The 57,671-nt window shown below is 48.4% G+C and carries 44 protein-coding genes and 4 pseudogenes (2 of these 48 only partly in view); 17 read left to right on the top strand and 31 right to left on the bottom strand.

Features of this window, described 5'->3' with window-relative positions:
• From EDC54_RS09705 to EDC54_RS18055, 10 genes and pseudogenes are all read right to left on the bottom strand, one after another.
• A protein-coding gene (locus tag EDC54_RS09705; RefSeq protein WP_132455612.1) for an ATP-grasp domain-containing protein crosses the window boundary here: on the bottom strand, nucleotides 1–190 show its beginning. Its footprint begins 1,091 nt before the window's first position; the window shows 190 of its 1,281 coding nt (coding positions 1–190); it begins with the start codon at nucleotides 188–190; its stop codon lies off the left edge, out of view.
• Between the two features lie 44 nt (nucleotides 191–234).
• Nucleotides 235–5,436 carry a type I polyketide synthase gene (locus EDC54_RS09700; RefSeq protein ID WP_132455610.1) on the bottom strand — a complete coding sequence of 1,734 codons (5,202 nt, stop codon included), beginning with the start codon at nucleotides 5,434–5,436 and terminating at the stop codon, nucleotides 235–237.
• Nucleotides 5,433–8,018 (bottom strand): AMP-binding protein, encoded by a 2,586-nt coding sequence (locus tag EDC54_RS09695; protein ID WP_165904293.1) that lies wholly within the window; start codon nucleotides 8,016–8,018, stop codon nucleotides 5,433–5,435. Before EDC54_RS09695 ends, EDC54_RS09700 begins: the two co-directional genes overlap by 4 nt.
• Nucleotides 8,011–9,087, bottom strand: a complete 1,077-nt coding sequence (locus EDC54_RS09690) for an HAD-IIIC family phosphatase (protein WP_132455606.1) — start codon at nucleotides 9,085–9,087, stop codon at nucleotides 8,011–8,013. Before EDC54_RS09690 ends, EDC54_RS09695 begins: the two co-directional genes overlap by 8 nt.
• Nucleotides 9,084–10,223 carry an acyl-CoA dehydrogenase family protein gene (locus tag EDC54_RS09685; RefSeq protein ID WP_132455604.1) on the bottom strand — a complete coding sequence of 380 codons (1,140 nt, stop codon included), beginning with the start codon at nucleotides 10,221–10,223 and terminating at the stop codon, nucleotides 9,084–9,086. The genes EDC54_RS09690 and EDC54_RS09685 overlap by 4 nt, the downstream gene beginning before the upstream one ends.
• The gene (locus tag EDC54_RS09680; RefSeq protein ID WP_132455602.1) at nucleotides 10,223–10,483 is read right to left on the bottom strand and encodes a hypothetical protein; all 261 of its coding nucleotides are present in this window, start codon (nucleotides 10,481–10,483) and stop codon (nucleotides 10,223–10,225) included. Before EDC54_RS09680 ends, EDC54_RS09685 begins: the two co-directional genes overlap by 1 nt.
• Nucleotides 10,476–11,315: a 3-hydroxyacyl-CoA dehydrogenase family protein gene (locus tag EDC54_RS09675; protein ID WP_132455600.1), complete on the bottom strand. Its 840-nt coding sequence runs from the start codon at nucleotides 11,313–11,315 to the stop codon at nucleotides 10,476–10,478. Before EDC54_RS09675 ends, EDC54_RS09680 begins: the two co-directional genes overlap by 8 nt.
• On the bottom strand, nucleotides 11,312–12,751 hold the full coding sequence (locus EDC54_RS09670; RefSeq protein WP_132455598.1) for a DUF6002 family protein: 1,440 nt from the start codon (nucleotides 12,749–12,751) through the stop codon (nucleotides 11,312–11,314). The genes EDC54_RS09675 and EDC54_RS09670 overlap by 4 nt, the downstream gene beginning before the upstream one ends.
• 42 nt (nucleotides 12,752–12,793) lie before the next feature.
• Entirely contained in the window at nucleotides 12,794–13,870 is a 1,077-nt protein-coding gene (locus tag EDC54_RS09665) for a hypothetical protein (protein ID WP_132455596.1), read from the bottom strand.
• 581 nt (nucleotides 13,871–14,451) lie between these two features.
• A pseudogene (locus EDC54_RS18055) lies at nucleotides 14,452–14,866 on the bottom strand (IS5/IS1182 family transposase); the annotation flags it as partial.
• Between EDC54_RS18055 and EDC54_RS09660 the strand changes: the two are divergent.
• From EDC54_RS09660 to EDC54_RS09650, 3 pseudogenes are all read left to right on the top strand, one after another.
• Nucleotides 14,863–15,081 (top strand): annotated as a pseudogene (locus EDC54_RS09660) (IS3 family transposase); the annotation flags it as partial. The pseudogenes EDC54_RS18055 and EDC54_RS09660 overlap by 4 nt on opposite strands.
• 360 nt (nucleotides 15,082–15,441) lie before the next feature.
• Nucleotides 15,442–16,475, top strand: a pseudogene (locus EDC54_RS09655) (IS110 family transposase).
• A 16-nt stretch (nucleotides 16,476–16,491) separates the two neighbouring features.
• Nucleotides 16,492–16,768 (top strand): annotated as a pseudogene (locus EDC54_RS09650) (IS3 family transposase); the annotation flags it as partial.
• Nucleotides 16,769–16,950: 182 nt separating this feature from the next.
• On the opposite strand, the gene EDC54_RS09645 reads toward EDC54_RS09650, so the two are convergent.
• The 6 genes from EDC54_RS09645 to pth form a co-directional block, all read right to left on the bottom strand.
• Nucleotides 16,951–18,135 carry an MFS transporter gene (locus EDC54_RS09645; RefSeq protein WP_132455594.1) on the bottom strand — a complete coding sequence of 395 codons (1,185 nt, stop codon included), beginning with the start codon at nucleotides 18,133–18,135 and terminating at the stop codon, nucleotides 16,951–16,953.
• 107 nt (nucleotides 18,136–18,242) lie between these two features.
• Nucleotides 18,243–18,842 (bottom strand): thiamine pyrophosphate-dependent enzyme, encoded by a 600-nt coding sequence (locus tag EDC54_RS09640; RefSeq protein ID WP_165904292.1) that lies wholly within the window; start codon nucleotides 18,840–18,842, stop codon nucleotides 18,243–18,245.
• Nucleotides 18,839–19,360, bottom strand: coding sequence for a thiamine pyrophosphate-binding protein (locus tag EDC54_RS09635; RefSeq protein ID WP_132455590.1), 522 nt, complete (start codon nucleotides 19,358–19,360; stop codon nucleotides 18,839–18,841). Before EDC54_RS09635 ends, EDC54_RS09640 begins: the two co-directional genes overlap by 4 nt.
• 374 nt (nucleotides 19,361–19,734) lie before the next feature.
• On the bottom strand, nucleotides 19,735–20,916 hold the full coding sequence (locus tag EDC54_RS09630; protein WP_132455588.1) for a tyrosine-type recombinase/integrase: 1,182 nt from the start codon (nucleotides 20,914–20,916) through the stop codon (nucleotides 19,735–19,737).
• A gap of 214 nt (nucleotides 20,917–21,130) precedes the next feature.
• Entirely contained in the window at nucleotides 21,131–22,222 is a 1,092-nt protein-coding gene (gene ychF, locus EDC54_RS09625) for a redox-regulated ATPase YchF (protein WP_132455586.1), read from the bottom strand.
• Between the two features lie 129 nt (nucleotides 22,223–22,351).
• Nucleotides 22,352–22,939, bottom strand: a complete 588-nt coding sequence (gene pth / locus EDC54_RS09620; RefSeq protein WP_132455584.1) for an aminoacyl-tRNA hydrolase — start codon at nucleotides 22,937–22,939, stop codon at nucleotides 22,352–22,354.
• Between the two features lie 308 nt (nucleotides 22,940–23,247).
• Between pth and ychH the strand changes: the two genes are divergently transcribed.
• Nucleotides 23,248–23,517 carry a stress-induced protein YchH gene (gene ychH, locus EDC54_RS09615; protein WP_132455582.1) on the top strand — a complete coding sequence of 90 codons (270 nt, stop codon included), beginning with the start codon at nucleotides 23,248–23,250 and terminating at the stop codon, nucleotides 23,515–23,517.
• Nucleotides 23,518–23,750: 233 nt separating this feature from the next.
• On the opposite strand, the gene prs is transcribed toward ychH, so the two are convergent.
• The 3 genes from prs to lolB all read right to left on the bottom strand — a co-directional run bounded on the left by prs (nucleotide 23,751) and on the right by lolB (nucleotide 26,341).
• Nucleotides 23,751–24,698 carry a ribose-phosphate diphosphokinase gene (gene prs, locus EDC54_RS09610; protein WP_039349007.1) on the bottom strand — a complete coding sequence of 316 codons (948 nt, stop codon included), beginning with the start codon at nucleotides 24,696–24,698 and terminating at the stop codon, nucleotides 23,751–23,753.
• A gap of 143 nt (nucleotides 24,699–24,841) precedes the next feature.
• Nucleotides 24,842–25,714 (bottom strand): 4-(cytidine 5'-diphospho)-2-C-methyl-D-erythritol kinase, encoded by an 873-nt coding sequence (gene ispE, locus EDC54_RS09605; protein WP_132455580.1) that lies wholly within the window; start codon nucleotides 25,712–25,714, stop codon nucleotides 24,842–24,844.
• 3 nt (nucleotides 25,715–25,717) lie between these two features.
• Nucleotides 25,718–26,341, bottom strand: a complete 624-nt coding sequence (lolB, locus tag EDC54_RS09600; RefSeq protein WP_132455578.1) for a lipoprotein insertase outer membrane protein LolB — start codon at nucleotides 26,339–26,341, stop codon at nucleotides 25,718–25,720.
• Between the two features lie 230 nt (nucleotides 26,342–26,571).
• Between lolB and hemA the strand changes: the two genes are divergently transcribed.
• From hemA to EDC54_RS09560, 8 genes are all read left to right on the top strand, one after another.
• A complete protein-coding gene (hemA, locus tag EDC54_RS09595) occupies nucleotides 26,572–27,828 on the top strand; it encodes a glutamyl-tRNA reductase (RefSeq protein ID WP_132455576.1) in 1,257 nt (418 codons plus the stop codon).
• Between the two features lie 33 nt (nucleotides 27,829–27,861).
• Nucleotides 27,862–28,944 (top strand): peptide chain release factor 1, encoded by a 1,083-nt coding sequence (prfA, locus tag EDC54_RS09590; RefSeq protein WP_132455574.1) that lies wholly within the window; start codon nucleotides 27,862–27,864, stop codon nucleotides 28,942–28,944.
• Nucleotides 28,944–29,804: a peptide chain release factor N(5)-glutamine methyltransferase gene (gene prmC / locus EDC54_RS09585; RefSeq protein WP_132455572.1), complete on the top strand. Its 861-nt coding sequence runs from the start codon at nucleotides 28,944–28,946 to the stop codon at nucleotides 29,802–29,804. The genes prfA and prmC overlap by 1 nt, the downstream gene beginning before the upstream one ends.
• A gap of 17 nt (nucleotides 29,805–29,821) precedes the next feature.
• The gene (locus EDC54_RS09580; RefSeq protein ID WP_380895481.1) at nucleotides 29,822–30,196 is read left to right on the top strand and encodes a SirB2 family protein; all 375 of its coding nucleotides are present in this window, start codon (nucleotides 29,822–29,824) and stop codon (nucleotides 30,194–30,196) included.
• Between the two features lie 3 nt (nucleotides 30,197–30,199).
• Entirely contained in the window at nucleotides 30,200–31,009 is an 810-nt protein-coding gene (gene sirB1, locus EDC54_RS09575; protein ID WP_132455568.1) for an invasion regulator SirB1, read from the top strand.
• A 56-nt stretch (nucleotides 31,010–31,065) separates the two neighbouring features.
• Nucleotides 31,066–31,920 carry a 3-deoxy-8-phosphooctulonate synthase gene (gene kdsA, locus EDC54_RS09570; RefSeq protein WP_132455566.1) on the top strand — a complete coding sequence of 285 codons (855 nt, stop codon included), beginning with the start codon at nucleotides 31,066–31,068 and terminating at the stop codon, nucleotides 31,918–31,920.
• Nucleotides 31,921–32,369: 449 nt separating this feature from the next.
• Entirely contained in the window at nucleotides 32,370–33,857 is a 1,488-nt protein-coding gene (locus tag EDC54_RS09565; RefSeq protein WP_132455626.1) for a catalase, read from the top strand.
• A 40-nt stretch (nucleotides 33,858–33,897) separates the two neighbouring features.
• Entirely contained in the window at nucleotides 33,898–34,464 is a 567-nt protein-coding gene (locus EDC54_RS09560) for an ankyrin repeat domain-containing protein (protein WP_132455565.1), read from the top strand.
• A gap of 50 nt (nucleotides 34,465–34,514) precedes the next feature.
• On the opposite strand, the gene ydgH is transcribed toward EDC54_RS09560, so the two are convergent.
• Complete coding sequence (ydgH, locus tag EDC54_RS09555; protein WP_132455563.1) at nucleotides 34,515–35,468, bottom strand: DUF1471 family protein YdgH; 954 nt, start codon at nucleotides 35,466–35,468, stop codon at nucleotides 34,515–34,517.
• Between the two features lie 580 nt (nucleotides 35,469–36,048).
• On the opposite strand from ydgH, the gene pntA reads away from it, so the two are divergent.
• Both pntA and pntB read left to right on the top strand, forming a co-directional pair.
• Nucleotides 36,049–37,578 (top strand): Re/Si-specific NAD(P)(+) transhydrogenase subunit alpha, encoded by a 1,530-nt coding sequence (gene pntA, locus EDC54_RS09550; protein ID WP_132455561.1) that lies wholly within the window; start codon nucleotides 36,049–36,051, stop codon nucleotides 37,576–37,578.
• A gap of 10 nt (nucleotides 37,579–37,588) precedes the next feature.
• A complete protein-coding gene (gene pntB, locus EDC54_RS09545) occupies nucleotides 37,589–38,977 on the top strand; it encodes a Re/Si-specific NAD(P)(+) transhydrogenase subunit beta (protein ID WP_132455559.1) in 1,389 nt (462 codons plus the stop codon).
• A 136-nt stretch (nucleotides 38,978–39,113) separates the two neighbouring features.
• Here the strand turns inward: pntB and uspE are convergent, their stop codons facing one another.
• The 4 genes from uspE to EDC54_RS09525 all read right to left on the bottom strand — a co-directional run bounded on the left by uspE (nucleotide 39,114) and on the right by EDC54_RS09525 (nucleotide 43,702).
• Nucleotides 39,114–40,064, bottom strand: a complete 951-nt coding sequence (uspE, locus tag EDC54_RS09540) for a universal stress protein UspE (RefSeq protein WP_132455557.1) — start codon at nucleotides 40,062–40,064, stop codon at nucleotides 39,114–39,116.
• A gap of 176 nt (nucleotides 40,065–40,240) precedes the next feature.
• Nucleotides 40,241–40,987, bottom strand: a complete 747-nt coding sequence (locus tag EDC54_RS09535; RefSeq protein WP_132455556.1) for an FNR family transcription factor — start codon at nucleotides 40,985–40,987, stop codon at nucleotides 40,241–40,243.
• Nucleotides 40,988–41,213: 226 nt separating this feature from the next.
• Nucleotides 41,214–41,747: a methylated-DNA--[protein]-cysteine S-methyltransferase gene (ogt, locus tag EDC54_RS09530; protein WP_132455554.1), complete on the bottom strand. Its 534-nt coding sequence runs from the start codon at nucleotides 41,745–41,747 to the stop codon at nucleotides 41,214–41,216.
• A gap of 347 nt (nucleotides 41,748–42,094) precedes the next feature.
• Nucleotides 42,095–43,702, bottom strand: coding sequence for a hypothetical protein (locus EDC54_RS09525; RefSeq protein ID WP_132455552.1), 1,608 nt, complete (start codon nucleotides 43,700–43,702; stop codon nucleotides 42,095–42,097).
• Between the two features lie 123 nt (nucleotides 43,703–43,825).
• On the opposite strand from EDC54_RS09525, the gene EDC54_RS09520 reads away from it, so the two are divergent.
• Nucleotides 43,826–45,115, top strand: a complete 1,290-nt coding sequence (locus EDC54_RS09520; protein ID WP_132455624.1) for a Gfo/Idh/MocA family oxidoreductase — start codon at nucleotides 43,826–43,828, stop codon at nucleotides 45,113–45,115.
• A 94-nt stretch (nucleotides 45,116–45,209) separates the two neighbouring features.
• Nucleotides 45,210–46,520: an ABC transporter substrate-binding protein gene (locus tag EDC54_RS09515; RefSeq protein WP_132455550.1), complete on the top strand. Its 1,311-nt coding sequence runs from the start codon at nucleotides 45,210–45,212 to the stop codon at nucleotides 46,518–46,520.
• Between the two features lie 53 nt (nucleotides 46,521–46,573).
• Here the strand turns inward: EDC54_RS09515 and sodC are convergent, their stop codons facing one another.
• The 7 genes from sodC to EDC54_RS09480 form a co-directional block, all read right to left on the bottom strand.
• Nucleotides 46,574–47,098 (bottom strand): superoxide dismutase family protein, encoded by a 525-nt coding sequence (gene sodC, locus EDC54_RS09510; RefSeq protein WP_132455548.1) that lies wholly within the window; start codon nucleotides 47,096–47,098, stop codon nucleotides 46,574–46,576.
• Nucleotides 47,099–47,390: 292 nt separating this feature from the next.
• Nucleotides 47,391–49,838, bottom strand: coding sequence for a putative virulence factor (locus EDC54_RS09505; RefSeq protein ID WP_132455546.1), 2,448 nt, complete (start codon nucleotides 49,836–49,838; stop codon nucleotides 47,391–47,393).
• Nucleotides 49,835–52,822 (bottom strand): virulence factor SrfB, encoded by a 2,988-nt coding sequence (locus EDC54_RS09500; RefSeq protein WP_132455544.1) that lies wholly within the window; start codon nucleotides 52,820–52,822, stop codon nucleotides 49,835–49,837. The genes EDC54_RS09505 and EDC54_RS09500 overlap by 4 nt, the downstream gene beginning before the upstream one ends.
• A 2-nt stretch (nucleotides 52,823–52,824) precedes the next feature.
• Nucleotides 52,825–54,219: an SrfA family protein gene (locus tag EDC54_RS09495; protein ID WP_132455542.1), complete on the bottom strand. Its 1,395-nt coding sequence runs from the start codon at nucleotides 54,217–54,219 to the stop codon at nucleotides 52,825–52,827.
• A 252-nt stretch (nucleotides 54,220–54,471) separates the two neighbouring features.
• Complete coding sequence (locus tag EDC54_RS09490; RefSeq protein WP_132455540.1) at nucleotides 54,472–54,738, bottom strand: DUF3811 domain-containing protein; 267 nt, start codon at nucleotides 54,736–54,738, stop codon at nucleotides 54,472–54,474.
• Between the two features lie 448 nt (nucleotides 54,739–55,186).
• Nucleotides 55,187–55,588 carry a Rap1a/Tai family immunity protein gene (locus EDC54_RS09485; protein ID WP_132455538.1) on the bottom strand — a complete coding sequence of 134 codons (402 nt, stop codon included), beginning with the start codon at nucleotides 55,586–55,588 and terminating at the stop codon, nucleotides 55,187–55,189.
• A gap of 176 nt (nucleotides 55,589–55,764) precedes the next feature.
• Nucleotides 55,765–56,013, bottom strand: a complete 249-nt coding sequence (locus EDC54_RS09480; protein WP_132455536.1) for a DUF883 family protein — start codon at nucleotides 56,011–56,013, stop codon at nucleotides 55,765–55,767.
• Nucleotides 56,014–56,395: 382 nt separating this feature from the next.
• Between EDC54_RS09480 and nikA the strand changes: the two genes are divergently transcribed.
• Nucleotides 56,396–57,671, top strand: the 5' portion of a protein-coding gene (gene nikA / locus EDC54_RS09475) for a nickel ABC transporter substrate-binding protein (protein WP_132455534.1). 302 nt of this gene lie beyond the right edge of the window; only the first 1,276 of its 1,578 coding nucleotides appear in the window; it begins with the start codon at nucleotides 56,396–56,398; its stop codon lies off the right edge, out of view.

Here is a 57,671-nt window from a genome sequence, read left to right as displayed (position 1 = left end):
CTTGATCTGACGTGACAGGTACCTCAATAATAAAATCTACATCATTCAAAACCGCGCGAGTTTCAGGTGTATCCTGAAAGAACGCATAATCACGACTTTTCACGAAGGTCACTTGGTGACCCATCGCTTTTGCACATGCAATGGCAGCAATACCACTTTCATTTGAATCGATAAATATTATATGCGCCATAATGTTTCCTTCCAGTTAAAGCATTGAGGTCGTTACTAAAATTTCTAGTCGTTATTTTGTAATTTAGAGCATTCCCAGTGCGATAGCGCATGCGTAAATGCATGGGCAGTCTCTTCAATAGATTGGTGACGCAGCATGGTGTAATGGTCAGCGCTTACAGGAAATATGTCTACTGTCTGCTGAGTGAGCAGTGACCAACCATATACACCATCTTCATGTTCAAAGTTAGGATGCATGAACCTTTCTTCTTTCATTTGGTTATTATTGGCACGGATAAGACCTACAGGAATATCTATTGTCTGTCGGTTGTAGTTACTGGCTGCGTTGAGGTTTTTTTCATATACACTGAGACGCATCATAAAATCATTTTTGAGCATGCTTTCAGGAACAATATTCATTCGTAATAATGTCACCATAACTAATTGAACAGCCTCCTCCCTTCCCATATCAGCTAATTTTTTAATGTCCAGTGATTTAGGCATAGTGGTGCCCGCCTGAGTGAACAATGTTTTTGCAAATTCACAGAGCGCAAAAAGGAAATTATTTTCATGTGACATTCGATTAAAGGGTGCAGGAGTATCAAGGACGATAACTGGTCCATTAAAGGAACATGATTGCATTAATTTTTCACCTGTAATTGCAGCAAGCATTCCACCAAACGACCAACCTGCTATTCGGAACGAATTATTTTTACTGTGAGATACTATGCACTCAGCATAAAGAGATGATAGGTGGTCAATATCCCATTCCCTCTCATCCTCTAAGGAGGTTTTTAATGCGATACCATAAACATTATAGTCATTAGGTAATTTGTCTGCCAGTAATCGGTAAAAGTCGACCGTTCCATCAAGCGCATGTATCAAATAGATATTTTCTTTTTCTTGAGTTGCCCCCTGCTTCAGCGGAACAATCTCACACTGCAGAAATAAGGATTCGTTGTGATTGCCTGAACGTTCTCTTTTAGTCCCACTATGCAAAAAAGGTAATGACACTGCATCGGCGAGAGTTAAATCATACCCCAACTGCTGAGCTAATCCGGCGGTCGCTCGTGATAATCGAGCAGGTAATTGAATGTTTTTCCAGCCTTCTTTATAGTCGATTCTTATAGTGTCATGTGTTTGGAGATTAGGATCACCCAAACCATCTCGCATACGCCGACCACTATAAGGATGTAATAACGCATCTTGATAAGGAATATCAAGAAATGCACAGATACGTTTTGTTTCTCGTTCAGTATTTTCCAGAATATCTTCATATCGAATGAAGAGATACCGCTCGGAACTAATTGTAGAGAGGAATTGGGTGATATTTGAATTGCTACGATACCAAAGGAAATCCCCAAATTGCTGAGGCGATATCCCATCAGCCCCCATAAGTTTGTTAAAACGATTACGCATTACAGATTCGATAACAGAATAAGGATGCCTTACAAGAAAAATATATTTTGGATTATCAAAAATCATTTCTGCTTTGAGAAGACTCTCGTAATGATTGGCATTGCCAGGAGACTTATCTACTAACAAAGAGGGTTTCGCTTGGTCTGCTAAATAACGATACACCTTTTCTGTTTTCCAGTTTTCACTATTCATTTGTTGAACTTTGGCACTGGCTAACCCACGATTGCCTGCGGCAAGTTCTGTCAACGCAATTTCAATACCTTGATCGCGGTCTGGCGAATTTTCAAATTTAGTGCGTTGCTCCATATCCTCATAGGCAAGAAGATGTAATTCTGGAGGAGAGAAAAGATGTGTGTGCCCTTCTAGCATGACCCTTAAAAGCGTGGAGCCTGAACGAACGCTCGATAGTAGCATACAGACACCAGGAATTTTTTCTGGTGTTTGTGTTGAGTGAACCTTTTCTGTTTCACTTATTACCAGCGGTGTCATGGACTCAGTAAACGACTTCGCAAGTAGTGCCAGTTCATATATGCTCATATCCTGATCAATCTCATTCGGATAGAGTGGCGCCGAAAAAGCTTTACGAAAAGAATCAATTAGATCTGCGGTAATGCTCTTAAGTTGCTCGCGTGATAGTCGACTTTCTTCGGTAAGCGTTCCGCGTGGGAGGCTAAGGAGGGGCTCGATTAAATCGATGAGCCAGCGTTCAAGTGCTTGAATCTTTGCCGTGGTATCGAGTGTCTCAATTTCTTGGAGGAGAGACTGCTGACAACTGTTGTTTTGCATATCACTGTTTTCTTCAAGCCAGAGAATGATGTTGTTGACAGTCCTTAATTCAAGAATAGTTCTCACGGAGATTTTGAGATTAAGCTTGCGCCATAACGCGTTTGAAATTTGCAATGCCAATAAAGAATGACCACCTGCGGCTAGAAAGTCATCATGCGCCGTAAGTACATCACTCCCAAAAAACTTACGCCAGATATCCAGAATTTGTTCAGCCAGTCTTCCATCAAAGCTTTGTACTGCAGTACTAACTGAAGAAAGCGGGGCGCTGGAAGTAATGGGAGATACGACTCTTTCTAAAAGTATATCAGCTGGTATAGCGGGGGATTTATTCAAAACAGTCAAGCTGACAGAAGTTTTCTTTTCAACCCAGTGAGGTTTTCTCTCAAAAGAGGTTGTGGGGATTGAAGTACGCCTCCCTTTCGAGGACCCAGTCAGCGATGGAAATGCGACTTCCAGACCATGACACCATAGTTTCCCTAATGCACCCCGAAAATATGTCAAACCGTGTTGACGATCATAATTTGCCGGTATAAGTGGAACAGCATGTACAGGATGATCGGTATATTCCTCTTCAATAAGACTGCACAATCCGGCTCCGGGACCAATTTCAATAAAAAGAACGGATGCGTTATTCGCGACAGAGTTGACTACGTCATGCCATCTTACAGTTTGGGTCATATGCTTTTGCCAATAGCTTACATCAGAGACTTTTTTTGCCGTTAATGTTGATCCATCCAGAGCCGATATCACTGGAATCTTTGGATCTGTAAATATGATATGCTTAAGCATATCAACAGACATACCTTCCCCGGCACTCAGTAAGTGGGAATGAAAAGCTTTATCTGCATCTAGTCGTCGTGACGCTATATCATTTTGACTAAGCTGATACTCCAGTGCGTCAATATCTTCTGGCGAACCTGAAAATGTAATGAGTTCTCGCCCGTTAACTGCGGCAATACTAATACGTTCCGAAGTGTAAGTCTGTGCGACTTTTTCAGTAAGCGGCGCACTAAGCATCGCACCAGGAGGCGCTTTATCGATAAATTTTGCGCGCTCATTCACCATATCCAGCATCTGATGCAACGTAATCATTCCGGCACAGCATATGGCTGCATATTCGCCTAAAGAATGTCCCGCCAGCATATCTGGTCTTATTCCGTTTGCTTTAAGCATCTCAAAGACAGCAACTTCGAAGGCCGCCAGACCGGTATGGAGTTGTGTCGTAGTATAACTTGACGACTCGCGGGGCTGACCGAGCATCTGGAAGAATGCATCATCTTTTTTCGTATTATTAACAAGTGGGGAAGTTATTACCCAGTCAAGTGAGAGATTTAAGATGTCCCTAGCATAACGCAGGCTTTCATCAAAACTAGATCTAAAAATAGAATTGCTATGATACAAGTCGGCCCCCATGCCGTCATATTGCTGCCCCATGCCGGAAAACATGTAACAACAGTGTTCGTGTGGCATTGCCCGGATAGCCCAGTTTCTGGACTTCGGTAGTGCTTCAGCTGCAGAGGAGCATTCAGGCCATGTTTTTCCCACTAATGTTGTCCGGTATTCATAGGGGTGACGTCCACTATGTAGGGTATAGGCTGCATCCTGTAGCCTTATCGAAGGCGACTTGGCTGAAAATAGGCTAAATTCGGCAATTTGACGCTTAAGTCCATCCATAGTTTTACTACTGAAAACCAATGCTACGGGTTCATCAGTGGAGGAGCTTTTATCCTTAAGTATGGAAGGAACATACTGTTCGATCACAACATGTGCATTGGTCCCTCCCATGCCGATTGAACTTATTCCAGCACGACGAGGGGCCCCTCCCCAGACGGGAAACTCGACATTATCCGCAGATACATAAAATGGACTATTGTCTAAATTTAGGCTATTATTTGCTTGTTTAAAATGTAACGTACCCGGTATTAGCCCTCGCTCTACGCATAATACTGTCTTGATAAAACCAACAATGCCCGCAGCTGCATCGAGATGGCCAGTATTCCCTTTAACTGAGCCTAAAACACAACCTTGCTGACGTTTGTCACCTGCTTGTCTGAATGCTAGTTGAAGTCCTTCAACTTCAATCGGATCACCAACATACGTTCCACTGCCATGGGCTTCTACATATCCAATAGTTTCAACATCAATCCCTGCACTGACTATTGCCTCATAGATCGTTGAACATTGTCCATGAACGCTAGGGGCAGAAAAACCGGCTTTGTTATTACCATCATTTCTCACTGCCCATCCACGAATGACCGCCTTAATGGGATCACCGTCCCTAACAGCCTCGTCGTAGCGTTTGAGAACGACAGTCCCCACTCCATCACCAAACACTGAGCCATCTGCATATTGGTCGAATGGCCTACATATGCCTTTGGGGGACAACATCCCTTCATGCTGCGCGGTATAACCTCTGGGCCCTTTACCACTAACTGAAGACGCTCCAGCCACTGCCAAATTGCACCGATACTCAGTTAAGTGCTGGCACGCCATTGCGATAGCAGTAAGTCCTGAAGAACATGCGGTCTGGACTGTTAAAGCAGGCCCACTGAGACCCAGGTTGTAAGCCGTCCTCAGAGAGATATAATCAGAAGCAATAAAATCTGGGATTCCTTGTCCAGTCTCAGGTGAAAAATCAGCCATGACTTCGGGGTTGCTCATAAGATTTAGCAGAAAGTATTTATTTAATGAACATCCAGCAAAAATTCCAACATTTTCATTATCACAATTTAATGGGTCGTAACCAGCATTTTCGATCGCATTCCATGTGCTTTCAAGGAAAATACGTTGCTGTGGATCCATCAGTTGCGCATCTCTTGCCGTATATCCGAAAAACTGATTATCGAAGCAATCTGAATTGTTGAGAACACCAAAAGTAGGAACAAATGTAGGATCTTCGATCGTCTCCAGTTTGTAACCCGCAGATATAAGCTCTTCTCTCGAAAATCTACTGATAAGATTTTTTCTAGAAGTCAGATTACTCCAGAATTGTTCAATATCGTCCGAAGCGGGTGCCTGTAGTGCATAACCTATAACGGCGACTGCATCGTGATAATCATTCATATTAATTTTTTCCTCGCCAGTTGTCTTTTTTCCAACCTTGCATTAATAGATGTAATACTACTTGGTGTTGTTGTAATGACAGAGCAACCTTCTATGAAACATGCTAATTTCGAAATAGATGGATACTCAAAGAGCTTATATAAAGGAAATGTAATGTTTTGGGTTTCGACTAGATGCTGATAAAGTTCTGCAAGCATTAAAGATGTCAGCCCCAATTCAAAGAAACTAAAATCAGGATCTGTATTTAGCACACCCAACCGATTTTTTATGAGGAATGCTATCCTTTGTTCAGCAACTGTCATTTCCCGGCTGAGAGTAAGTGTCTCAAGACCCTCATGAGGAGAAGGCAGTTTTTTCCTATCAACCTTTCCTGAGGGGGTTAACGGCATTGCATCAATGAAGGTAATAAGTACAGGCACCATATAATCGGGAAGTATCTGCGCGATATGTCGTCTAATTTCAAGTTTGTTTAAACGATACCCTTTTTTATTAACAATCCAAGCAGACAATAACGGCTCATCTGCATTGGAACGCTGCCATATACCTACAGTTGCCGTCACTATCCCTTCAAATGTGGCAAGATTACCTTCTATTTCCGTTAAATCAATCCGATATCCTCTAAGTTTAACTTGGTGATCTTTCCGGCCTGAATGACACAACCCATCTGTATTTGAATAGGTAACGATGTCACCAGTAGCGTAAGATTTTTCAGTAAGTGGTTCGGCAATATGGGTAGGAATTTTTTCAGAGATATGTCCCCAAGTGGCGAGAAAAGGGCTGGTTACTCGAAGCTCACCTTCTTTGCCTTCGTCTGTGTCCGACGTCCGAATGTGGAACGTAAAACCAGGAATAGGGAAACCAACTGGTACTGTCACTCCCCCGCTATAGTCCCCAGCCCTGAAAATGTTTTGGCACATAAAACTGGCTTCAGTCGTGCCATAGCCATTGATGAAGATACAGTCGGCAGAGATATACTCAACCGCAGCCGTAACATCGTGAGCAAATACTGCTTCTCCCCCAAGTAAAAGAACACGTAAAGGAGGGACTGAACGGTGCGTTTTTAGGCTTGTGATAAGCTTTCGAAAGGCTGTCGGGGTAGAATGCCAGACGGTAACTTGATGCTGAACCAGCGAGTGAGTAATGTCATCAAAACCCATTTTCTTGGCATTCATTGTGATAACCGATGCACCTATACAGAGACCTGCATACAAATCGGTTACAGACGCGTCAAAGCAAAAGGAAGATATTAGGGATAATCGGTCGTTAGGGCTCAGTGATAAAGCATGAATATGATTTGTCACTTGTACCATGACATTACGGTGCGTCTGGAGTGCCCATTTAGGTGTTCCAGTTGAACCGGAGGTAAAAAGAAGATACACCGGGTCATCCAGAGAAATTGAGGGGAGGGGGGCCTTAGAAGCCGCAAATTCTTCTGTGTGCAAATTGATGAGCGTACAATCGATGTCATTAAGTTTTATAGCTAGATTTAGGTGAGCATCATCATGAAGGCAGCCACTAACAAACGCGGCCTGAAGCATCATGCGAAGACGAGACTCGGGATAGTCAGGATCAAGCGGTACATAGATAATGTTTGCGAGCATGCATCCAAGCATTCCCGTTACCATATCAATGCCGTGATCGCACAGAACGGCGACTCTTTCCCCTTTTCTAATTCCCTGGGCGATAAGATGTCTCGCCACTTTTTCTGCCTGTATTAATAAGGTATGGAAGGTATAGTTATGGTCATTCGAAATAATGGCAGTGCGTTCAGGCGTTCTATGTGCCGTGTTCCTTATTTGCTCAGCCAGTGTGTTCACTATGTGGACAGTCTGATTTCTGGTTATAGAGAACTCATCTTTGCTGTAATGCTGACTCAACTCATCTCTGACAGACGAGACGTTCTCAGAATGTTCAAGTATGCTTTTCGTCATAATAGGTGAGCCCTTTTGCTGAACTGTGATAAAACTAACTGAGGCTTCAGAATGCGCGCAGCCTAGGCTGATCACTGTGTCAACATGGCGGTAGCTGTAAAGTAAGATATTCTCGTTACGGGGCATTGTTACATCAACAGTGTGGGGTGAGCGGCTGAGGCCAACACCTGTAGCTTTGAGAAATGCTTCTTTACGGGTCCATAACACGAGACAGAGATGATCGCGTTGGGAGTCGGGGCATGCAAAAATTAATTTTTTTTCAGCCGCACTGCAAAATATATCGCTGCTTGAGTGAAGCGAACTACTATTCGACAACTCTTCTACATCAATTCCGATTGGATGAGAGGGGCATACAGCGATCGCTATAGTCCGTTTTGTATGCGACACGTTGAAGTAAACTGCTTTATGAAAACCGGCAGGTAGCCTTAGTAGCGGTTTTCCATAAGGAGAATAATCAAATCTGATAGCGTTAGCTGCTATGCCTGTTTGTTCGGCAAGAATTTGCCGCAGACGGCGTTTGGCATGAAGGTAAATCTGTCGTGTTTGTATGCACACGATCTCCTTGGCTACATCCAATTCATCCTGTGAGAGCATGCTGTAGTCCGGTGCATCATCAACGGCATTGCACAACCAAACGGTTACATTAGTCATCGCAATACACCATGAGATGTGCTGGCTCATCAGACGTTATCTCGCCCTTCCATTGAAGAAGCTGATGATTCCCATTCTGTTCAACGGGAACAAAACCGGCGAATGCATAAGTAATTTGCATTGGCAGATTGCGCTCCGTTCTCACTAATTCAGCCCATAAAGTATCCCCAGCTTGTAACGAAGCATTGATTAACCGCTGTAAGAATGGTTCTCCAATGCCGCGTGACATAACACGGCAGGACATTAGAAAAAGTAAAATAGTCCTTTTTTTATCTTCCTGATGAATCAGTGAAAGTCCGACGATACCGTAGCTGCCAAATTTATCCTCAAGACTAGCAACAAGGAGCTGATGAGCGGGTGATGATATAAATGATTCCAGCTCATCAAGACTGTAGGTATAACCTGTCGTATTGAGCTGGCTTGTTCGGTTGGTTAGTTCATCGGCACGCTGAAGATCTTTTACCGTAGCGTGTCGAATGCTCAGTTTGAGGTTCAGGCTTTTGAGAAATGCCTCAGGAGTACCTGAGAATTCAGATTCGAAAGATTGGCGAACTGCTTCATCTTGGTACATCCGTCGGCGTTGCCTAGCTTCGGCTGAAATTGTTTCTGGATTTAGGTCGCATCGGTCCAGCATCTGAGAAACATCAGCCCCATCTAGCGTTCTCACCTCAGGAAATGCAAATTCGACTTCTTCTCTTTCAAACGGTTGGTCATCAATGAAAAGGAAAGTATCAAGTGAAAGGTTAAGCCTTTCAGCGATTGTGCTTAACGAATGGGATTTGGCATTCCAATTGATTTGTGGTATCACAAAGAAATCAGCGATACCAAATTCAATCAGTTTTGTTAGGGCTGCCTGATGATCGTTTTTACTTACCACGGTCGAAAGAATGCCGCGCCTATCTAATTCGTTAAGAATTCCTGGGATTCCCTCGCGCAGACTCACTGTATCTTTTTCAGATAGGGTGCCATCCCATAGCGTATTATCAAGATCCCAAGCGACTATTTTAACGGGTTTATGACGTTTCATCTGTGTTGTCAGCTGTTGACGTGATAACGAGTCAGGATTCATGGATAAGGTTCCTCTAGGCTGGCCTGCTCAGCAATGAGAAGTGATAGAATTTGAGTAGAGCCCTCAATTATTTCATTTACTCTTGCGTCCTGATAATGACGAAAAACGGGTGAATCTTCTGCAATTCCTTTTGCGCCAAACAGCTGTACAGCATCACTGGTTCCTCGAGAACAAGCTTGAGAACAAAACTGCTTAGTAATACATGCGGTGACTGCGGCATTCACTTGATCCGCATCCATCTGGATAGCTGTTTTTTTAGTCAATGCCCGCCCCGCAGTTAGGTCAACGATTATCGAGGCGAGTTTTTCCTTTACTAACTGATGTTCGACAATGACCTGTCCTCCTTGCTGACGTTTACTAGCATAAACAGTGAGGTGTTCCAGGCAATCCTGCAACATACCTAGTGCACCGGATGCGACGGAAAGCCGTCCTAAGGTGAGTGCATCGGTTGCAATAAAAGGGAATCCGAACCCTTCTATTCCCAACAAAGCATCATGGTTGAGTTGGCAATTATCGAAATGGATATGTCCGAGCATTGATGCTCGCATTGACCTTATTCCTGAGATAGGCTCAACGTTAACCCCTTGAAGGTCGGCAGGCACTAGGAAAGCTGATATTCGCTCATCTGTGGTGCGCGCAAAAACCAAAAAAAGATTGGCAATAGTTGCAAGTGAAATCCATTTTTTATGACCATTTAACACCCAGCCTTCATCACTTCGGGAGGCCGTAGTGATCATTGCGCTAGGATCGCTTCCTGCTCTTTCCTCACTAAGAGCAAATGCAGCAAGCAATTGACCACTCACGAGATAAGGCAAAAAACGTTGCTTTTGTTGAAAAGTGCCCGATCGATTTATGCTAAATGCCACCATGCTATGCACAGTCAATAGTGAACGCAGCGAGGCACAAGAACGCCCCATTTCTTCATGTAGTGCTGCAATAACGTGCATCGACATCCCCAAACCACCAAACGACTCGGGTATAAATGGGCAAAGCATCCGTTCCTGAGAAATAAGCGATAAAGCGTGTTCACTTACATAGCCCGATTTATCATGCAATTCACCTGCCTCAGATAGTTGACTGCGACAAACAGAACGCCAATGCAGAAACCGATTTCGATCATTATCAGTCCATGTCATTATTGCACCCGTCGATATTTATTCTTGTGTATTAAAGCCGCTATATTATTTACAGTGCAAAAATTATCAAAATTCAAGTCCTCTGGAGCAAGAGCTTGACCAGATTCTTTTTCAGAAAACTTGACCAATTGAACGAGAAACATGGAGTTTATAATTTTGCTTTTTATTAAATGTACGTCGTAGTCAAGCTGCTGCAAATTTCTTTTGCTCTTTATGAAATCAACCACACTCTGTTTGATAGTATTCATTTCGTCACTCATAATTATAAAATCCTTGGCCACTTTTTTTACCTAATAAGCCTGCCGCCACCATCTTCTTTAACAGTTGGCATGGTCTGTACTTACTATCATTAAAACTTTCATAGAGAGCTTGAATGCTCAATAATATAGTATCAAGCCCTATTAAATCTGCTGTTTCAAGTAATCCCATCGGATGACCAAAACATTCAACAAACACACGATCTGCATCACTGGCTGAAGCTACGCCTTCCTGCACTAAAAAAATAGCTTCATTGACGGCAAGCATTAAAACGCGATTAGAAACAAAACCTGGTGCATCGATAACATCAATGACTTTCTTTCCTATTGAGAATAGGAAGTTACGTGCATCATCAAGACTCGTGGTAGAAGTGTGATATCCCTTAATAAGTTCAACGCTGGATTTAACTGGAACAGGATTCATAAAATGAATACCCAAGGTCTGCTGAGGTCGGTTTGTCCAAGAGCCAATTTCCGTGATTGGTATAGCTGACGTATTTGCAGCAAAAACGACATCCTCCCTACATGTTTTACTTATTTTATTATATACAAGCTTTTTTTCTTGGCGGTCTTCTGTGATATTTTCAATAATAAAATCTGTATCTGCAAGATGTTCAAGTCCCACATTAAGACTAATCCTGCCAATCACCGATTCAACGTCAACAACAGGCAAGCCAAACAAAGTTCTCATATGCAGGCTTTCGATAATACTATTTCTGCTTGTTTGTAAAATTGAATCTGAAGTGTCTATAAGAACAACATTCAGTCCATATACGGCGCAGGTTTCGGCTATGCCACGCCCCATGATACCAGCACCAATAATTCCTATATTCATAGTGAATTTGCCTTTAGGGTAATTGATTTATGCTGCACTGATTCTAAATCTGACAGTTCCCACATCGCATGATGAAAATCAGCGTCATTACTGATGTTAATAAATTTATTTTCTTCAAGCATTTCATATTGTTCGGAAAAGTAGGAACCTGATGCATGTATGACAACCTCATCAAACTCATTTATAAGCTGACGCTCAATAGCATTCATGACGCCAGTAAAAGCCATGCACATCGACCATTCCATTAATTTTCGAGGGTCTCCGGGAAGCATAATCCCGAATGGGGAAACCGTATTTCGCAATAGAGAATATTTTTCCAAGCATTCTGCTAAAGAAACCACAATGCCTGTCCCGCCATTTTTCCTTATGATCGTGTTCATCTCATTTGATGTCGGTGGGGCCTTTGTATAAAAAGTGGGCTCTAGGATTTCCGTCAAATCCAATACTTTAAGCGGAAAGTGAGGGTCACTATTTTGCTCTAAATAACCTGTATGTGAGTTAAGCCTCCATTCAGGCAACCCTTTGCGATCAAAGTCCCCTTTAAGCAGATTAAGAACCATATCGGAAGTAGCTAAATGTTGAACCAACAAAAATCCCGGCTTGTACTGTGGATTTTTTAATCCACTATTCTCAAGTACAGTGCAGCCAAGATTATACCCCAATAACCCATAAGCACTAGAAACAGCGTGAGCATGAATCCGGCGCTTTTCTTTTATTGGTGGACATGCTTCAAGTTCATAAAAAGCGCGCAACGCATCAGCTATCTTATAGTTACGAATATCAAGCGAATACCATAACCGTATATTCCGAGCTTTACAGTATAACTCACTGTGCTCTTCAATAAACTTTTTTGCCAGAACCTTTACATTATCTGTTTTGTCTCCGCGATACAGCATCACAGGGTTCAAACGCGCCAAATGAGAATTGATTGAAAGATCACCAGAACGAACTTTATGTTTTGCATTTTCAGGGATAATAATTGAAATAGATAGTTGGTCTGGTCTAACGAGTTGGCAACGAATCGCTCTTTCCACTGCGGCGCGGAGCGCTATTGCTTTATTTCCAGAGGATGGACAGACGATCATAATCGATTCGCCTGTTTTTCTGATATAGTGAACTGCACGAGCAACAATTAATAATGACGGGAATATTTTTGTTGTTCCACATATCGAGTTGTCCATTAAATTCATCAAATGAATTTTTTTTCCTGAAAACTCGCCTAGTGTAGCCCAACTTGCATATGCACAATCAAAGAATTCACGGACATTTTCATCGAGCTCTGGGAGATTGAATCCAGGCTCAAAGTGAACGTTATTAACAATAGGGTCACGACAATCAACGACGTGGTCAATAATTTCATTCAGTTGATCATACCAAGTTATTATAGGATTTTTCTTTCGACCTTCGTTATGATCATCGGCGTTATTTCTCATCATGTTAACGTTTTCCTTTTATCTGCATTTAAATAATGGGTAGAGTTATAGTGCTCTAATTTCATTGCGTAATGAAATAAAGTTTTTTGCAGTTTTTTCTACCATGTTAAGATTATTTAGTTTAATTTCATTAGGGAAGTCGATATTTAATGATCTTACTGCTGAGACAGCATTTTCGGTAAAAGACATTATTCCATCATCGATACATTCTATTCCATCAGCTTTTCCCGCTTGGATATTCCACTGAACAGCGTCTTTAACTGAGATATTCTCTGGCAATCGTAACTCTGCATAGCCTTCTCGTATTATTACAGGATATCCACCGGGCAGGCCAAAAACCCCTACTAAATGGTCATTACATGATATTCCAGATACAAGAGAGCAAAGAGTTTTAGCCGCGCTGTAGGCCCCTAAGCGGTTTATTTCTGAACGTGAGGTTATGTACATATGGTTAAGGTAGCGATTGGTCCAAGTGACCTCATGTCCATCAAGCCAAATGCGAGGTTGCACGTCCTCTGGTGCTTTTCGAGGTCCTAAATGAACATGATGCGCCAGCAATTGAGGATTAAAGTTCCCTTTAAGATCTCTTCCCTTCATGAAAGCAGCGATTGTACCAATATTTCCCACCCCAATGACTTTCCTGTGAGTAAATGAAGCGATTAGAGGATTAACAGCATCTGGAAAGCAGGCATTAACAACAATTGTGTCGGCGTTTATTTTATCTAGAGCAGATATATATCGGGCCGCTACTAACGTATGTAAAGGTGTTGATAATGCAAAATACAAGCTAATCAAATCGCTCCACTTTGAAATTTTAGTTTTTTTTTCATTAGGTGTTTGGAGTGAGGAACAGATGACAAGGTATTTAATGGCACATTTTGAAAGGCTTCTAGCAATACTGGAAACAGATTCGGTGTTCACCACACAGCTATGAATAACATGTTTGCAGCGCGATAAATGGTTTATGACACTTGCCTTATGAGAAAGCTCATCAAGCTTTTCTTGAGAACGCCCAAAGATAATAATATTTAGACTGACATCTGATTGGAAAATGATTCCTTCAATTATGGCTTGAGCGAAAGCACCTGTCCCTGCAATACAGATATCATAACTGGCCCTCATATACTTCCCTCCAGCTTATCAATTTTCGTGTCATCGAGTGTCAACTTGACCAGTATAATGACATATACATACAAATCAACTCATCGAAATTAGAATTTACGCTCTCTTTTTTTTATCAAAAACATATAGTTAAAGATAAATCGTTTTTTAATTCGAATTAAATTTACAAAAATAAGTAAATAAAAAATTTAATCACGGTAAGGGTTTGATTAAGTTTATCTTATGCTTCCCGATCCTTTACATTCAATATAAAAAACCAACACAATTATTATTACCTATGAGATTATCTGGGTTTTGAACTAGGCAATGCGAGACATTAAACAGATATAAGATTTTATTATCTTATGAAAGGTAACATTTAATTAACATTTGTGATGAACCACAATGTCGTGAGAAATGGAACTGGCCTCAGTTCGCTTTCCACTGATGGTCGTAATCAGCAAGAAACACGGTAGTATTCTGACTTCACAAAAAATTAATAAATTCAGTTATTTGTATCGAAAAACTCAACCTGTTAGTGGTGACGGTTTTGTTGAATAAATTATAGCTAGTCGACGGGATTGCTCCCGTTAGCCTACTAGTTATGCTATTCGTACGCTGTGTGGTATGACCAACAACGTCAACCTATTCAACTCCGTAACCATCACCTCACTGATCTAGGCATCATAGTCACGCAAATTTAGATGCCCCACCTGCGTGTTGATGCAGAACATAGAGATTTCTATTAATAAACGGCTGTAATATCGCAACTTATGTTTTCAAACATCATTACTGTTACTGCCGCTTAGATGCTAATTTACCGCAGCGTGATTACTTCACGATACTTTTCAGGCCAGTATTGCGATCCTTTTCTTGATGGGGTAAGCGGTCTGTTCTTCATCTCAGCAAAATTCCATGAAAGTAGCGTGTGTAATAAGCGCCGTCTGCCGAAACGTTTCTTTTTTTCCGTTAGGTCTGGTCAATCGGCCCAGACAGCGCCTGCGCATCTGTGGTTCCGACCTTCAGTGGTTGCCCCTAATCGCGTGCAGCGGCAGTTTACCGTTGTCCGGGCCAATTAGGCCTAGGTCACCGATATTGCTTATATACGATCTTGGCAGGGCTGATTGTATCTTGCGGTGTTTACCGATCCCTTATCCCGTAACGTTGTCGGCTGGTCGATGAAGGAGACGCTGTCAGGTGAACTGGCGCTGGATGCAATAATGATAGCCGTCTGAGGACGTAAACCGGACAGCGAGGTCATCGTACACAGCGAAAGTAATGATGTTGTATTAGTTTTCATCATAATTCTGTTTGCTATTTGTCCAGATTGATGTGATTACTGATACAGTGAAGACCTTCCCGCATACTGACTCACATAACGATAGACCTTATTGTCCTGCCTTGGACTGGTCGATTGCAGGAAGCCCATTCATGCGACGCTTTTCCTCACAGATAGGCGTGACCTTGGATCAGCCTAAAAGCTTGTTTCGTTACTATGCGGTCCGGGTTATCTGTCTTGAAATTCAACTCTTTTTCCTCACAGGGGCTCTGTCATGGCTGTTAAAGTTACTTAAGCCGCCGTTGCGAGTGGCGTGGATACACATAAAGATCTGCACGTTGCAGCTGTCTTGTAAAAGAACAATAAAGTCCTGCGGACCCAGTATTTCTTCACGACACGACAAGGTTACCAGCAGAAACTGGCATGGATAACCTCGTTTGAGGCATTTATAGCGAATTGGCGTTGAGTGCAAAGGTACCTACGGTTCAGGGCTGCTTCGCTATTTTCAGAGCGCCGGGTTAGAAGTTCTTGAGGTGACCGCGCCAGATAGGATGGAGCGACGCAAACGGGTAAAAGTAACACGATTGATGCTGAATTTGCCGCTTATGAAGCATTCTCTGGTATCAGGACAGTTACTCCCAAAACGCGTGATGGGATGATCAAATCTCTGCGGACATTAAGTAATTGCAAAAAAAGCAATATCAGCGCTAAGAGTCGCTCTACAGAATATCGATTCCAATATTACCTCTGCCCCGGATGAATTGCTTGAACAGCTCAGAAACATGACACACATCAAGCTCATCAGGACTATGGGATCTTAGGGGCTTGATGCCAAGGTATACCATAATCTTACAAACATTTATCGCATTGCATTAAAGTCCCTTGTTCGACGCTATCTCGAATTATATTACTATATCGCTGGTATGGATGTCATGATTGCGGCAATTGTGAACGAGATGACACCCAGCTAATTAAATGTAATGCCATTGGATACAAAAGCTTTTTACAATTGTCGAGCACTGCCGGAAATAATCCTCAAGGGTTAAGATCAGAATCAGGTTTTGCGGCGCTGTGTGGTGTCAGCCCCGTTCATGTCTCTTCTGAAAAACGCATCGTTATCGACTTAATCGGGGTGGACATTGTGTTGCAATTAGTGCACTTCGCATCATCGCAATCGGACGTTTACGTACTGACGATAAAACGAGGGGGTATGTCGCTAGGCAAGTAGTCGAAGGACATACAAAAATGGAAGCAATACACTGTCTGAAGCGCTATATGTTACGCAAAGTTGATACATCACTCCGTAACCCAAAGAGGCAGATCAACAGCGTCCCGATAACGGCTTGACTCTTAGAAGGGCGTACAAGGTAGCCAGTACGGCATTGACGATTGGCCGCGCTTCTGTCGGGCCAATAACATGGCACTCAGAATGAGCCGACGAGGTAACTGCTGGGATAATGTGGTGGCAGAGACGTTCTTCAGTTCGCTCAAAAAAACGCATCAGGAAGAGAATATACAAAAGCCGGAATCTGGCAAGTGCCGATATCTTAGATTATACCGAAGTGTCGTACAACCGGGCCTGGCGTCAAATTCATCTCGGTAGCGTCAGTCCTGAGGCCTTTAAACAGACCTCGTCGTGAGGGCTGAATTTGCCTAATGCCGTGTTACTCAGTCCAGTTGATGTGTTGATGCTAAAGCATTGCGGCACAACGTCAGGTATACTTTCTAGACATGTATAGTGGTGATCTCATTGAATTTGTTAGCGCAATCAGTAGTGAAAAAAACTCTATGTCTGTCTTATTTTCTGGGTATACTTCAGCCCTTAAGGGCTTGTTTTAGCCGCTCTTGAAAAGCGCAAAAATAATATACCTATCGCGGAAAATAATATAGCTACAGTTGCATTTAAGAAGAAGTCAGGTGAATAGGAAAAAGAATACGTGCTAATTGCACCGCCCACCGCGCTACATAACTGGAAACATGCATTCATTATACCGTTAAGTGTGCTTCTGTCGGTTGATGAAACACCTTTGAATATACTTGCAAAAATAATTGGACTCAGCACAGCTCGTATAAAAGAAAATACAGAAAAAATAATGCATTGAATAATTATAGAAAAAGGAAATAACGGCAAGCTGATCAGCGTAATGCTGTTAAAGATAAAAAGAATACCAAGCTTTATATTCCCGTGATTTTCCTCGTTAATTTTTAGCATATGAGCACTTACCGAACCAAGTAAACCTGAGATAGCCGTAACGGCAAAAAAAAATGCTAAGTTTTCAGGCTGCTGACTGTGATGCAATGTTAGCCAGAATGGATACATACCAAATATAGAATAGATGTAGATGCTAATGAATGCATAAGAAAAAAGTTTGTTCCTTACCTCTGCATGATTACATAGCACAACATATTTATGTAACATGCCGGAAAGTGTTATGGTGCGAGTTTCAATGTTGGAAAGGTTACAGGGTATATAGCACACAGTACCAACAAGGGTAATCAAAGCAAGAAAGCTAATGAAGATAAAGGGATAAAACCAAGAAATGAGTTCTCCCGTAACAATCCCCATTGGCAATGCAACAATCTGTGCAAATGAAGCCATTGCTTGGACCCATCCAATATATTTTACTCTTTCTTCTGGTGGAAAGTTATCAATGATACATGGGAATATTGATGCTCCGATCATTGGAATGAACAACCCTGACAATAGGCGCATTCCTATTAACATATATAAATTTATTGAAAAAACAGCACACAAAAATGTAAAAGCTGTTCCAATCGCCCCAAGGATAATAAACCTTTTACGTCCATGCTTATCTATGACTGGTCCATAAAAGAAATTGCAAAAAAACGCGGGTATAGAAAAGGCAGATATTAGTATGCTAATCTGAAAGTTAGTGCCCCCAAATTCTTTTTTTATTGCAGGGAGCATAGGATAAATAAATGATAAGTTAAAATTTATAATAAAATATGCAACACATAGAGTAATGATTAAACTTATCTTTCTCATTTATAATCGTCAATACCCAGATGAATGATGCAACCACTTTAATAAATGAGTTGCCGTTTATGTAATAATTACTATATTCAGCTTTTACTGCCTGAATTAGGTCGTCATCACAAGAAAAGAATTTTACTTCCTTTTTCTTCAATAAAAGCATTAAACCGACTGGCAATCTGCGGCAACGGCAAGTCAATTCGACCTAGAGGTTCGGGCCCTGGTTCTATAGTACAGTTCAATAAAGCGCTGAAACCACTTTTTATCGAAGATGCAGCCATTTCAAGTTCATAAGCGAAACTTTCCTCAGAGGGATTGAGATCTTTAACTAAACCATACCCTGCGGCTAGCGCAAATCCGCTAAGGTAGTCTACGCTGACAGGAATGTGTTGCCCCCCAGTAGAAGAATAGCTCGCGTCATTGGCAATTATATGCAGAATCTTACCGCTAGCTTCCTGTTCTAGAACCAAGCTGTGCAAGCCCATCAGCAATGCACCTTCCCCATCAACAATAACAGGACAGTGCGAGTTGTCACTTAATTGTGATGCAACGCCACGCCCGATAGCCGAAGCCATTCCCATACTTCCCACCATGTAGAAGTGGTTGACTGCCTCAGGTTTCAGGAGATATGCGATACGTGATGCATAACCTGTTGTAAAAATGATCGGATGTGATGCAAATTTGGTGATGACCATTTTAATAAGTTCATTCTTATTCATGGGCACCATCCAAAATATTCAGGTGAAATTAGGATAGCCATAGGTCCGTTCTGGTTTAGTTCGAATACAGCAATCTCGTCTGTAGGGGTGAGCAGCGAGATGATCGGAACTTTCCATTGCTCAAGTATAGAAGCAGTTACTTTACCCATTTCAGTATTTTCTGGGGTGGTGTCATTCCCAGTCCCCCTCAAACTAATGATCAGCACGACGCGTAATTTGAAGGGACAGATTAGCGACGCCATTATGTTTACACAGTTTCCAAAGCCAGAATTTTGCATGAATACAGCTGGATAGCCTCCAGCAAGTGCTTGGCCCGCAGCGTATGATAAAGCCGTATCTTCCCGTGATATCGTGATCAGTCGTTCTCTTTCATTTTGTGTATCAAGATATTTCCACAAAGGAGCGAGAATTCCACACGGAGTACCAACCTGTGAAGTGATCCCTACTTTATTTAGGGTGCCAGCTAACTGGCGGGCACGTTCAGCAGGTGGGGGCAATACAATGTTGTCTATAGTCATAGAAATGTAATGTCCTATTTTCTAGATCTTAATCAGATATTCAACAAAAATATTTTTTGTACATTACCACACGGTCCCTAGACACTAAAATTAACATAACATTAAAAATCAAGGTCGTAAATTAACAAGTGATAACATAAGTATTAATTTTCCTATATACCAACAAGTCAGGAGATTATGCCAACAGTGAGTCCAAGGTCTTATCAACTAATTTGCATTGCTATAACAGAGAGATAGCGACTTAAAACGACTTTGTTGAATAAGTCAAACATAGTCTACGGAATTGCTTCCATTAACATTTTGTTAATTCGCATATTTAGTCGATAACCCGGTTGACCTGCTACACGTTGATTAACACACCACTGCATCACCGTTTACTTAACTTCAGCGCAGCTTACCCATCCATCAAGCTTATTAGCCCATTCCTGCATCATCACTATACGCTCATCAAGATACGTCGCATGGTTGTATGTGCGGCGAACGTTGTTGGTATCAGCGTGCGCAAGCTGAGCTTCGATAGCATCAGGTCGATAGCCCAGCTCGTTTAACCGCGTGCTGCCTGTGGTTCGGGTTGCATGTGGGCTGTAAGTTCCGCTCCAGCCGAGGCTTTTAAGTAGCTGACGCAGCGAGTGTGATGTCATCGGGCCACGTGGGTTATCTCGGCCCGGAAAAAGGTGCTGCCGATGCCCGGTTAATCCTTGTAACGTTCTGAGCATTTTGACAGCCTGGGAGGGCAGGGGAATAACATGCTCCCTACGAGCTTTCATGCGTGTCGCCGGAATGGTCCACAGGGCGTTATCAAGATCGAATTCTGTCCATTCTGCTTCGGTGGCTTCTGCAGGACGCGCCAATGTCCACCACATAAGCCACATACAATAGTTAACCTGATATGAGCCGCGACCGTTATCAAAACAGCTTAATAGCTTCCCGATTTGCTGTGGACTCAATGCCTGTTTATGCTGTGTCTTATTGGCGGGGAGGGCCTTGCGCACAGGCCATACAGGATCGCTATCTGCTCTGAGTGTCGCTACCGCGAGCTCGAAAATCGATGAAATAGTCCGGCGGGCTTCAGCGGCAACGGACGGAGCGCCGCGCTTAGCCGTTTCCTGAAGAATTTTTAGAATGTGATGCGGGGTTATTTCCCTGACAGGGAGCTTACCTATTGCGGGGAAAACCACACGCTTAAGCATATCTAATCGCCGCGTTTTGGTGATTTCGGCCCAGTCTTTCATCTGCAACCACTCTTTAGCGACTAGCTCAAAGGTGTTGGAAGCGTCATTGACCTTGCGGATCTTATCTAACTGGCGAGCCTGAGTAGGGCTAACTCCATTTGCGACTTGTTTACGCGCTTGCTCGCATTTCTCGCGAGCTTCGGCAAGTTTAACCGTCGGGTACTCACCCAGCGCAAACATGCTGGATTTACCGTTAAGTTTAAACCGATAGCGCCACGCCTTTTTGCCATTAGGTTTAACTTCAAGGTATAAGCCATTGAAATCGTTGAGACGATAGAGCTTTTCTTTCGCTTTTGCTGTACGGCATTGAATATCAGTGAGCATAACGATTCCTTGTATATTTATTATACCGTTATTGTACTCACTAAAAATAAAGATGGAAGTTTGATGTACTCACCTGCGTACTCATTTTTGACTGCGCTTCTACGAAATCATTTGAGACGTTATGAAACGAAAAATCCACGCAAGTGCGTGGATTTAATCATTTTTTGTGAAAGCCATGAGATTGAATGAAACCTCATAAGACAACAAATTTTGTTTAGACGTTAAACAGGAAGTTCATCACATCACCGTCTTTTACGATGTAGTCCTTACCTTCTGAACGCATTTTCCCTGCTTCTTTTGCACCTTGCTCACCCTTATAGGTGATGAAATCTTCATAGGAGATGGTCTGTGCGCGGATGAAGCCTTTCTCGAAATCGGTGTGAATTTTACCTGCCGCCTGTGGCGCGGTTGCGCCGACAGGGATCGTCCATGCACGAACCTCTTTCACGCCTGCGGTAAAGTAAGTTTGCAGATTCAGGAGTTCATAGCCCGCGCGGATAACGCGGTTCAGCCCGGGTTCCTCCAGACCTAATTCTGCCATAAATTCTTCGCGATCGGCATCATCCAGTTCTGCAATATCTGACTCCACGGCCGCACAGACGGCGACGACGACAGAACCTTCCGCGGCGGCGATTTCACGAACTTTATCGAGATAAGGGTTATTCTCAAAGCCGTCTTCGTTGACGTTGGCGATATACATGGTGGGTTTCAGCGTCAGGAAGCTCAGGTATTTGATGGCGGCTTTATCTTCGTCGCTTAAATCCAGCGAACGCAACATACCGGCTTTTTCTAACTGCGGCAGACATTTCTCCAGCGCGGCCAGTTCAGCTTTCGCATCTTTATCGCCGCCTTTGGCTCTCTTCTGCACGCGATGAATGGCGCGTTCACAAGTGTCGAGATCGGATAGCGCCAGCTCCGTATTGATCACCTCAATGTCATCAGCCGGGTCAACTTTGTTGTTGACGTGGATAATGTTGTCGTTCTCGAAGCAGCGTACAACGTGGCCGATCGCTTCCGTTTCACGGATATTGGTCAGGAACTGGTTACCCAGACCTTCCCCTTTGGACGCGCCTTTTACCAGACCGGCGATATCAACAAATTCCATGGTGGTGGGGAGGATGCGCTGCGGCTTCACAATTTCAGCCAGCTTATCCAGACGCGGGTCGGGCATTGGCACCACGCCGGTGTTCGGCTCAATGGTACAAAACGGGAAGTTGGCCGCTTCGATGCCGGCTTTGGTCAACGCATTGAACAGAGTGGATTTACCGACGTTAGGCAGCCCGACGATACCGCATTTGAATCCCATGTTTATATCACCTTAAATAACTTATTAATCAAGCAATTATATTGCCTGAACGGTCAGAATGAAAATATTACGGCCGATTATACACGGAATGGGGATTTATCTCGATCTCCCATCCGTCTTCCGTTCGGTTCAGGCCGCTTTGAAGGCATGCAAGCGGTTCATCGCTTTGATCATGTTTTCTTTCATCAGAATTTCGGTACAGCTCACGGCTTCGTCAATGGCATTGTCGATCAGCGTTTGTTCGCTGGCCGGCGGTTTGCCCAGCACAAAACCGGTCACTTTGCTTTTATCGCCCGGATGGCCGATGCCGATGCGCAAACGGTGGAAATTCGGGTTATTGCCCAATTTGCTGATGATGTCTTTCAGCCCGTTGTGGCCACCGTGGCCACCGCCCTGTTTCAGTTTGGCGACCCCCGGTAATAAATCCAGCTCGTCGTGGGCAACCAGAATTTCATCGGGCGGGATGCGGTAGAAGGTTGCCATTGCCGCAACCGCTTTACCGCTCAGGTTCATAAAGGTCGTCGGCACCAGCAAACGCACATCCTGTCCGGATAAGCTCAGACGGGCCGTGTAACCGAAAAATTTGCTTTCTTCTTTCAGCGGTTGGCGATAAGTCTCAGCCAGACGGTCCACAAACCAGGCGCCCGCGTTATGGCGGGTGGCGGCATACTCCGCACCGGGGTTAGCCAGGCCGACGATTAATTTAATGCTGCTCACGGTATATTCCAGATTACGTGCTTAAACTTACGCAGAGTAGAGTGATAATGAGTACGCTAGTTTACACGCGGCGTGAGGGATAGCCAAATCCCGGTGTTATAGGTAAAAACCGTATTATTTGGTTTTGTGATTATTTTTTGTCTATTTATTTTATTCACTTAAACGTAAAAAATATTAATCATTCTTTCTATCTGTGATCCTCTCCGCAATCATTCAAGCCGGTTATTGGCTATAATTACATCAATAATAAGAAAACAGACGGTAATTAGGACTCAGACTCATCTACAGAATTAATCTGGAGGTGTCAGATGAAACGTAAGAGTGCGGCAACGTTAGGTAATGTGCTCATGGGGATTGGTATGGTTCTGATGATTGGCGGTATCGCTTACTCGATAGCCAGCCAATTTCCAAAACTGAATATCCCTGAATATATGACATACATTGACCTGGTGAGTATTTTTTCTGGTGCAATATTATGGTTGGTGGGGGCGCGCGTCAGTGGGCGTGAAGCAGTGACCGATCGCTACTGGTGGGTTAAAAATTTCGATAAACGTTGCCGTCGTCATCGTCCATCGTAATGCTTTGTTGAATTAAGTCACATTTGATTGAATATTCTGACCGCGTTGGCGTCGCGATTTTTATCGGGCACCCGCGCGGTTTTTTGTATCTGAACAGCCAGCTTATTTAAGCGACGAGGTAAGGAAAAACCAATCAAGATACAAATCAGGGTGCTGGAATGCCGGAAATAGAAAAGCCACCTTGTTCAGGTGGCTTCATCACTGTTAGCAAACCGTTGTCTGCGCAGAAACGATTAATGTTCGAACATTGCAGAAATAGATTCTTCGTTGCTGATGCGGCGAATCGCTTCGGCCAACATGCCTGACAGCGTCAACGTCCGCACATTTGGCAGTAAGCGAATGTTTTCCGCCAGCGGGATAGTATCGCAGACAATCACTTCATCAATGACAGAGTTTTTGATGTTCTCGTAAGCATTGCCTGAGAAGATCGGATGTGTCGCATAAGCGAATACGCGCTTCGCGCCACGCTCTTTCAGCGCTTCCGCCGCCTTACACAACGTACCGCCGGTGTCGATCATGTCGTCGACCAACACGCAGTCGCGCCCCGCGACGTCACCGATGATATGCATTACCTGAGACACGTTGGCACGCGGACGGCGTTTGTCGATGATGGCCATGTCGGTGTCGTTCAGCAATTTAGCGATTGCGCGGGCGCGCACAACGCCACCGATATCGGGAGAAACCACAATCGGGTTTTCCAGATTCTGTTGCAGCATATCTTCCAACAGGATCGGGCTGCCAAACACGTTATCAACCGGTACATCGAAGAATCCCTGAATCTGCTCAGCGTGTAAATCCACCGTCAGCACGCGGTCAACGCCCACGCTGGACAGGAAGTCAGCAACGACTTTCGCGGTGATCGGCACACGAGCGGAGCGCACGCGGCGATCCTGACGAGCATAGCCAAAGTAGGGGATAACCGCGGTGATACGTCCCGCAGAGGCGCGACGCAGAGCATCAACCATGACGACCAGTTCCATCAGGTTGTCATTGGTGGGTGCACAGGTGGACTGGATGATGAAAATATCACCACCGCGTACATTTTCATTGATTTGCACGCTGACTTCGCCATCGCTAAAACGACCGACAGCGGCGTCGCCAAGGCTGGTGTACAAACGGTTGGCAATACGTTGTGCTAGTTCCGGGATGGCGTTACCAGCAAAAAGCTTCATATCAGGCACGAGAAGAACCTCAGGCTTGCGTCCAGAGAAATATTGACCTGCTAAAAAACCAGGAACAGGGAACAGCAGGCACAATATGCAAACGGGTGTATGAATTAAGTTTGATACAGACTGGCAGCGCGGCAGCCGGCGTGTATCAAAACCTAAAATTGCCCGGAAAGCGTACGGTGCAGCGGAGAGACATTAACGCCTCTCGCCACGAAACCGTTTAACCATTCCGGGGCCTGGTCAAGCACCTGACGAGCGGTGGGCTCGGTGTCAAACTCTGCAAACACACAAGCTCCTGTTCCAGTCAGGCGCGCCGGAGCGTATTCTAGCAGCCATGAAAGTCGCTGTTCAACCTCACGAAAACGTTTTCTTACGATAGCTTCACAATCATTGACGAAGGTTTGGTTTAATAAAGTTTCTAAATCACGGACGGGCGAATTTCGCGTCAATTCCGGATCGCCGAAAATTAACGGGGTAGCGATACTCACGCCGGGGTGGACAACCAGATACCATTTTTCTGGCGGATCCGCCGGCGTCAGCTGTTCGCCAACCCCTTCGGCAAAGGCAGCATGTCCGCGCACGAAAACGGGAACATCCGCACCGAGCTGTAGCCCTAACTCAGCCAGCGTATCCACGCTCAGCCCGCTTTGCCACAAATGATTCAGGGCCACCAGTACGGTGGCCGCATTGGATGAACCGCCGCCCAAACCGCCGCCCATCGGCAGACGTTTCTCAATACCGATATCCGCGCCGAATTGCGCAGGACGAATTCCGTGGCGTGTGCAGTACTGCTGTAGCAAACGCGCGGCGCGGACGATCAGGTTTTGCTCTTCCGCCACGCCGTCTAAGGGCGTAAGCAAATGAATGCGATCGTCGCTGCGAGAGCGGATAGTTAAGGTGTCGCCATAATCCAGAAACTGAAACAGCGTTTGCAGCAGGTGATAGCCATCTTCCCGCCGACCGGTAATGTAAAGGAACAGGTTCAATTTGGCGGGCGCGGGCCACGTCTCAATAACGTCAGGTTTCATGACTTATTTAACCATCCAGTTATTCATTTTCAGCTTAATGCGCTGTTCGCCCTGAACCAGCTCAAGACTGGTCGGGAGCGGGGGCGTTAACTCGGTGTTATAACTCTGATAGTTAACATCCCAGCGTTGATTGCCCTGCCGGTAGGTAATGGTTTTCAGCAGGTAGCGATCGTCCAACGTGAAGTCGCTGGCATCGCCCGGTACGCCGAGGATCCATTGTCGCAGGTTATTCAGCGGAATCGCCATGCCGGTGAGTTGGTGAATCATGTATTCGGCATCTTCACCAACGTAGCGTTTGCCCTGATTGTCGGTAATTTGCACGCCATCTGGCTGAGCACGCAACTCCAGTTCCGTGCTCCCGAGGGGGTTAGTCAGCAGCAGGCGATAACGTTGCGGCGGGGTGTCCTGCCAGAAAAAATTGGCTGATACTCTTTTGCTATCGGAGATATAGGCAAAAGCGCCGCGCGTCTGATATTGGCTGAGTTTCTCCACCTGTTGCTGATGCTGTTGCCACTCCGGCGAGGTGGGACTTTTGCTCGTTTGTGGGGGGGTATGAACGCTACAGGCAGCTAGCAACACACTGGCTAAAGGCAGTAAACGCAGGCATCGGACGGTTTGGGTTGGCATGTCGGTCGTGTCCTGTAAATGAATAAACGTCGTAAAATACGTCACGCTAACGGGCTTACCGCTCAGCGTCAATGATTGTTGTTGGTTAACCGCGTTTGTTGCTTTTTGTCAAAAAGTGTCTGTTTCGCACGAAGGGATCGCGCGCTGTTGCTTTTCTTGCTCTCCTGCATCAAGTAGAATGCGACTCAAACGAAATCCATACTAAGACCGGTATTACTCAGAACAGCCCAATGACCCTGCTTGCGCTTGGTATTAATCACAAAACTGCACCAGTTTCTCTGCGTGAACGCATTGTGTTCTCGCCCGATAAGCTTGGCGTGGCTCTCGATAGTCTGCTACAGCAGCCGCTGGTGCAGGGCGGTGTTGTGCTGTCCACCTGTAATCGCACGGAACTCTATCTCAGCGTTGAAGAGCAGGAAAACCAACGCGAGCAGTTGATTCGCTGGCTATGCGAATACCATCAACTGCGTCCGGAAGAGGTCAACGACAGCCTGTACTGGCATCAGGATAACGCCGCGGTCAGCCATTTGATGCGCGTCGCCAGCGGTCTGGATTCCCTGGTGCTGGGCGAACCACAGATTTTGGGGCAGGTGAAGAAGGCGTTTGCCGAATCGCAGCGCGGTCGTTCCTTATCGAGTGAACTGGAGCGGCTGTTCCAGAAATCCTTTACCGTGGCAAAGCGGGTTCGGACGGAAACGGATATCGGCGCCAGCGCGGTGTCGGTGGCATTTGCCGCCTGTACGCTGGCGCGGCAGATTTTTGAATCACTGGCGGATGTCACGGTGCTGCTGGTCGGCGCAGGCGAAACCATTGAACTGGTTGCGCGTTACCTGCGCGAGCACAAAGTACGAAAAATGGTGATCGCGAACCGTACCCGTGAACGCGCACAGGCACTGGCGGAGGAGGTCGGGGCCGAGGTCATCACGCTGGCTGAGCTGGACGAACAACTCGTTCAGGCGGATATCGTAATTAGCTCAACCGCCAGCACGCTGCCGATTATCGGAAAAGGAATGATGGAACGGACGCTGAAGGCAAGACGAAATCAGCCGATGTTGATGGTGGATATTGCCGTTCCGCGCGATATAGAGCCTGAAGTGGGTAAACTGCCGAACGTTTATCTCTATAGCGTGGATGATCTGCACGCCATTATTCAGCATAATCTCGCGCAGCGCAAAGCGGCGGCGGTGCAGGCTGAATCCATCGTGCAGCAGGAAAGCTCAGATTTCATGGCCTGGCTGCGCGCGCAGTCAGCGGTGGAGACGATTCGCGATTACCGTGCTCAGGCTGACGAACTGCGTGCGGAAATGACGGCCAAGGCGCTGGCCGCCATTCAACAAGGCGGTAATGTCGAAACGGTGATTCAGGAACTGACGCACCGTTTAACCAATCGCCTGATCCACGCGCCGACCAAATCCCTTCAACAAGCTGCCCGTGACGGCGACCAGCATCGGTTACAAATTTTACGTGACAGCCTTGGGCTGGACTAGCATTCATCTCTATTACAGGATTTAACCGCCCGCATGAAGCCTTCTATTGTTGCTAAACTGGAAGCGTTACAAGAACGCCATGAAGAAATCCAGGCGTTACTCGGTGAGCCCAGCGTCATCGCTGATATGGAGCGTTTTCGCACCTTGTCGCGGGAATATGCGCAGCTGACGGATGTCACTCGCTGTTTCCAGCAATGGCAGCAGGCACAGGACGATCGGCAAACCGCAGAAATGATGCTCGACGATCCTGAAATGCGCGATATGGCGCAGGAAGAGCTGAAAGACATCAAAACAGCGCTTGAGACACTGGAGCAGCAGCTTCAGGTCTTGTTGTTGCCGACAGACCCCGATGATGAACGCGGCTGCTTTCTGGAAGTGCGCGCCGGGACGGGCGGGGATGAAGCCGCCATCTTTGCCGGCGATCTTTTCCGTATGTACAGCCGTTACGCCGAATCGCGCCGCTGGCGCGTTGAAGTCATGAGCGCTAACGAAGGCGAACATGGTGGTTACAAAGAAATTATCGCCAAAATTGCCGGGGATGGCGTATACGGTCAACTCAAGTTTGAATCGGGCGGCCATCGCGTTCAGCGTGTACCCGCCACGGAATCGCAAGGGCGAATTCATACGTCGGCCTGTACGGTCGCCGTCATGGCGGAAGTGCCGGAAGCGGAACTGCCGGATATCAACCCTGCGGATTTACGTATCGATACCTTCCGCTCTTCCGGCGCGGGCGGTCAGCACGTTAACACCACCGATTCCGCCATCCGTATTACTCACTTGCCCACCGGTATTGTCGTGGAGTGCCAGGACGAGCGTTCGCAGCATAAAAACAAAGCGAAAGCGCTGTCGGTGTTAGGGGCGCGTATTCGTGCGGCAGAAGTGCAGAAACGTCAGCAGGAAGAAGCGTCAACCCGCCGTAACCTGCTCGGCAGCGGCGATCGCTCTGACCGCATCCGCACCTATAACTTCCCGCAGGGAAGGGTGACCGATCACCGTATTAACCTGACGCTTTACCGGCTGGATGAAGTGATGGAAGGGAAACTGGATGCGCTGATTCAACCGGTCTTACAGGAATATCAGGCCGATCAGCTTGCAGCATTGTCCGAGCAGGAATAATGACGTATCAGGACTGGCTAATCACAGCAACGGCGCGACTGGCGGCGGGAGAAAGCCCGAAACGGGATGCGGAAATTTTGCTGGGTTTTGTGACGGGGAAATCCCGCACGTTCCTGCTGGCGTTTGGTGAAACCGAGCTGAGCGTGGCTGAGCAGCAGTCGTTGGCTGAACTGCTGGCGCGCCGCGAGCAGGGCGAACCCATTGCTTATCTGATTGGTGAACGCGAGTTCTGGTCATTACCACTGTCCGTTTCGCCGGTAACGTTGATCCCACGACCGGACACCGAATGTCTGGTCGAACAAGCCTTATTGCGCTTCCCCCAGGAGCCCTGCGCCGTTTTGGACTTGGGGACCGGAACCGGGGCGGTTGCGCTGGCACTGGCCAATGAACGGCAAGATTGTCACGTGACCGGCATTGATATTCAGTCGGATGCCGTTGCGCTGGCGATAAAAAACGCCCGGCGGTTGGAGATCGACAACGTTCGTTTTCTGGCGGGAAGCTGGTATTCACCGCTCTCACGTCAGCGCTTTTCGCTTATCGTCAGTAATCCCCCTTATATTGATGCTGCGGATGAACATCTGTCACAGGGGGATGTCCGTTTTGAACCAGCCAGCGCGCTCATTGCGGCTGACAACGGTTTGGCGGATTTACGCGCCATTATTAAACTTGCCCCGACTTATCTGGAAGCTGGCGGCTGGCTCTTGCTGGAACATGGCTGGCAACAAGGGGATGCGGTGCGCGAGCTCTTGCAGGCACGAGGATTTACGCAGGTCGAAACCTGCCAGGACTATGGCGGCCATGACCGCGTCTCATTAGGGCGCTGGCGGGATCGTACTCATAATGAGGAGAAAGAGACGTGATAACACTTTATCCAGCCATGATATACCTGCATCTGGCAACGGTTGGCATCAGCATTTCCCTGTTTGTCCTGCGTTTCTTCTGGCTGTGCCGGCAATCGCCTCTGCTACAGCAGCGATGGGTTAAAATTCTGCCGCATATTAACGACACCTTGTTATTAATCAGCGGTATTGGTTTAATCATCCTTAGCCACGTTTATCCGTTTACTTTCGGGAACAGTTGGCTGACGGAAAAACTGTTTGGCGTTATCATTTATATCCTTCTTGGCGCGATCGCTCTGGGGAAACGTCCCCGGCGCTTGAAGACGCGCGCGTTGGCGTTTGTATCTGCTTTAATATGCTTTGGTCTGGTCATGCTGGTTGCACTGACTCAGTCGCCTTTGCTGATGGAATAACTAATGAATGCTATTGCTGATTTTGAATTCAACCAGTCACTGCTTAGTGATGGTGTCGTGTTGGTTTCACAGGCTATTCGCCGCGACTTTTCCGCTCAGGATGTGCGGCAAAATCTGCAACAGCTGGTAGAGAGTGCCCGGGCCGCGATCCCTGACGATCTTGCGCAAGATTGTCAGCTTGAAAAACTGATTGAGCTGTTTTACCACACCTGGGGGTTTGGCGGTGCCAGTGGCGTTTATCGCTTATCTGACGCACTGTGGCTCGATAAGGTCCTTGAGTCCCGTCAGGGGATGCCCGTATCCCTTGGTATCATCTTCCTGCACATTGCCCACGAACTCGGCCTACCGCTGATGCCGGTGATTTTTCCAACCCAGTTGATTTTACGCGCCGACTGGATGGACGAAGAGATGTGGCTTATCAATCCGCTGAATGGCGATACGTTGAGCGAACATGTTCTGGACGTGTGGTTGAAAGGTAATATCGGCCCATCGACCCAGTTGCTGGATGAAGATCTGGACGAAGTCGAAAACGTCCTAATCGTGCGTAAAATGCTGGATACGCTGAAAGTCGCGCTGATGGAAGAAAAACAGATGGAGTTGGCGTTGAGAGCCAGCGAAGCGGTGCTGCAATTTGACCCGGATGATCCGTATGAGATTCGCGACCGTGGTCTGATTTACGCGCAGCTGGATTGCGACCACATCGCGCTGTCCGATCTCAGCTACTTCGTTGAGCAGTGTCCGGAAGACCCGGTGAGTGAGATGATAAAAGTCCAGATTCACTCGATAGAGCAAAAACAGATTGTCTTACATTAAGCAACCGTCTTGCAGTAATGCAGCGTTAATTTATTTCCCGACATGAAGGTAAAAGTATGACGAATAAAGTGGTCAAGATAGGGGATATCCCGGTCGCCAATAATCTGCCTTTTGTACTGTTTGGCGGTATGAATGTTCTTGAATCACGCGATCTGGCAATGCGCATTTGCGAACATTACGTCACGGTCACGCAGAAGTTGGGTATTCCTTACGTGTTCAAAGCGTCATTCGACAAGGCTAACCGTTCCTCCATTCACTCTTACCGCGGTCCGGGGCTGGAAGAGGGAATGAAAATCTTTCAGGAACTGAAGCAAACCTTTGGCGTAAAAATCATTACGGACGTGCATGAGTCACATCAGGCGCAACCCGTCGCCGATGTGGTTGATGTCATTCAACTGCCCGCTTTCCTGGCGCGTCAGACCGATCTGGTGGAAGCGATGGCGAAAACCGGTGCGGTAATTAACGTGAAAAAACCGCAATTCGTCAGCCCGGGGCAGATGGGAAACATCGTCGATAAATTTATCGAAGGCGGCAACGATCAGGTGATTCTGTGCGATCGCGGCAGCAATTTTGGTTATGACAATCTGGTTGTCGATATGCTGGGCTTCAATGTTATGAAGCAGGTATCCCACGGTGCGCCGGTGATTTTTGACGTTACTCACGCCTTGCAGTGTCGCGATCCGTTTGGCGCAGCGTCGGGAGGGCGCCGCGCGCAGGTGACCGAATTGGCGCGTGCCGGTATGGCGGTAGGTTTGGCCGGGCTGTTCATTGAGGCTCACCCCGATCCGGCGAATGCAAAATGTGACGGTCCGTCCGCGCTGCCGCTGGACAAACTGGAACCCTTCCTGCAACAGATTAAAGCGATTGACGATCTGGTGAAAAACTTCCCCGAACTGGACACCAGCCACTAACATCTGTTGACGATCGGTGCATTATAGGTAAGGTGCATTAATGCACCGATCGGTATCCTCAAGCGAAGTGTCTGACACGCGTGGGATAAAAAATAACAAAATGTCACTCTCTGCAAATAAAACACCGCGCTTTTTCCCCCGCCCATGATGCTTTTTTATTGATTTCTAGACAGATTATCCACGTTGCCTGTAGGTGTTAGCCTAAAGCTATTGATGTAATAGGCCCCAGGCTCTCACATCTTCATATTTGCATCAGTAAAGTATCGCGTATTCCGGCGACAGTCCGGAATAACCTTGAGAGTTGAGGCGAGGAACTCCTTAGCTAAATCAGGTTGTAATCGCTAACGCTACAGGGAATGGACTTTAGGTAATAATATGAGGACAGCGTGATGAATTATCTTTCTGTGAGCAGGTTCTTTTCTCCCAAGAAAAGCGCATCATTAGTTTTAATGGCGCTTTTTGCCTCTTCAGCTAGCGTTGCCGATACGCTTACGCGCGATAACGGCGCGCCGGTCGGCGATAATCAAAATTCACAAACGGCCGGTGAGGGCGGTCCTGTGCTATTGCAGGATGTACAACTCCTGCAAAAGCTCCAACGGTTTGATCGTGAACGCATCCCGGAGCGCGTTGTTCACGCGCGCGGGACCGGCGCCTATGGCGAGTTCACCTCAACGGCCGATATCTCTGACTTGACGATTGCTCAGGTCTTCAAAAAAGGAAGCAAAACGCCCGTTTTTGTTCGCTTCTCCAGCGTCGTTCATGGCAACCATTCACCAGAAACGTTGCGTGACCCGCGCGGGTTCGCGACCAAATTCTATACGTCACAAGGAAATTGGGATCTGGTCGGCAATAACTTCCCGACTTTCTTTATCCGTGATGCCATTAAGTTCCCCGATATGGTGCATGCCTTTAAGCCCGATCCGCGGACTAATCTGGACGATGAATCGCGTCGTTTCGATTTTTTCTCCCACCTTCCTGAGTCTGTCCGCACGCTGACGCAGCTCTATTCCAACGAAGGAACCCCCGTTTCATACCGCAATATGGATGGTAACAGCGTTCATGCGTATAAATTTGTTAATGACAAGGGTGAAATCCACTACGTGAAATTCCACTGGAAAACTCTGCAAGGTGTCAAAAATTTCGATCCACAGCAGGTGGAGCAGGTGCAGGGGAAAGATTATAGCCATATGACTCAGGATTTAGTGAGTGCGATTAAGCGTGGTGATTTTCCTAAGTGGGATCTCTACATTCAGATACTGAAGCCCGAAGACCTGAAAACATTTGCCTTTGATCCTCTGGATGCGACAAAAATCTGGCCTGATGTACCTGAGCGTAAAATAGGACAGATGGTACTGAATCGGAACCCGGAAAATGTTTTCCAGGAGACCGAACAGGTGGCCATGGCGCCTTCCAATTTGGTGCCGGGCATCGAGCCGTCGGAAGATAAGCTGCTTCAGGGAAGGCTGTTTGCCTACGCGGATACTCAGATGTACCGCATTGGCGCCAATGGCCTGAGCCTGCCAATCAATGCGCCCCGTAATAAGGTCAATAATGGGAATCAGGACGGCAGTCTGAACAGTGGAAAAACAGAGAACAAGGGTGTGAACTACCAACCCAGCCGACTCTATCCACGTGAGGAGCTGGCGTCTGCCCGTTATAGCCATCTGCCGTTACAAGGCACGACAACGCAGAGCAAAATTCAGCGTGAGCAGAATTTTAAGCAAGCCGGCGATCTGTATCGCTCCTATACCGAGAAAGAGAGCACCGACCTGGTCAATAGTCTGGGGGGCGCATTGTCTACGGCGGATAAAGAGAGCCGCGACATTATGCTGTCCTACTTCTACAAGGCCGATGCGGAGTACGGTACGCGTCTGACTGCGGCGAGCAACGCAGATCTCTCCACCGTGAAAAAACTGGCCGAAAAGCTGTCTGATTAACAGCCAGAGTCTGTCCCGCGCCATTCTGATGGCGCGGGCAATGGCACATATCACGGAGGAAAAGACAGTGAAAGTCTTCATATTGCTACTTGGGCTGTTAGTTGCCAGCACATCGATGGCGCAAAAAGAAGAGAAGCCAGACGAAGCGGCGGTTAAATCGTCACTTAATCAATATTTGTGGGATTCGGCCAGAGAAGGCGATCTCGATATCCTTCAAACGTTTATCTCCTCTCATTACAACCTTAATGTGGCGGACGAAAAAGGTTATACCGCAGTTATCCTCGCCGCTTATCATGGGCATGGTGCGGCAGTTGAAGCGTTATTGAAAGCCGGCGCCGATCCCTGCCTGCGTGATAAACGCGGTAATACCGCGCTGATGGGGGCGATTTTTAAAGGCGAAATAAAAATCGCGCGTCGGCTGATTGCGGCGGATTGCAACCCCGATGAGCGTAATCATGCCGGACAGACAGCGGCGATGTTCGCCTCGCTGTTTCAGCGTGAAGCGCTTTTGAAAGCGCTGAAAGAAAAAGGGGCCGACCTGCAAGCGACGGATGACCAAGGCAACAGCGCAGAAACCTTAGGGAAAGGGGAGTTCAGGAGCCGATAGTCAATAACCCGCATTGCTGCGGGTTATTTATTCGGCGATACGGCGAGTTGTTATTTGTAGAGGTCGGCGCTGATCGTCAGATTGTTGCCTTTGCCTTCCCACTGTCTGGTGATGTGATAGTACTTGGCGCCTTTGTCGGCAGCCCGTTTCGCAACCGCTTCAGACACCTGCGTCATACTGGAATAATTGCCGCGAAACTGTATGGAATCGAAAGGCACCATCTGTGCCGCCGTGGCGTTGTTCAGTTCCTGAATTTTAGTGCCGTCAGGCAGCGTTACAGTGTAACGCCCGCCTTTCGATGACTGTGTTTCAAAGAAGTTGCCGATGTTTCGGCTGGGGCTGCCAGAAAAAGCAACGCCAGGTATTTCGACCTTGGCCGCTTCTGCGCCCCCTGCGGCGAGCGCGGCACGGCCGGCATCGGAGTCCGCAGGGATAACGTCGCTACTCTGAAGCTGGCGTTTCGGCGCATCAGCCTTGTAGATGTAGGCCGTGACTTTCTGGTTGGCGCTTTCTGAATTGACATCGACCTGACGCACGATATAGAACGAATCCGCTTGTTTCTCTTTTGCGGCTTTGGCGATAGCATTGTTCAGATCTGGCTGGCTGTAGAAAGCCCCGCTAACAGTGACGGTATCATAGGGTTCCAGCGAGTAGGCGACATCTTTCGGCAACTCTTTCACGCCATGAAAAATACGATATTGGGTATCGTGATCCGCTTTTGGCGCATCCTTGTGATACAGGTCAACCGTGACATTCCAGTTGCCCCGTGAATTCACGTCTGACATGGATTGCACATAAAATGAATCCGCACCGGCTTTATCTGCGCGTTTTGACGCTGCGGCAACCGCTTCATTGATTGCATTAAAACGGCCTTTAAATGTGATCCTTTCAAAAGGTTGTCGCGATTCTGCCTGTTCAGGCGTCAGTTCCTGTGCTGCCTGCGCTGAAAATGCCGAAAGAGATAACAACAGAGTGGACGCAACAACAGTGGTCTTCAGCTTCATAAAAAATCCTTTCGCCTTACTTTAACTCGAATTATTTAAGGTATCGCAAACAACCATAACGGAATAAAGCTGATTATCGCACGGAATAAATTCTTATGCTTTAGCATTTTCAGTGGCGACAGGAGGTCGCGACGTTTTAGGGCGGAACAAGAAAAGTGCTAATAATAACAGTTAATGATTGTTTTCTTATCATAAGGGATATTTATCCAACTTATTGAATTAACAAGCTCGTAACACATCGTTTTTGTGAAATACCCCAGAAAAATACCTCGGCAATAATGCTACAAAAGATAGCGATGAACATGATTTTCGACCATAAAACATGGTCACCACCTACAATAACTCGGCTTTTTTGTGAAATTCATTTTATTTATGGATCACCAATCATATTTTCAGTACGTTATAAATGAGTTTGCCTGAAGTGACGTGCCACAAAAAAAGTGTGTGGCAAGAAGGGGATCAGCCTCTCTTCTTCTGTGTGGATCTGGGGATTCTGGGTGCAGCCGATCCTGGCGAATTTTGTATAACAGATAGGGTGAGAATAATAACCTTCGTTAAGATAAGCGAAAAGGGTATCAGTATGCGTATTGGTGTACCAAGAGAACGGTTGGCCAACGAAGCCCGTGTAGCAGCGACGCCGAAAACGGTTGAACAACTGCTGAAACTGGGCTTTACGGTCGCGATAGAACGTGATGCGGGGAAACTGGCAAGTTTTGACGATGCGGCCTATGAGGAAGCTGGCGCGTCGATCGTTGACAGTTCGGAAGTCTGGCAATCTGATATCGTCCTGAAGGTGAATGCGCCGCAGGATGATGAAATCGAACTGACCCGTGCAGGCAGTACGCTGGTCAGTTTTATCTGGCCAGCGCAGAATCCGGAACTGCTGGAAAAACTTGCCGCTCGTCAGGTGACGGTGTTGGCAATGGATTCCGTCCCGCGTATTTCACGCGCGCAGTCGATGGACGCACTTAGCTCCATGGCCAACATTGCCGGCTATCGTGCCATCGTTGAAGCGGCTCATGAATTTGGCCGCTTCTTTACCGGACAGATTACCGCCGCGGGCAAGGTTCCTCCGGCTAAAGTCATGATCATTGGCGCCGGCGTTGCCGGTCTGGCGGCAATCGGCGCGGCGGGTAGCCTCGGCGCTATCGTCCGAGCTTTTGACACGCGTCCTGAAGTCAAAGAGCAGGTCAAAAGTATGGGCGCCGAGTTCCTTGAACTCGATTTCGAAGAAGAAGCGGGCAGCGGTGACGGCTATGCCAAAGTCATGTCCGAAGCCTTCATCAAAGCGGAAATGGAACTGTTTGCCGCGCAGGCAAAAGAGGTCGACATTATCGTCACCACCGCATTGATCCCAGGCAAACCGGCACCGCGACTGATCACGAAAGAGATGGTGCTGAGTATGAAACCCGGCAGCGTGATTGTCGATCTGGCTGCGCAAACCGGCGGAAACTGCGAATTAACCGTTGCCGATCGGGTGACAGTAACGGAAAACGGCGTCAAAATTATCGGTTATACCGATTTACCAAGCCGCCTGCCGACGCAGTCCTCGCAGCTTTACGGTACGAACCTGGTTAACTTGCTGAAATTGCTCTGCAAAGAGAAGAATGGCGAGATTGACATCGATTTTGACGATACCGTGATCCGCGGCGTGACCGTCATTAAAGAAGGCGATGTGACATGGCCTGCGCCGCCGATTCAGGTGTCTGCTCAGCCGCAACAGGCAAAACCTGCCGCCGCCGTGGTGAAAGAAGAAGCGGTTCCAGCCTCGCCGTGGAAAAAATATGCGTTTATGGCTATCGCTATTTTACTGTTTGGCTGGCTGGCCGATGCGGCGCCAAAAGAGTTTCTGTCGCACTTTACGGTGTTTGCTCTGTCCTGCGTTGTCGGCTATTACGTCGTCTGGAATGTCAGCCACGCGCTGCATACGCCGCTGATGTCCGTCACTAACGCGATATCAGGCATTATTGTTGTCGGGGCATTGTTGCAGATTGGTCACGGTGGATGGGTTTCGTTCTTTTCATTCATCGCTGTATTAATCGCCAGCATCAATATTTTCGGTGGGTTCACCGTGACTCAGCGCATGCTGAAAATGTTCCGTAAAAACTAAGGGGTAACACATGTCTGGTGGATTAGTAACTGCTGCATACATTGTTGCCGCAATTCTGTTTATTTTCAGTTTGGCCGGGTTATCCAAGCATGAAACGTCGCAACAGGGGAATATCTTTGGCATCAGCGGGATGGCCATTGCGCTGATTGCGACGATTCTCGGGCCCGATTCAGGTAATGTGGGTTGGATCATCGTGGCGATGGTGATTGGCGGGTCAATCGGCGTGTATCTGGCACGCAAAGTCGAAATGACCGAAATGCCGGAACTGGTGGCTATTCTGCACAGTTTTGTCGGTCTGGCGGCGGTACTGGTAGGCTTTAACAGCTTCCTCGATCACGGTGAGATCACCGATCCGGTGATGGTGAATATCCATTTAACGGAAGTTTTCCTGGGGATCTTCATCGGGGCTGTTACCTTTACCGGCTCCGTGGTGGCGTTTGGCAAACTGCGTGGCAAAATTTCGTCCAAACCGTTAATGCTGCCGCATCGGCATAAAATGAATCTGGCGGCGCTGGTGGTGTCTTTCCTGCTGTTATTGGTGTTCATTAACACCGGCAGTGTGGCATTACAGGTTCTGGCGCTGATTCTGATGACGGCCATCGCGCTGGCATTTGGCTGGCATCTGGTGGCGTCGATCGGTGGTGCGGATATGCCGGTAGTCGTGTCAATGCTGAACTCCTACTCCGGTTGGGCGGCCGCGGCGGCAGGCTTCATGCTGAGCAACGATCTGCTGATTGTGACCGGTGCGCTGGTCGGTTCCTCCGGCGCCATCCTGTCTTATATTATGTGTAAGGCGATGAACCGTTCCTTTATCAGCGTGATCGCCGGGGGTTTTGGTACAGACGGCTCGTCTTCCGGTGAAAGTGAAGAAGTAGGAGAGTACCGCGAAGCATCTGCGGAAGAGGTGGCTGAGCTGCTCAAAAATTCGACGTCCGTCATCATTACGCCCGGATACGGTATGGCCGTGGCGCAGGCGCAATATCCGGTACATGACATCACCGCTAAGCTGCGCGCGCGTGGCGTCAATGTTCGTTTTGGCATCCACCCGGTGGCCGGACGTTTGCCAGGCCATATGAACGTGCTGCTGGCCGAAGCGAAAGTACCCTACGATATCGTGCTGGAAATGGATGAAATCAATGATGATTTCTCGGATACCGATACTGTTCTGGTGATTGGCGCGAACGACACGGTTAACCCCGCGGCGCAAGAGGATCCGCATAGCCCTATCGCCGGTATGCCGGTTCTGGAAGTGTGGAAAGCGCAGAATGTTATCGTGTTCAAACGCTCAATGAATACGGGCTACGCCGGTGTGCAGAACCCGCTGTTCTTTAAAGAGAACACGCAGATGCTGTTCGGTGATGCGAAAGACAGCGTTGAGGCCATTCTGAAAGCGCTTTAAGCATCATGATGTCAACGGTCAAAAGGGGCGAGAATTCGCCCCTTTTGACATGTGAAAAGAGGTTCAGCGGAAAGAATAAAAAAATGCCAGCACGAAGGCTGGCAGTGGTTGGCTCGAATATGATGACGTGTTGCAATCAGCTGTTGTCTCCGTCTTCCAGCGTAATCGGCGAAATAAAATCATCGGGTTTGATCGCGAGCAAGTCACACTTCAGGTGATCAATGACATGCTCGACGGTGTTACCAATAAAGGCGGCGGAAAGGCCGGTTCGGCCTAACGACCCCAGAACCACAATACCGGCTTGTAAATGCTCCGCCAGATCGGGAATCACTTCCTCCGGCAGACCCTTTTCCACATGCGTGACGCGCTCATCCAAACCGAATTTTTGCCTCAATGCCTTCATGGCAATCAAGTGCTGGCCTCGGATGGCATCGTTATAAACGCTGGGGTCAAAATCCGGCAATTCGATGGCAATATTGATAGGGGTAACGGGATAGGCGCTAACCAGATGCACCTCTGTCTGGTTAGCCTGTTTGGCCAGCGCCAGCGTTTCCGACACCAGCTTGATATTTAACGGATCGTGATAGGGATCTTCGCTAGCCAGATTGACGGCAACCAACGCCCGTCCTCCGGTTGGCCACGGTTGATCTTTTACCATCCAAACCGGGCAAGGGCACTTACGCAGCAGCTGCCAATCTGTCGGAGTAAAGATGACGGCCTCCAGCCGATCGTGCTGATGTGCCATTTTCAATAGCAGGTCGTGCTGGCCGGCAATAACCTCCCGGATAATGGCCTCAAATGGTTTATTGTGCCAGACCACTTTGATCTCTATCGGTATGCCCGCTTCAAGATAGTATTTACACTGCTCGGCTATCCACTCAGTGCGTTGTTGAATAACGCCCTGACGCATCTCCACTCTTTCATCGGGAGAAAGCAGGGTTGTCATCTCATAGGAAAAATCGTAAATCGGCAGAAATGCCTTAATACGGCCGCCAAGTCGCTGAACCAGGTAAACCGCCCGACGCAGCGCTGGTTGGTCATCCTGATTTGGGTCAATAGCTACCAGTAGATTCTGATACTTTGCCATAGCTCCTCCAAACAGCTGTTACTCCACAGACTGTTAATCAAGAGTACCGCAACGTAATCGATTTGGACAACAGAGAAGCCGCACAGAATGACAAAATAAGAAATATCACGAAGATAGGAAAAGACGAGAGGGGAATGACGTTGTCGACCGCGGGGACGGTGGCAACGTCAAAGAGGTTATCGACGAGAAGAGCCGGCTAACTCGGAAAGGGCTTCCACATTCTCAATTGTGATGTATTTCCCTTTTACCGCCAGAATACCGCTTTTTTGGAAACGCCCCAGCAAACGGCTGATAGTTTCAACGGTCAACCCCAGATAGTTGCCAATATCGCCGCGCGTCATGGTCAGACGGAATTCTCGCGGTGAAAAACCGCGTTCCGCAAATCGACGGGAGAGATTGTAAACAAATGCCGCCAGACGCTCTTCAGCATTCTTTTTCGACAGTAGCAGGATCATGTCCTGATCGCCGCGGATTTCACCGCTCATCAGGCGCATGATCTGCTGGCGCAAATTCGGCATTTTCCCGGAGAGATCGTCCAGCGTTTCGAAAGGGATTTCACAGACCATTGAAGTTTCTAATGCCTGAGCGAAGCTGGGGTGCAAAGCGTTACCAATCGCATCAAAACCGACCAGATCGCCGGCCAGATGAAACCCGGTGATCTGCTCGTCGCCTTGTTCCGTGATGGTGTAACTTTTTATCGTGCCTGAACGAATGGCATACAGCGATTTCAACTCATCACCTGCTTTAAACAGCGCTTGCCCCTTCTGGATAGGCTTCTTCCTTTCAATGATGTTGTCGAGCTGGTCAAGCTCGTGCTCATTCAGGGTGAAAGGGATGCATAGCTGACTGATACTGCAATCCTGACAGTGGATTGCACAACCGCCAGACTGGATGCGTCGGATAATTCGCTTTTCCGGGATCATAGGTTTTGCTCAGGCAATAATTGATATTGGTCAATTTTAACAGTTTTTATCGTCCATGATAAGACCAACAATCACGGGAATAGACCAATAAATAGTGAACTAACTATAATTTTCACAATGATATCGAGCGCTCGCCCGATATATAGTCGCGCGATGAGAAATGATAGACTCACTAACTCATTGATTAATCCGAAGCGCTAATAACGTGATGTCCTCCGGGACGGAATTACAGCGATAAATTGTTTTGCCGAGGTAAATACCCCTCGTGCGCCAATAACCACTGTTTACGATGGATACCGCCAGCGTAGCCAGTGAGCGCCCCCCCGGCACCAATCACGCGATGGCATGGAACCACAATGCTGACGGGGTTGCTGCCGTTTGCCATGCCGACCGCGCGCGCCGCGCCAGAGCGGCCCAGTTGCGTGGCCAGTTCGCCGTATGTGGTGATTTCGCCGCAGGGGATTTGACGCAACGCCTGCCAGACCTGCTGTTGAAACGCCGTCCCGACCGACGCGACGGGGAGCGAGTCAATAATCGTCGTTTCACCATCAAAATAGCGTTGCAGGCTGTCGGTTAATCCGCCGGGATTACGGCGTGACTGTAATGAAAAGGGGTCGTTTCGGTAGCTGCGGTTGAGTGAACGAAATAAATCGTCTTCGTATTCGCGCCATTCCACCGCGCGTAAGTGATTATTTCCATCAGCAATGATCAATAATTCCCCTAATGGGGTTGCCATGGTGTCCTGAAAAAAGATTTGCATGGTTAATTTCCTTGCTCGATGGCTGCTTTCTTACCACGTTTATTTAATGATCTCTAATTATCTCGCATCCGTGGGGAGATTAAAAATAAAATGCGAGAGATATCACGCCATGACACGAAAAAAGAGAAATTTGTCACGTTATCTGGCGAGAAAAACAGGCTTTCGATCACATTAAAATTTCTCTCTTTGCGAACGAATTCACAAATTACGGGCCTGGCCGCGTTTGCCGCGCCTGTCAGCTCCGCCACCGTTTCTCTCCTTGTCGCCCACCGCCTATGCTGTAGCCCATGCAATCGGGACGATACGCCACGATAGGATGAACGTTGGCGTTCGGGACAAACGTCAGGCTAGTGCATATCGCGGCAGCGTTCCGCCAGCCCGGCTAAGCGTTCTGGCGTCAGCAACATCGGCAGGAAGTGCGGGTGGGCATGACGGTGTTGTCCCAGCCAGTTTTGCAACACGTGGACAAAATGCAAGGCATCGTCTGCCGACTGCGCCAGCATCTCCCGATTAGCCCGCGTCACCCCGTAGTTGCTGATGAAGAGATGTCCCGCCACGAGCCGCTTGGTGTGGTTGAACAGTTCGGTGTAGCGCCAGGCGTACTCCCAACTGGCGACAAGGCGGGAAGCCAGTGGTTCAGGCAAAAACCGAGCCCCTTGGATCTCCCGCGCAGACCGACGCAAATGCTGGGCAAAAAACTGCATTTGCTGGCATTCCAGCGCGATCAACTGCCGTTGCGATTCACCAAATTCGGGATCGTCAGTCGGGAAGAGGGGTTGGAAAGATTGTGCCCAGTTAGCGCTACGCGTTTCCGCATGTAGCAACTGCATGGCGTTCTCAATACTAAGAGGTATCTGGCTATGATGATGCAACAAGCGCCCCAGAAAATACGGTGTCTTACACATCCAGTCATAGCTGCTGAAAAACAGTTTTTGCACCGCGTCCAACTGTGGTTTATTCAGGTGCGTGGCCCCCTTGTCGGCCAGCCAGCGCTGAAAAATCGCACCGGCGTTGAGTCGGCTTTCCGCCTGACAGGCAATGTGCGACAGGCCGAACAGATTAATCTCGTTAATCGATTCCAGCAGAGAGCTGTTATTCAGCCATTCCCAACTGATTCTGGCGCTGACCGCTTCCAGCTCGTCACCGGCAACCGCATGCGCCCAACTGAGGCGCCCCTGAATTTCATCGACCAGCATGCAGGGCAGCAGCGTCCAGCCGTAATCGATGCCCCACAGATCAAACTCGACCCACTTTTTGTACCCCTTGAAGTCAGCCAGATCGGGGTTGTTGGCAAAGCCGGGGCGATAACCCAGCGCGGTGGCTTTGATCGACGCGCGGACATCATTCGGCAAGCTATTCAGCGTGGTTTGCAATTGGCGGCGTGGCCAACTGTTATCGGTGTAATCACGCAGCACCAGCTTTTTGCTGCGCAGCCGCAGGCACTGGTGCAGGGCCTTCATGCTGTCTTGCCACTGCGATGGATGATACTCGGGGGTTTGCAGGCTAAGGATCACGCCGCTAATGTCCGGCAATGCGGCAATCGCTTCATCCAGCGTTTCACGATAAAAACGCGTCAAAAACTGACTGCTAGCCTGACTATTGCCCGAAAGGGTCGAGTCGTTAAGAAAAAATTCGGGGAATTTCTGCCTGATTTTTGCGTCGTTCGGAAACGCTTCCCCCTGAATCCACAGCTGAATCTTTTTCGACTGGCAATAGTCGCTGATGCGTTGCAAATACCCCAACGTACTTTCACGTTCATGGTTCAGGTTTTCGATTTCCGGCCCTTGACTAAACGCGGAAGGGCGAGCGAGCAGCGCCAGCATATTTTGTTGATGAATGATAAGCCCATTGAATCGGTATTGGCTGATGACGTCCATAACGTCAAGAAAATGCGGCCAATGCCAAATTAAAGGGGTATTGACTTCCAGCAGACGCAGCGGTGGATGGAAACTCATACGTTATTCACAGGGGCGATTCAACGTGAGTAAAGGGTATAAAACAATGGGATAGATCTGTCAATCAGGGGGTTTTTAGCATCCTGTTTGTATGAATGTCGTTATCAGGAGGAAATGCGCAAAGTGAAAAAGAAATATGCAGTTGTGGGAACCGGAGGACGCGCGGGCCTTTATCTGGAATCTATCGCCAGAGATTATCGGGAGCAGGGACAGTTTGTCGCTTTTTGCGATACAAACCAGACGCGAATGAATTACGCCAACCGTATTGTTCAAAAATTCGGGCATGACCGAGTGGCGACCTACCCGGCCGACCGGTTTGAGCAGATGATCGCCGAAACTAAACCGGATATTGTTATCGTGACCTCAATAGACCGCACGCATCATCACTATATTATCCGGGCCATGGCGTTAGGGTGTGATGTGATCAGTGAAAAACCGATGACGATTGACGAAGAAAAATGTCAGGCGATCATCGATGCGATTAACCGCACCGGGCGTAAATTACGCGTCACCTTTAATTACCGCTATGCGCCACATCACAGTAAAATTCGCGAATTAATTGCAGCCGGCGTTATCGGCGACGTTTATTCCGTTCATTTTGAGTGGCTGTTAAATACGGAACACGGGGCGGATTATTTCCGGCGCTGGCACCGCGACAAGCGTAACAGCGGTGGATTATTGGTTCACAAATCCACGCACCACTTCGATCTGGTGAACTTCTGGCTGAATAGCGAACCGGAAACGGTCTATGCGCAAGGCGACTTACGTTTTTACGGCAAGGAGAATGCCGAGCTACGCGGCGTGACGCAATTTTATGCCCGATCGGATAATAGCGCCGCAGCGGAAAACGACCCGTTTGCCTTACAGATGAATAAGAGCGAACAGCTGACCGCCTTATATTTAGAGGCGGAACACGAAGATGGCTATTATCGCGATAAAAGCGTATTTGATGACGGCATTAATATTGAAGATGTTCTTGGCGTGTTGGTGCGCTATAAGAATAAAGCCATCATGACCTATTCATTAAACGCCTATTTGCCCTGGGAGGGATTAAATGTGGTGTTTAATGGCAGTCAGGGCCGTCTGGAAATGAAACTGGTGGAAAAATCCTACGTCAATGGCGGTGGAGAAAAAGAGGATGAAGGGGCGCTGAATGAATGTGAAATAAAGGTTTATCCGATGTTTGACGCACCTTATACCGTACCGGTTGCCTTTCTGGCCGGTGGGCACGGCGGGGGCGATCGGGTCATGTTAAACGATCTGTTTGGTACGCCGGAACCTGACCCTTTACATCGCGCCGCCGATTATCGCGATGGCGCAATGTCTATTTTAACCGGCATTGCCGCCAATCGCTCATTACGGACTGAACGGCCCGTAAAAATAAGCGAGCTGGCGGTTAATTTAAAAAAATGAATTAATCAACAGAAAACACTTCCGCATCCGTAGTACCTGTTGCCCTATAAGGGCAGCAGGTGGAAACCTTAAATACAATAATAAGGGTTTTATTATGGCGAAAACACGGAACACGTTATCTCACCTGCTTCTTCTCTGCGCGTCTTTTCCTTTGGGCGCGACATATGCTGATGCCGCCGAACTTCGCCTCTCCTGGTGGGGAGGGAATCAACGACATGAAGCGACGCTGGCAGCGATTAATGCTTTCCAAAAAGCGCACCCGACCATTACCGTTAAAGCCGAATACGCGGGCTGGGACGGCTACCTTTCCCGTTTATCCACGCAGATGGCCGGCGGACAGGAGCCAGATGTCATTCGCATTGACTGGAACTGGCTGCCGCAATTTTCCCGTAATGGCGAGGGCTTCTATGATTTGAACAAGCAAAAAGACCGGCTGGCATTGGACGATTTTCCGCCGGGCTACCTGAAAACGGCTGATGTAAAAGGCAAACTGCAAGGGCTTCCGATTTCAATGACGTACCGGAGCATGATCTACAATAAAACGACCTGGGATAAAGCGGGCATCGCCTATCCGCAAACCTGGGACGAATTGTTTGCCGCGGGGCCGGTGTTTAAACAAAAGCTGGGTGACAATTACTACCCACTCGGCGCCGCTCAGGGGGCAAGCGATGCATTAGATATTCTCACGCTCGGGCGTAGCTATATGGCGCAAAAATACGGTATCGATCTGATCGATGAACAAAATCAGCGTATCGCCTATAGCCGTGAACAGGTACGCGAGCTTTTCGCCTTCTACAAAAAACTGGTTGATTCACATGTGCTCCCTGACCAGCGTTATTTCTCCTCATTCGGGCGCTCCAACGTGTATGAAATCCGCCCATGGATTAACGGTGAGCTGGCCGGTATGTATTTGTGGGATTCGGCTATCTATACCTATTCCAGCAACATGCCGAAAGAGACCGAACTGGAAACCGGACCGTTTATTACCCTGTCTGGCGCGAAAGATTCGGGGATAACCACCAAACCGTCCTCGCTGTTTGCGATTGGTAAAAATAGTAAGCATCCTGAAGAAGCGGCAATGCTGATAAATTTCATGTTAAGTCACCCGGAAGGCGTTAAGGCGCTGGGGTTGCAAAACGGGATGCCCGCCAACCCGAAGGCACAAAAAATGCTGGAAGAGAGCGGCGTAATCAATCCAGACAACCTGTTAGCAAATGCCTACCGGGCGGCAGCGGCGCAGCCTGAATCAAAGGTCCCCGTTTCTCCGTTTATGGAAAATCAGGAACTGGTGCAGTTGTGGACGAACAGCCTGCAAAAGCTTGATTATGGCAAGGGTGAGGTGAATCAGGTCGCCGATGATTTTTTAAGCAACGCTAACCGGATATTAAAACGCGCAATTCGATAGCAACCACGAATAATCTACGATGCCGTATGTTATCCATACGGCATCCTCTTGATTTACTTTATGACGCCACACGCCATTCTGGCGCCGCCGCCACCCAGTTTTTCCGGTACATCTGCGTAATTATCTCCGCCGGCATGAACCATCAATGCATGGTTTTTGACCTCAGACAGTGATTTTATCCGCGGCGCCAGAATCGGGTAGGTTGCCGTGCCGTCAGCATTAACCACCAATCCCGGCAGATCGCCCAGGTGCCCTTGGTCGCTATAGGGACCGAGGTGTTTGCCGGTTTTTTGCGGATCGAGATGTCCGCCTGCTGCCAGCGCGGGAACCCGTTTACCCTCTTGCTCTGCTGGCTCACAGCTGGCGTTTTCATGAAGGTGAAATCCATGAATCCCGGATTTCAGCCCTTGCAGATTAGGGGTAAAAAGCAGGCCATACGGTGTTTCCGTAATGGTGACCTCACCAATGCTACCGCCCGCGCCGGCTGGCAGTGCCTCATGCAGCGTCACCGTCGTACTCGCGGCAAAGGTGGAACAGGAAAAGAATATGCCCGTCAGGATTAGTGCCTTCAGTTTCATTGCCATCGTCCTCTTGGAATTTGAACGTACTGATGTACAGGGAAAAACATATTCAACGTATTGAGTACAAGAATAGATGAGCAGGGGAGTCCGTCAAATGGAGGGGGACGCTGTCTTTTAGTTTCGTTTGGCCAAAAAACTCTTGTCGCCTCAGGGAAAAACGCCGCGTCAGCGCGAATGAAGAGTCCCGTCCGCCATCCGTTGGCGAGCGGGACGTCATATATTGTTTTAAGGATAGATCTTTACCTTTTAATAAAGATCTATCCGTTTGGTTTTAATAACTGGCTTATTTCTAAGCGGGTTTCATTAACGTTAAAATCACGCCCAGTTGTTCGCGTTGTTCTACGCTGACTTCGCGGGCGGCGGAATAGCCCGCGTTCTGGATAATCATCTCATTAAGACCAACCAGCCAGTCATAGATGTAAAACGCCGTGTTATTGGTGGGAGTCAATGACAATTTGGTTAAGCGCTGTGAAGCGCCAAAACTGACCGCCTGTTTTTCTGGCTTGGCAAAAATTTTATGACCACGGTTGATCCGGCTGGCGGGGCGTAGTGATTCATCGAGCTGCTGGAAACCGAGCCAGGCAACAAAATCTCCGAGGACCGTCAAAACACGTGAAACCTGACGATCAGTTTTGTTTTCACGGTTGATACCCAATTTCTCACCCTCAACCAACATATCCACCAGCGCCTCTTCGATGCGCAAGCGGATACTGCCGGTAATCAACTCTTCGACCAGCATCTCGATTGTCGATTTCGGCACGTTCAGCAGCTCGATGAGCGGCGCATTTTCCGGCAGGTTGCGTAAATGATTAACCCAGTAGCGATAAACCCCGTGCGCGTAATCCGCCTCATCGCTGTGGTCGGACGTCAGCACCGGCGCAGTCGGCTGGTCAAGCGCGATCGGCTCATCGGCAAACAGATCGATTTCGATCCCAACCCCAAACGGATCGCCAGTGCCTGACGGCACAGAAAGATCGTCCGCTTCAGGGGGGTAGCCGTTATAGCGGGTTCCTTGCTGTTGCAGATACAGACGGCGCAGCTCATCGCGCGAGGGCAGGAGTCGCTCTAACAGCTCGCCGTGAACGCCGGTACGGGTCTGAAGCGATTTAAGCAAGGTTTCTGCAATCCGCTGTTTTTCCGCCGGGTCATCAACGTCTACCGGCAAATACCAGTTACCAAGCAGGTTCTCATTAAGTTCGCGCTGGATCTCCTGCAACTGTTCGCTGATACGTCCCAGCTTCACTTCCCGATGAACCTCCGTACTCAACCACGTCGCCATCCGCGCCACACCGCGTTTGTCCATTGCCAACATGGTTCCCCACGCGTCGCCCGGATTTCCCACATAGCGCTGTACGGCAGCATCGTAGCTTTTTCCGTGCGTAATTCGCCGATCGTAACGCGTAACCGCCCAAATTAATCCTGGTTTACGCTGGCTGCGAACCTGCGCGTTTTCCCCCTGTGTCTGTTTGACCCAGTGATCCAGCGCCTTGCCGACCATTTTGACGTCGGCACGACTGCCGGCGGCACTACACACCATCAAGACGTTCATTTCCTGATTATCGGTATAGCGCTCCAGCAGATAGGCCCGTTTTGCACGCAGCAACGTGTGCGCCAACAGGAGGGATGGGGTTTGCTGTTTTGCCGATGGCGTTTCACGGCTCTCGCCGAATCCGGGAAAATCCAGAATGTCGACCTGCTCGAACAACGCCTCCTGTGGAGCAGAGTGCAGCGGAATCAGCAGCTCCGACGCCAGCATCGTCAGTTCAGCCAGCGAAATCTCTGCGGTTTTTCCGGCCCGGCCATTCTGAATCGGGCGCACCAACACGCTGGGGTCATCGGTAGTGTGCAGCAGTTCCAGCGCCGAGCCGTCGATCATACCCTCCACCGGATTCAGGTCATCATCGACCAGTGTCCGTAACGGCGCCAGGATCTTGCGTGCGCCAGACAGGTGTTGCAGCGTGTGGCTGAAATGGCGGTATGCGCCGGTCAGCGAATGGCTTTCTCCCCACAGCACGGAGAAGAGCTGTGAACGGTCGTCCACGCTGAGGTAAGGGGCCAGCTCAACCGCCGCTGGCCAGAAATGCGCTTCTAGCTGTTTTTGCCTTTTCGCGTCATGGCGCGCGAGGTAGTCCCAAAATCCGACGACGTCATCGTGGGTCATCCCCTCTACGGGTTCCGGCTGACGGTGCATTAGCAGCGTTTTCACGTGCTCGGCAATATGGCGCTCATCCCACTCTTCAAACGTCGCTTCCTGACTGGGATCGTTTAAGAAAGCATTTGCCATAATCTTACCGATATCGACTTCGCTCAGCAGTTGCAACTGCACCGGAAACGACTTGTTTTTGACACCGGATTGGCGGCTGAAACGCGTAACGACCGCAGTCGCACGATCGGCAGGATTGATGTGGTCGATAAAATCCAGCTGTTGTCCTTCAAATGACGTTGCCAGCTTCTCGTTTTCGCCCCCGGCCAATGACGCAATCAGGTAGGATTTCCCAGCCTGCGACAGGCCAAAAAAGCCGATGGCGATGTCCTTCTGCGCCACGTCGGACAGGCGCTGCGCTTTATTGCGGTTACGGCGTAGCTTAACGATCAGCCGGTCAGCTTCAATGTCCAGACGCGGGGTGTCCTGACGCGTAGAGTCAACCCAGTCGATGGCCTGATCAAGCCCTTGCGTAACGGCGAGCAACTGGCTGTGGAGTCGGGTAGAAAGCTGTTTGGGCGTTAATCGTTTCATTTTTTATATACACTCCCACTATCGATCCAATAATGGGTCGCACCTAAACCGTTAGCGGACAATGTGTTTAATTTGAGTCGTAAATGATGCGGTGGAACACGGGTGCCGTCTTCCAGCACGGCGTCGGCAATTTCAAAGCGCTCAGGGCTGCTTTGATCGTCGCCTGTCGTCACGGCCAGACGGACGAGCAAGGTACTATCGCCAACGACCTTACGGGCTAAATCCTGATCGACGATCGATAACATATAGAGCGAAGACGCGGGCCAGCGTTCGTTGTCCAATTGACGGAAGCCGAGACAGAGCGAACCGCGAACCTGAAAACGATGTTCGGGATCAAGGGCGAAATCCGGGTTATCCAGATCGATATCGCTGTAGTAAACGTTATCCAGCGTCAGCGCGTTGTTGCTGTCCATCATGCCAAGGTAACGCACGGTGGAATAAGGCTGGAAATCACCGACCTTAAAGTAAAAACCCGGCAGGCGCAGATCGAGCGCCAGCAGGCACAACATCGCGCCGACGGCGGCGGTGGATTTCGGGTTATCGATGCGTCCACGTTTGTTAAACGGATACCAGTCATTGGTGTGATAACCATCCAGCGATAGCATTCGGTTAATCGGCAGTGGTTGCAGGTGACGGAATAGCGCCTGAATGCCGGGGAAGCGGGAAGGGCGACCAGTAAGCAACAGCATATCGCACGAGTACAGCGACACGACCTCAGACATTAATCGCAGGTTCTGCGTAATGTTCATCGTGTTCGACAGGAATTCTCCGTGCAGTTTGCTCAGCTTGAGGATCAGCGGCACCTGTAAGATGTCGAATGGCGTATCGCTAACCGGCAGTTCACGCTGTATTTCGCTATTAATATAGTCCTGAACGATGTCTGTCGGCGCCTGTTCCAGCAGTTCACCAAAGGTGGATTCGATCTCCGCGCTGGTATCCAGCGGGTCGAAGCGTTCATAGGCTTCCAGTATCGCCCGGCCAATGGGAATGAAAACCTGCAACGTGACCTGCTGACGCAGCGTGAGTTGCGCATCCATGCGGCCTTCGTTACCAAACAGTTTCGCCATCAGCGCGTCAGGGCTGATCATACCGGCTGTTTTCAGCGCGGCCTGTAAAGCGGGTAGAACATAGAGCTGAATGACATCCAGCAAGATATCATCGCCAGCCACCTTAAAGCCTTCGCGAAACAGCAGACGCGGGATGATTTTGACGTTATTGCCGACGCCGTCATCCAGCACATATTGCGTAATGGCGAGGTCTGTCGTGCCGCCGCCAATATCGATCGAGGCAATGCGCAACGTTTTCCCCGCGTGCTCGCCCTCGGCAAGTTCTTTATCCGGCCTTGCCATACTGGCGAAGAAGTCTTCCACGCGACCGCCAAAGTTCACCTGTGCTTCGTTATACAGGTACACCATTTGCCCGCAGGTGGCTTCATCCCACTCGATTTGCACCTCAGGCACCGGAACCCGACTTTTCTGTTTGTCGGCTGGCGTCGTGAAATCCTCATCCAGCGGGTGCCAGCCCATCGCTTTCCAGACCAGCGCGATCGCTTCATGCATGCGGCGGCGGAAGATTTCACGTTCGGGTTTCGGCATCGCCGAAGGCAACGTCAGAATAATATTGCGCAGTTGACGAGGGGCCGTGCTGTGGATCATTTTCAACCGCTGCGCGACGCTGTTCATTTGCATCTGCGCCTGCGCCAGCAATTCGGACAACATGAATGTCATGATCGAACTGCGGCTGTAGTGCGGAGAGAATACCGGTAAGCGTTCTTCCAGCGGTTGGTTATAGAGCGGTTGACCTTCATCGTTGAGCATAATGGTCAACGGCATCGCGGTAGCCAGTGGCTCAGTTTGCGTGTGGGCGTCTGCCTGACTAAAACGCCAGCCCGGCGCATAGCTTTCTTCATCCCACAGGTAACGGCGTGGGCTGGAAATTCCGCTGGATCCTTCGGTTCCCTGGCGCCGCAGCGCCAAGTGGCTGGCTTCACGCCCGACGCGGGTGATAGAAGGCCAGATAAAGGCGTCATCACGGCCGCTTTCTACCGAAAAATTTTGCTTACCGAATCTGGCCTGCGAAAACTCAATGCGGCTCTCAAACAGTTCGTTATAGAGATGGTGCGGCTCGCTCAGATCGCGCAGTTGCAGCTCATAGGTCTGCTTCAGCCCGTTGCTTTCATCGGCATGATCTTCTACCAGAATGCCGCAGGTATGCGAGTTGCCGACATCCAGGATCAAATCAACGTTGACCGCCGGCTCCTGCAACGTACTGGTATTGATGCGGATTTCCGGAATATCGAGCTGGTTGCCTAGCATATCCAGCACATTCAGATAGTGCGCCTGATATTCAAATCCGCGCAATGCTACTTTGATCGCATGGTTGTCTCGGTTTTCCAGCGCTTTGACCTGCTGAGTAAAGACTTCACGTAGCCAGCCGTCGACCCAGGTTTCATCAAGAAATTCGCCCAGTTCCTCGCTGCGATAGGCCAGCGCGAAATGGCCTCCTGTTTTAACATCATTGGCATTGGGCGACAGTGACTCGTATTCATGTCCTTCAGGATAGGTTTTGGTGTCGAATGCCAGACAAATGCGGTACGAGTTACCGTCCTGATCCGGCGTATCCAGAGCAAGGATCTGCATCCGTGCCCAGTTATCCGGCCCCCCCATAAAGGTGCGCGGCGGGTTGAAACGAAAGAAGGGCAGCGGCAGCCAGATCTTTTCCAGCAGTTTTAATGATTGCTCAAGCGGAATGCTTAGCTCTGGCTTCACGACTTCCGGCGGCATACCCGCAGCGGAAGGCAGCAAAAACTTGTTTGAATCTTCATCGTATAACAGGTGGAGTAGAGGGCCGTTCGCGCTTTTACGCACATAGCAGTTAGGCCGTTCAACCGACAGATCCGGCTTTAGGGCAAAATCCAGAAACTGAATACCGCTGTCCTGAATCAGCGTGATGCGTTGTTTATAATCGGTAATTGTCGCCAGCATGATTATTTACTCTCGCGCTTTATCGTCATCGGGAAAACGGCGTCTGTGTCATAGCGACCGATACACTCCGCCGCCGCGCCGGATGCACCTTGTTTACAAACCAGCTCAGGCATGCGGAAGCGAGAATTATCGGAGCAGCGAGCACTGGAACGGCTGTTAATGATCAGATTGCCGGAACGCATTAATCCGGCCTCAATATTGGTGCGACACGTGACACCGTCACCATGCGTAATACGCGCGGTGCCTTTTCCATTTTGAATTTGATAACGCAGGCTGGGCGGCCTGCCGGTAATCGGGGCTTTGCCGTCAACGGTGACGCGCCAATTGCCGTTGAGGAATTTGATAGAGCCAATCCTCACCGCATCAGCAGGCATTACTAAATCATCCTTACCTGCGGGAATTGCCGGCTCAGGCTGCGCCACGACCGGTTCAACAAGGGGAGCAGGGGCGGGTTGTTCAACCACCGGGGCTTCCGGCGGGATCGCGATCTCCGCTGGCGGCGCGGCAACGACAGGTTCAGGCGCTGCTACCGTTTCTTGTTCCTCGGCTGGGGGAACGGGTATGCTCTCCGGCTTCGGTAGCGACGGTGCCACGGGTTCAGCGGGGGAAGAAGAAGGCAAGACGCGTTTTTCTGGTTTCGCCGTAGCAGCCGGTTCAGATGCCGGTTTGTTATTTTGCTCTGCGACACAGCCGCGTATCTGCAATGACAAAATGGTCAACAGGACGGCGGCAGGTAACAGCCACCACAGGCGAAAGAAAGAAGGGCGGGCAACCGCAGCGGCAGAAACCGGCGGCGTCGGCACAGATTCAACGGGCTCTGGCGGGAGAGGCGACGCCGGCTCGGGCGTGGGCTCAGGGTCGACCAGAGGCGTTGCCGCCGCGACCGGCGCAGACAACAGAGGGGCAGTCTCCTTGACAGCCGTGCGCAGGCAGTCCAGCGCATCGGCGCGGGATTTCTTATCGAGATTAACAAAACCCCAAAAAGTTAAAACCGGCTTACCGTCAACCAGATAAACATGGTTTGCGCCGGGAAACTGAATCGCTTTCGCCAACAGCACACCAAAAAGTTTCTGCCCGGCATGTTCTGCGCTTTGTGCGCGCTGGCTGATGTCAGCAACCGCCGTCTGATAGGTCTCCAGAAGCGCCAGTGCTTTTTCACGTTCTTCTTCGCTGGCGGCAATCCAGGAGGTGACTTTACCGTCAATCGGGGAGTACCAATCAATACGGTCGCCATATTCGTTGGGCTGAGGGATAGCCAGACAATCGGCAATCTGCTGCTGCTTTCTGAGACGTAATGTTTCCCGCAATTGAAGTGCGGATGCGTAAACCGGCTGCCCGTTTTCACCCAATGCCAGAAAGTCATCCAAACTTCCACTACGTAAAAATAATTTTGCCACGCAAAAGAGACCTTTTGTAATGATACCTAAAGCAGAAAAGAGAATGTAACCTGCGACAGGGTATACTTTAGACTGAACGAGGGCGAATCAAACGCTTAAAGAAGTGATAAAACTTACAAATATTTGAGCAATAACCAAAATTGGCAGCAGATATCTTGCAGGAAAATGATAAGTCGACTTGAGCGTCGCCATGAAAAGATCTATGAAATAATCCATATTTATCAAAAAGATATGATGGGCGTTTTATTGCGTTTAACGTCGGCCGCGAAGATTGGTATTGGCAGACCATTCATACGTTGCAGAAACATCTGGTTTAAATTTGTTCTTTTTCTTTTCTGCTCGGGATTTTTTTGCTTCCGCCTCACGTTCTTTCATTAAATTATCGATGTAGTCGTCTTTTATATGGTTATTTTCGGAATTAGTCAGTGGGCGACCGAGTTTTTTTCTCTGTTGATCGAGCAAAGTTTTCAACTGACGTTGCTCGCTTTCGGTCATATCTTTCTGAGTTAATCGAGGCATAACGGTTTTCCTGACAGGGAGCGATGTTTCATTGTAGAGGAAAAGGAATTCAGGGTCATGAGAATTGAAGAGAGGCTCATTCAGGAGGACTATCTGCAGGCGGACTTTTTATTTAAAGTCGACCAAGTTAAGCCAGACAGCATAGAAGACAAACTTGACTCGATGCATCAGAGTAAATAACAGCGGCAATGAATGTAGAACGGGAAATTTCAGTTTTCGCTTATCCTTACCTTGGTTCGCATAATGTATATTATGTTAAATTGAATGTATTGGTTCATTAGGTCATGATTGTCCTTCTTATCTTTAGCGCTTCTCTATCCATTGCGTTATCCATTGCGTTGTTGCACAGATTCATCTCGGCTTCCATGCATATCCCTGATCACCGATTGCCGAAGAATTCGTTGCAACCTCTTCCCTTAGTTCAATACCGGTGTGATGTCCTCGTCGGCTACTGACACGGATAACTTTTGCCAAGCGCTTCGGACACAATCGTCGCTGCATCTTCCTCTTGTCGGTTCTGGGGCAAGTCGGCCAAATAATCCAGCACCGTTTCTGTCATCGCCTGTATGTGCACACGTTGATTCGGACACCACTTTTTATCCCTTTGACTGTCAGCCGTTCCCAGCACGTAAGCCGTGGCCATCGCGGTGGACAACGCAGAACGTTGCGCTGGATCCTGTACCCACGAGGCCAGCCCGCCTTCCATTATGCCCAAATAGAGTTCCCTCGCGGTAATAGGATGATAAATACCCGAAGACTGAGCAACAACAGGCGTCGCTGCCAGCGCTGACAAGACAAGACAGTGGATAAGTATGGGACTTTTTTTACGCTTATCGCTGAATAACAACACGTATCTCCCCTGTTTCATGGGCAACCAGCGCCGCACGAGTTTAAGCATTTCTAATGCTAAAACGTATTTGATCGCGTCCGAACATATCGCTCAACGTGATGGTGGCGGGATATGGTTGTAAAAAAAGTAACCGACGAGAAAACAGTCTCCCCGGTTACTTCCCTAATCAGCATGATTTATTTGCGACCGATCAGCAAGCCAATCAGTAACCCGACACCGGCTGCGATGGAAACGGCTTTGAGAGGATTATCTTCAACATGTTCTTTCACGACATCGGCGGCTTCCCGAACGGCCTGATTGCCTTGTGCAGCATACTTACGAGCAGCGCCTTTAGCTTGGTGGCAACTATCGTCCGTAAGTTCACCATACTTTTCCTGTGCTTCGCCGGCGATTTCTTTTACTTTGTCTTCTGCTTTTCCAAACATAGTCTTTTCCTTTGTATTAAGGATGATTATTAACATGCATCGCAAAGAGCAATGCCCGAATAGTCATGACATTCAAAGCAATTAGCATGCCATATTTTAACAGGCTGATTATCCCTACATTTAGTGGTGTTCTATGGCAGTCAAAACTCAGAAAGTTAGCGAAAATGATGAAAATATGGCGATTATGACCAATGATCAGACATGTACGTCCGAGTCATATTGAAAAAGCCAATAACAGCATTTTCACCCCCTTCTCTATCAATCCGGGAGACAAGCGCCTTAACTGACCCCGCTTTGATTGATCCAGAACACATCTAAAGTATGGCAAATGATTAAAATCTTCATAACCATTTAGTCGTATTATAGGTTATTCGGGAACACTATGCTGTCCAGACTACGCCACACAGGCTTTATGTTGCTGGCCTGTCTATCATTCCTTGCTCAGGCAGCCGCACCGCCTGACGAGATCACCATCGCATGGCCAGTAAACGTAGGCCCGCTCAATCCGCATCTTTACACACCTAATCAGATGTTTGCCCAGAGCATGGTTTATGAACCTCTGGTGAAGTATCAACCGGACGGTTCGGTCATTCCCTGGTTGGCTGAACGCTGGACACACTCATCTGATGGCAAAATCTGGACGTTTACCTTGCGCGACAAGGTAAAATTTTCCAATGGAGAAACGTTCGATGCTCATGCTGCGGCAGAAAACTTTCGAGCGGTGCTTGATAATCGCCAGCGTCATGCCTGGCTGGAACTGAGTAACCAGATTGTCGACGTGAAAACACGCAGTAAAAATGAACTGCAAATCACCCTGAAAAGCGCCTATTACCCCTTCCTGCAAGAATTGGCTTTACCTCGCCCTTTCCGTTTTATCGCCCCTTCTCAGTTTAAAGCGAATGGCACAATGCAAGGGATTAACGCGCCGATAGGCACCGGCCCGTGGGTGTTGAAAGAATCCAAACTTAATCAATATGATGTACTGATCCGCAACGATCAGTACTGGGGTGAAAAACCGCCGATTAAAAAGATCACAGTCAAGGTGATCCCGGACCCAACGAGCCGCGCTGTCGCTTTCGAGACGGGAGATATCGATCTGCTCTATGGCAACGAAGGGATATTGCCGCTCGACACCTTCTCGCGCTTCAGCAAGTACCCGACACAGCGTACCCAGCTTTCACCGCCGGTTGAGACGGTGATGCTGGCGTTGAACTCCGCTAAACCGCCAACTGACGAGTTGGCAGTGCGAGAAGCACTGAACTATGCGTTAAACAAAAAATCGTTGATCGACAATGTGTTGTATGGCACGCAGCAGGTTGCCGACACCTTGTTTTCCCCCACTGTTCCTTATGCCGATATTGGTCTGAAACCGCGCCAGTACGATCCCAAACAGGCGATAACATTGCTGGAAAACGCGGGCTGGACAGCGCCTGTAGGCAAAGATATCCGCGAAAAGAACGGCCAGCCGCTGCACATTGAATTGTCTTTTATTGGCACCGATGCGCAGAGCAAGTCGATGGCGGAAATTATTCAGGCTGATTTACGCCAGATTGGCGTCGAAGTGGCGCTGATAGGCGAAGAAGAGAGCAGCATTTACGCCCGTCAGCGCGACGGCCGTTTTGGCATGATTTTCAACCGTACCTGGGGTGCCCCCTACG

The organism is Samsonia erythrinae, assembly GCF_004342665.1.
Taxonomy (GTDB): Bacteria; Pseudomonadota; Gammaproteobacteria; order Enterobacterales; family Enterobacteriaceae; genus Samsonia; species Samsonia erythrinae.
This window is presented reverse-complemented; position numbering and strand designations above follow the sequence as displayed.

Bases quoted from the DNA above. Each gene is read 5' to 3' on its own strand.
- EDC54_RS09670 (WP_132455598.1), bottom strand. From the start codon at position 12,751: ATGATGAGAAATAACGCCGATGATCATAACGAAGGTCGAAAGAAAAAT.
- EDC54_RS09635 (WP_132455590.1), bottom strand. From the start codon at position 19,360: ATGACTATAGACAACATTGTATTGCCCCCACCTGCTGAACGTGCCCGC.
- prfA (WP_132455574.1), top strand. From the start codon at position 27,862: ATGAAGCCTTCTATTGTTGCTAAACTGGAAGCGTTACAAGAACGCCAT.
- sirB1 (WP_132455568.1), top strand. From the start codon at position 30,200: ATGAATGCTATTGCTGATTTTGAATTCAACCAGTCACTGCTTAGTGAT.
- EDC54_RS09515 (WP_132455550.1), top strand. From the start codon at position 45,210: ATGGCGAAAACACGGAACACGTTATCTCACCTGCTTCTTCTCTGCGCG.
- EDC54_RS09695 (WP_165904293.1), bottom strand. From the start codon at position 8,018: ATGACTAATGTAACCGTTTGGTTGTGCAATGCCGTTGATGATGCACCG.
- prmC (WP_132455572.1), top strand. From the start codon at position 28,944: ATGACGTATCAGGACTGGCTAATCACAGCAACGGCGCGACTGGCGGCG.
- uspE (WP_132455557.1), bottom strand. From the start codon at position 40,064: ATGGCAAAGTATCAGAATCTACTGGTAGCTATTGACCCAAATCAGGAT.
- EDC54_RS09480 (WP_132455536.1), bottom strand. From the start codon at position 56,013: ATGTTTGGAAAAGCAGAAGACAAAGTAAAAGAAATCGCCGGCGAAGCA.
- EDC54_RS09535 (WP_132455556.1), bottom strand. From the start codon at position 40,987: ATGATCCCGGAAAAGCGAATTATCCGACGCATCCAGTCTGGCGGTTGT.
- ydgH (WP_132455563.1), bottom strand. From the start codon at position 35,468: ATGAAGCTGAAGACCACTGTTGTTGCGTCCACTCTGTTGTTATCTCTT.
- ychF (WP_132455586.1), bottom strand. From the start codon at position 22,222: ATGGGATTCAAATGCGGTATCGTCGGGCTGCCTAACGTCGGTAAATCC.
- ogt (WP_132455554.1), bottom strand. From the start codon at position 41,747: ATGCAAATCTTTTTTCAGGACACCATGGCAACCCCATTAGGGGAATTA.
- EDC54_RS09640 (WP_165904292.1), bottom strand. From the start codon at position 18,842: ATGAATAAGAATGAACTTATTAAAATGGTCATCACCAAATTTGCATCA.
- lolB (WP_132455578.1), bottom strand. From the start codon at position 26,341: ATGCCAACCCAAACCGTCCGATGCCTGCGTTTACTGCCTTTAGCCAGT.
- EDC54_RS09700 (WP_132455610.1), bottom strand. From the start codon at position 5,436: ATGAATGATTATCACGATGCAGTCGCCGTTATAGGTTATGCACTACAG.
- sodC (WP_132455548.1), bottom strand. From the start codon at position 47,098: ATGAAACTGAAGGCACTAATCCTGACGGGCATATTCTTTTCCTGTTCC.
- EDC54_RS09525 (WP_132455552.1), bottom strand. From the start codon at position 43,702: ATGAGTTTCCATCCACCGCTGCGTCTGCTGGAAGTCAATACCCCTTTA.
- ychH (WP_132455582.1), top strand. From the start codon at position 23,248: ATGAAACGTAAGAGTGCGGCAACGTTAGGTAATGTGCTCATGGGGATT.
- EDC54_RS09565 (WP_132455626.1), top strand. From the start codon at position 32,370: ATGGCGCTTTTTGCCTCTTCAGCTAGCGTTGCCGATACGCTTACGCGC.
- pntA (WP_132455561.1), top strand. From the start codon at position 36,049: ATGCGTATTGGTGTACCAAGAGAACGGTTGGCCAACGAAGCCCGTGTA.
- EDC54_RS09680 (WP_132455602.1), bottom strand. From the start codon at position 10,483: ATGAGTGACGAAATGAATACTATCAAACAGAGTGTGGTTGATTTCATA.
- EDC54_RS09580 (WP_380895481.1), top strand. From the start codon at position 29,822: ATGATATACCTGCATCTGGCAACGGTTGGCATCAGCATTTCCCTGTTT.
- ispE (WP_132455580.1), bottom strand. From the start codon at position 25,714: ATGAAACCTGACGTTATTGAGACGTGGCCCGCGCCCGCCAAATTGAAC.
- EDC54_RS09685 (WP_132455604.1), bottom strand. From the start codon at position 10,223: ATGACATGGACTGATAATGATCGAAATCGGTTTCTGCATTGGCGTTCT.
- kdsA (WP_132455566.1), top strand. From the start codon at position 31,066: ATGACGAATAAAGTGGTCAAGATAGGGGATATCCCGGTCGCCAATAAT.
- EDC54_RS09500 (WP_132455544.1), bottom strand. From the start codon at position 52,822: ATGCTGGCGACAATTACCGATTATAAACAACGCATCACGCTGATTCAG.
- EDC54_RS09690 (WP_132455606.1), bottom strand. From the start codon at position 9,087: ATGAATCCTGACTCGTTATCACGTCAACAGCTGACAACACAGATGAAA.
- EDC54_RS09675 (WP_132455600.1), bottom strand. From the start codon at position 11,315: ATGAATATAGGAATTATTGGTGCTGGTATCATGGGGCGTGGCATAGCC.
- EDC54_RS09505 (WP_132455546.1), bottom strand. From the start codon at position 49,838: ATGAAACGATTAACGCCCAAACAGCTTTCTACCCGACTCCACAGCCAG.
- EDC54_RS09560 (WP_132455565.1), top strand. From the start codon at position 33,898: ATGGCACATATCACGGAGGAAAAGACAGTGAAAGTCTTCATATTGCTA.
- EDC54_RS09490 (WP_132455540.1), bottom strand. From the start codon at position 54,738: ATGCCTCGATTAACTCAGAAAGATATGACCGAAAGCGAGCAACGTCAG.
- hemA (WP_132455576.1), top strand. From the start codon at position 26,572: ATGACCCTGCTTGCGCTTGGTATTAATCACAAAACTGCACCAGTTTCT.
- pntB (WP_132455559.1), top strand. From the start codon at position 37,589: ATGTCTGGTGGATTAGTAACTGCTGCATACATTGTTGCCGCAATTCTG.
- EDC54_RS09665 (WP_132455596.1), bottom strand. From the start codon at position 13,870: ATGAGGGCCAGTTATGATATCTGTATTGCAGGGACAGGTGCTTTCGCT.
- EDC54_RS09630 (WP_132455588.1), bottom strand. From the start codon at position 20,916: ATGCTCACTGATATTCAATGCCGTACAGCAAAAGCGAAAGAAAAGCTC.
- EDC54_RS09645 (WP_132455594.1), bottom strand. From the start codon at position 18,135: ATGAGAAAGATAAGTTTAATCATTACTCTATGTGTTGCATATTTTATT.